The 56701-nt window shown below is 66.1% G+C and carries 52 protein-coding genes and 1 pseudogene (1 of these 53 cut by a window edge); 35 read left to right on the top strand and 18 right to left on the bottom strand.

The window, feature by feature from the left end; translation table 11 throughout:
* Together cysC and cysD are read right to left on the bottom strand one after the other, a co-directional pair.
* Positions 1-46 carry the start of an adenylyl-sulfate kinase gene (cysC, locus tag QX121_RS28920; RefSeq protein WP_315775458.1) on the bottom strand. Its footprint begins 1871 nt before the window's first position, so 46 of the gene's 1917 nt are visible here — the first part of the coding sequence; its start codon is at positions 44-46; the stop codon falls past the left edge of the window.
* A gap of 14 nt (positions 47-60) precedes the next feature.
* Positions 61-855 carry a sulfate adenylyltransferase subunit CysD gene (gene cysD, locus QX121_RS28915; protein WP_315735681.1) on the bottom strand — a complete coding sequence of 265 codons (795 nt, stop codon included), beginning with the start codon at positions 853-855 and terminating at the stop codon, positions 61-63.
* A gap of 234 nt (positions 856-1089) precedes the next feature.
* Here cysD and cysG point away from each other — a divergent pair, with 234 nt between their 5' ends.
* From cysG to QX121_RS28845, 14 genes are all read left to right on the top strand, one after another.
* The gene (gene cysG, locus QX121_RS28910) at positions 1090-2520 is read left to right on the top strand and encodes a siroheme synthase CysG (RefSeq protein WP_315813663.1); all 1431 of its coding nucleotides are present in this window, start codon (positions 1090-1092) and stop codon (positions 2518-2520) included.
* Positions 2521-2835 (top strand): DUF2849 domain-containing protein, encoded by a 315-nt coding sequence (locus QX121_RS28905; RefSeq protein WP_315734528.1) that lies wholly within the window; start codon positions 2521-2523, stop codon positions 2833-2835.
* 10 nt (positions 2836-2845) lie between these two features.
* The gene (locus QX121_RS28900; RefSeq protein WP_315813662.1) at positions 2846-4501 is read left to right on the top strand and encodes a nitrite/sulfite reductase; all 1656 of its coding nucleotides are present in this window, start codon (positions 2846-2848) and stop codon (positions 4499-4501) included.
* Complete coding sequence (locus QX121_RS28895) at positions 4488-5006, top strand: DUF934 domain-containing protein (protein ID WP_315813661.1); 519 nt, start codon at positions 4488-4490, stop codon at positions 5004-5006. The genes QX121_RS28900 and QX121_RS28895 overlap by 14 nt, the downstream gene beginning before the upstream one ends.
* Positions 5003-5728: a phosphoadenylyl-sulfate reductase gene (locus QX121_RS28890; protein WP_315813660.1), complete on the top strand. Its 726-nt coding sequence runs from the start codon at positions 5003-5005 to the stop codon at positions 5726-5728. The genes QX121_RS28895 and QX121_RS28890 overlap by 4 nt, the downstream gene beginning before the upstream one ends.
* 481 nt (positions 5729-6209) lie before the next feature.
* Positions 6210-7199 (top strand): sulfate ABC transporter substrate-binding protein, encoded by a 990-nt coding sequence (locus QX121_RS28885; protein ID WP_315734518.1) that lies wholly within the window; start codon positions 6210-6212, stop codon positions 7197-7199.
* A gap of 208 nt (positions 7200-7407) precedes the next feature.
* Positions 7408-8244 carry a sulfate ABC transporter permease subunit CysT gene (gene cysT / locus QX121_RS28880; RefSeq protein WP_315734516.1) on the top strand — a complete coding sequence of 279 codons (837 nt, stop codon included), beginning with the start codon at positions 7408-7410 and terminating at the stop codon, positions 8242-8244.
* Between the two features lie 8 nt (positions 8245-8252).
* Positions 8253-9161 (top strand): sulfate ABC transporter permease subunit CysW, encoded by a 909-nt coding sequence (gene cysW / locus QX121_RS28875; RefSeq protein WP_315783634.1) that lies wholly within the window; start codon positions 8253-8255, stop codon positions 9159-9161.
* Positions 9151-10188, top strand: a complete 1038-nt coding sequence (locus tag QX121_RS28870) for a sulfate ABC transporter ATP-binding protein (protein WP_315734512.1) — start codon at positions 9151-9153, stop codon at positions 10186-10188. Before cysW ends, QX121_RS28870 begins: the two co-directional genes overlap by 11 nt.
* 448 nt (positions 10189-10636) lie before the next feature.
* Complete coding sequence (locus tag QX121_RS28865) at positions 10637-11152, top strand: CAP domain-containing protein (RefSeq protein ID WP_315734510.1); 516 nt, start codon at positions 10637-10639, stop codon at positions 11150-11152.
* A 141-nt stretch (positions 11153-11293) separates the two neighbouring features.
* Positions 11294-12469: a patatin-like phospholipase family protein gene (locus tag QX121_RS28860; protein WP_315734508.1), complete on the top strand. Its 1176-nt coding sequence runs from the start codon at positions 11294-11296 to the stop codon at positions 12467-12469.
* A gap of 4 nt (positions 12470-12473) precedes the next feature.
* The gene (locus QX121_RS28855) at positions 12474-13265 is read left to right on the top strand and encodes a 3-hydroxybutyrate dehydrogenase (protein WP_315772584.1); all 792 of its coding nucleotides are present in this window, start codon (positions 12474-12476) and stop codon (positions 13263-13265) included.
* Positions 13266-13378: 113 nt separating this feature from the next.
* Complete coding sequence (locus tag QX121_RS28850; protein WP_315713865.1) at positions 13379-13630, top strand: SemiSWEET transporter; 252 nt, start codon at positions 13379-13381, stop codon at positions 13628-13630.
* 10 nt (positions 13631-13640) lie between these two features.
* Positions 13641-14192, top strand: a complete 552-nt coding sequence (locus tag QX121_RS28845; RefSeq protein WP_315772582.1) for an RNA 2'-phosphotransferase — start codon at positions 13641-13643, stop codon at positions 14190-14192.
* A 28-nt stretch (positions 14193-14220) separates the two neighbouring features.
* Here the strand turns inward: QX121_RS28845 and QX121_RS28840 are convergent, their stop codons facing one another.
* The 3 genes from QX121_RS28840 to QX121_RS28830 all read right to left on the bottom strand — a co-directional run bounded on the left by QX121_RS28840 (position 14221) and on the right by QX121_RS28830 (position 17383).
* Entirely contained in the window at positions 14221-14880 is a 660-nt protein-coding gene (locus QX121_RS28840) for a L,D-transpeptidase (RefSeq protein ID WP_315734502.1), read from the bottom strand.
* 175 nt (positions 14881-15055) lie between these two features.
* Positions 15056-16432, bottom strand: coding sequence for a lipopolysaccharide biosynthesis protein (locus tag QX121_RS28835; RefSeq protein WP_315813659.1), 1377 nt, complete (start codon positions 16430-16432; stop codon positions 15056-15058).
* A 111-nt stretch (positions 16433-16543) separates the two neighbouring features.
* A complete protein-coding gene (locus tag QX121_RS28830) occupies positions 16544-17383 on the bottom strand; it encodes a protein-disulfide reductase DsbD domain-containing protein (RefSeq protein ID WP_315813658.1) in 840 nt (279 codons plus the stop codon).
* A 136-nt stretch (positions 17384-17519) separates the two neighbouring features.
* Here QX121_RS28830 and QX121_RS28825 point away from each other — a divergent pair, with 136 nt between their 5' ends.
* Positions 17520-18170, top strand: a complete 651-nt coding sequence (locus tag QX121_RS28825) for a YqgE/AlgH family protein (protein WP_315713870.1) — start codon at positions 17520-17522, stop codon at positions 18168-18170.
* A 204-nt stretch (positions 18171-18374) separates the two neighbouring features.
* On the opposite strand, the gene QX121_RS28820 is transcribed toward QX121_RS28825, so the two are convergent.
* Positions 18375-19262 carry a TauD/TfdA family dioxygenase gene (locus QX121_RS28820; protein ID WP_315813657.1) on the bottom strand — a complete coding sequence of 296 codons (888 nt, stop codon included), beginning with the start codon at positions 19260-19262 and terminating at the stop codon, positions 18375-18377.
* 136 nt (positions 19263-19398) lie between these two features.
* Positions 19399-20178, bottom strand: coding sequence for an SDR family NAD(P)-dependent oxidoreductase (locus QX121_RS28815; protein WP_315813656.1), 780 nt, complete (start codon positions 20176-20178; stop codon positions 19399-19401).
* A gap of 136 nt (positions 20179-20314) precedes the next feature.
* On the opposite strand from QX121_RS28815, the gene QX121_RS28810 reads away from it, so the two are divergent.
* From QX121_RS28810 to QX121_RS28800, 3 genes are all read left to right on the top strand, one after another.
* The gene (locus QX121_RS28810; RefSeq protein ID WP_315813655.1) at positions 20315-21457 is read left to right on the top strand and encodes a PQQ-dependent sugar dehydrogenase; all 1143 of its coding nucleotides are present in this window, start codon (positions 20315-20317) and stop codon (positions 21455-21457) included.
* A gap of 120 nt (positions 21458-21577) precedes the next feature.
* Complete coding sequence (locus QX121_RS28805) at positions 21578-22312, top strand: SDR family oxidoreductase (RefSeq protein WP_315734491.1); 735 nt, start codon at positions 21578-21580, stop codon at positions 22310-22312.
* A gap of 74 nt (positions 22313-22386) precedes the next feature.
* Positions 22387-22758, top strand: a complete 372-nt coding sequence (locus QX121_RS28800) for a CsbD family protein (RefSeq protein ID WP_315734489.1) — start codon at positions 22387-22389, stop codon at positions 22756-22758.
* 139 nt (positions 22759-22897) lie between these two features.
* On the opposite strand, the gene QX121_RS28795 is transcribed toward QX121_RS28800, so the two are convergent.
* Together QX121_RS28795 and QX121_RS28790 are read right to left on the bottom strand one after the other, a co-directional pair.
* Positions 22898-24637 (bottom strand): DUF459 domain-containing protein, encoded by a 1740-nt coding sequence (locus tag QX121_RS28795; RefSeq protein WP_315813654.1) that lies wholly within the window; start codon positions 24635-24637, stop codon positions 22898-22900.
* A 139-nt stretch (positions 24638-24776) separates the two neighbouring features.
* Complete coding sequence (locus QX121_RS28790; protein WP_315734484.1) at positions 24777-26171, bottom strand: lytic murein transglycosylase; 1395 nt, start codon at positions 26169-26171, stop codon at positions 24777-24779.
* A 219-nt stretch (positions 26172-26390) separates the two neighbouring features.
* Between QX121_RS28790 and QX121_RS28785 the strand changes: the two genes are divergently transcribed.
* Positions 26391-27272 (top strand): UTP--glucose-1-phosphate uridylyltransferase, encoded by an 882-nt coding sequence (locus QX121_RS28785; protein ID WP_315753327.1) that lies wholly within the window; start codon positions 26391-26393, stop codon positions 27270-27272.
* 46 nt (positions 27273-27318) lie between these two features.
* Here QX121_RS28785 and QX121_RS28780 read toward each other — a convergent pair whose 3' ends face one another.
* Positions 27319-28827, bottom strand: a complete 1509-nt coding sequence (locus tag QX121_RS28780) for a diguanylate cyclase (protein ID WP_315753325.1) — start codon at positions 28825-28827, stop codon at positions 27319-27321.
* A 142-nt stretch (positions 28828-28969) separates the two neighbouring features.
* Here QX121_RS28780 and QX121_RS28775 point away from each other — a divergent pair, with 142 nt between their 5' ends.
* The 7 genes and pseudogenes from QX121_RS28775 (at position 28970) to QX121_RS28745 (ending at position 35652) form a co-directional block, all read left to right on the top strand.
* Positions 28970-29227: a hypothetical protein gene (locus tag QX121_RS28775; RefSeq protein WP_315734477.1), complete on the top strand. Its 258-nt coding sequence runs from the start codon at positions 28970-28972 to the stop codon at positions 29225-29227.
* 54 nt (positions 29228-29281) lie between these two features.
* A pseudogene (locus tag QX121_RS28770) lies at positions 29282-29683 on the top strand (peptide ABC transporter substrate-binding protein); the annotation flags it as partial.
* A gap of 269 nt (positions 29684-29952) precedes the next feature.
* A complete protein-coding gene (locus QX121_RS28765; protein ID WP_315734475.1) occupies positions 29953-31746 on the top strand; it encodes a peptide ABC transporter substrate-binding protein in 1794 nt (597 codons plus the stop codon).
* Positions 31747-31789: 43 nt separating this feature from the next.
* Complete coding sequence (locus tag QX121_RS28760) at positions 31790-32749, top strand: ABC transporter permease (RefSeq protein ID WP_315713883.1); 960 nt, start codon at positions 31790-31792, stop codon at positions 32747-32749.
* Positions 32715-33656 (top strand): ABC transporter permease, encoded by a 942-nt coding sequence (locus QX121_RS28755; protein ID WP_315813653.1) that lies wholly within the window; start codon positions 32715-32717, stop codon positions 33654-33656. The genes QX121_RS28760 and QX121_RS28755 overlap by 35 nt, the downstream gene beginning before the upstream one ends.
* A complete protein-coding gene (locus QX121_RS28750) occupies positions 33656-34654 on the top strand; it encodes an ABC transporter ATP-binding protein (protein WP_315813652.1) in 999 nt (332 codons plus the stop codon). The genes QX121_RS28755 and QX121_RS28750 overlap by 1 nt, the downstream gene beginning before the upstream one ends.
* Positions 34654-35652: a dipeptide ABC transporter ATP-binding protein gene (locus tag QX121_RS28745; RefSeq protein WP_315813651.1), complete on the top strand. Its 999-nt coding sequence runs from the start codon at positions 34654-34656 to the stop codon at positions 35650-35652. The genes QX121_RS28750 and QX121_RS28745 overlap by 1 nt, the downstream gene beginning before the upstream one ends.
* A 17-nt stretch (positions 35653-35669) precedes the next feature.
* Here the strand turns inward: QX121_RS28745 and QX121_RS28740 are convergent, their stop codons facing one another.
* Both QX121_RS28740 and QX121_RS28735 read right to left on the bottom strand, forming a co-directional pair.
* Positions 35670-35795, bottom strand: a complete 126-nt coding sequence (locus QX121_RS28740; RefSeq protein WP_315813650.1) for a hypothetical protein — start codon at positions 35793-35795, stop codon at positions 35670-35672.
* A 152-nt stretch (positions 35796-35947) separates the two neighbouring features.
* A complete protein-coding gene (locus tag QX121_RS28735; protein WP_315813649.1) occupies positions 35948-37804 on the bottom strand; it encodes a feruloyl-CoA synthase in 1857 nt (618 codons plus the stop codon).
* Positions 37805-38104: 300 nt separating this feature from the next.
* Here QX121_RS28735 and QX121_RS28730 point away from each other — a divergent pair, with 300 nt between their 5' ends.
* Positions 38105-38584, top strand: coding sequence for a MarR family winged helix-turn-helix transcriptional regulator (locus QX121_RS28730; protein ID WP_315775434.1), 480 nt, complete (start codon positions 38105-38107; stop codon positions 38582-38584).
* A gap of 164 nt (positions 38585-38748) precedes the next feature.
* On the opposite strand, the gene QX121_RS28725 is transcribed toward QX121_RS28730, so the two are convergent.
* Together QX121_RS28725 and QX121_RS28720 are read right to left on the bottom strand one after the other, a co-directional pair.
* Complete coding sequence (locus QX121_RS28725) at positions 38749-41628, bottom strand: EAL domain-containing protein (RefSeq protein ID WP_315734456.1); 2880 nt, start codon at positions 41626-41628, stop codon at positions 38749-38751.
* Between the two features lie 169 nt (positions 41629-41797).
* Positions 41798-42796, bottom strand: a complete 999-nt coding sequence (locus QX121_RS28720) for an NAD(P)H-quinone oxidoreductase (RefSeq protein WP_315813648.1) — start codon at positions 42794-42796, stop codon at positions 41798-41800.
* 87 nt (positions 42797-42883) lie between these two features.
* Here QX121_RS28720 and QX121_RS28715 point away from each other — a divergent pair, with 87 nt between their 5' ends.
* A complete protein-coding gene (locus QX121_RS28715; RefSeq protein ID WP_315713892.1) occupies positions 42884-43075 on the top strand; it encodes a DUF1192 domain-containing protein in 192 nt (63 codons plus the stop codon).
* 613 nt (positions 43076-43688) lie between these two features.
* Positions 43689-44201: a DUF1465 family protein gene (locus tag QX121_RS28710; RefSeq protein WP_315713893.1), complete on the top strand. Its 513-nt coding sequence runs from the start codon at positions 43689-43691 to the stop codon at positions 44199-44201.
* 157 nt (positions 44202-44358) lie between these two features.
* On the opposite strand, the gene rpmE is transcribed toward QX121_RS28710, so the two are convergent.
* Positions 44359-44586 (bottom strand): 50S ribosomal protein L31, encoded by a 228-nt coding sequence (rpmE, locus tag QX121_RS28705; RefSeq protein ID WP_015664357.1) that lies wholly within the window; start codon positions 44584-44586, stop codon positions 44359-44361.
* Between the two features lie 223 nt (positions 44587-44809).
* On the opposite strand from rpmE, the gene QX121_RS28700 reads away from it, so the two are divergent.
* Positions 44810-46666: an ABC transporter ATP-binding protein/permease gene (locus QX121_RS28700; RefSeq protein ID WP_315813647.1), complete on the top strand. Its 1857-nt coding sequence runs from the start codon at positions 44810-44812 to the stop codon at positions 46664-46666.
* Between the two features lie 146 nt (positions 46667-46812).
* Complete coding sequence (locus tag QX121_RS28695) at positions 46813-47013, top strand: hypothetical protein (RefSeq protein WP_006614616.1); 201 nt, start codon at positions 46813-46815, stop codon at positions 47011-47013.
* Positions 47014-47215: 202 nt separating this feature from the next.
* Here QX121_RS28695 and QX121_RS28690 read toward each other — a convergent pair whose 3' ends face one another.
* Genes QX121_RS28690 through QX121_RS28680 form a run of 3 tightly spaced genes read right to left on the bottom strand, consistent with a single transcriptional unit; the run spans position 47216 to position 49722 of the window.
* A complete protein-coding gene (locus QX121_RS28690) occupies positions 47216-47665 on the bottom strand; it encodes a GNAT family N-acetyltransferase (protein ID WP_315813646.1) in 450 nt (149 codons plus the stop codon).
* A complete protein-coding gene (locus tag QX121_RS28685; protein ID WP_315753304.1) occupies positions 47662-48690 on the bottom strand; it encodes a peptidoglycan -binding protein in 1029 nt (342 codons plus the stop codon). The genes QX121_RS28690 and QX121_RS28685 overlap by 4 nt, the downstream gene beginning before the upstream one ends.
* 42 nt (positions 48691-48732) lie before the next feature.
* Positions 48733-49722, bottom strand: a complete 990-nt coding sequence (locus QX121_RS28680) for a flagellar motor protein MotA (protein WP_315734443.1) — start codon at positions 49720-49722, stop codon at positions 48733-48735.
* A gap of 182 nt (positions 49723-49904) precedes the next feature.
* On the opposite strand from QX121_RS28680, the gene QX121_RS28675 reads away from it, so the two are divergent.
* The 4 genes from QX121_RS28675 to QX121_RS28660 all read left to right on the top strand — a co-directional run bounded on the left by QX121_RS28675 (position 49905) and on the right by QX121_RS28660 (position 56397).
* Positions 49905-50717 carry a DUF1295 domain-containing protein gene (locus tag QX121_RS28675; protein ID WP_315813645.1) on the top strand — a complete coding sequence of 271 codons (813 nt, stop codon included), beginning with the start codon at positions 49905-49907 and terminating at the stop codon, positions 50715-50717.
* A 12-nt stretch (positions 50718-50729) separates the two neighbouring features.
* The gene (locus QX121_RS28670) at positions 50730-51758 is read left to right on the top strand and encodes a cyclopropane-fatty-acyl-phospholipid synthase family protein (RefSeq protein WP_315813644.1); all 1029 of its coding nucleotides are present in this window, start codon (positions 50730-50732) and stop codon (positions 51756-51758) included.
* 281 nt (positions 51759-52039) lie between these two features.
* Complete coding sequence (locus QX121_RS28665; protein ID WP_315734436.1) at positions 52040-53236, top strand: efflux RND transporter periplasmic adaptor subunit; 1197 nt, start codon at positions 52040-52042, stop codon at positions 53234-53236.
* Between the two features lie 5 nt (positions 53237-53241).
* Positions 53242-56397, top strand: coding sequence for a multidrug efflux RND transporter permease subunit (locus QX121_RS28660; protein WP_315813643.1), 3156 nt, complete (start codon positions 53242-53244; stop codon positions 56395-56397).
* Positions 56398-56701 lie beyond the last annotated feature (304 nt).

Below are 56701 nucleotides of genomic sequence, written 5' to 3'. Positions count from 1 at the left end.
TGCCGTTCGGCGTGGCGGGGGCGGCTGACGGGACTCGCATGTTCATCGCCTCGTCCCCGCTCACAGATAGCCGGCGACGCGAAGCCGCTCGAAGGCGTCCTCGGTCTCGTGGTCGAGCGCGCGGCCGGCGCGCTCCGGCACCTTGGTGCTTTCGAGCTCGGCGAGAATCTCGGGGATGTTGGAGGCGTTGGACGCCACCGGGAAGGTGATGTCCTGATCGCCGAGCGAGCGGTAGCGCTTGCCGTTCCTGGACAGATAGAGCGGAATGATCGGGATGTTCTCGCGCGCGGTGTAGGCCCAGATGTCGGCCTCGGTCCAATGCAGGATCGGATGGATGCGCAAGTGCGCGCCCTGCGGCGGCGACGCGTTGAAATGATCCCAGAACTCCGGCGGCTGGTCGCGCACGTCCCAATGGCCTTCGGCGCCGCGCGGCGAGAACACGCGCTCCTTGGCGCGCGTCGCTTCCTCGTCGCGGCGGATGCCGGCGATCAGGCCGTCGAAGCCGTGCTTGGCGAGCGCCATCTTCAGGCCTTCGGTTTTCCGCGCAGCCGAGCGCGCCGCGGGGGGCAGGGTCGGATCCACCGCGTCGATCGGCGGGCACGGCTCGACCTTGAGATCGAGGCCCCATTCCTTCGCGTAGGTGTCGCGGAAGGCGTACATCTCCGGAAACTTCTTGGCCGTGTCGACATGCATGGCCGGAAACGGCACGCGGCCGAAGAACGCCTTGCGCGCCAGCCAGATCATGACGTTGGAATCTTTTCCGAGCGACCAGAGCAGCGCGAGCTTCTTCAGCCGTGCAAAGGCCTCGCGGAGAATGTAAATGCTCTGCGCCTCAAGCTGATCGAGATGATCCATGGTCGGTGCGGCGCTGAGGACGCGCGGCATGGAAGATGCTTGCTCGATCTCGGAAGAGGGCAACCGATCTCTGGAAACGTCGTTGGTGAGAATGTGCATGCTATCAGCCATCGCCTGCTTGGGAGAAAATTCTATGGCGAAGCCAAGGAATAATTTTCTCTTTACGTGTGCGGCGTGACACTTATATAGAAAATAATTCCAGTCAACCCCGAAGAGTCGAAACCGAAGAGCGCGATGCAATATCTGCCGGTGTTTCTCGATCTGAAGACCGGCCCCGTGCTGCTGATTGGCGCGGGCGAGCTCGTGCGCGCCAAGCTTCGCGTGTTGCTGTCCGCGGGCGCGCGCATCCGCTGGTTCGCCACCGACGGCGACTTCGATCTCGCGGGTCTGCGCGATGAGCACGGCCAGATCGAGCGCGCCGAAGGCGACCCGCTGAGCGCCGATCTCACTGGCGTCATCGCCGTGCTGTGCGCGGGCGCCGGCGACATCGGCGTTGCGATGTCGGCGCGGGCGCGCAGCGTCGGCCTGCCCGTCAACGTGATGGACGACCTCGCGCATTCCAGCTTCATCTTTCCGGCGATCGTCGATCGCGGCGACGTCGTGGTGGCGATCGGCACCGGCGGCTCCTCGCCCGTGGTGGCACGCCGCGTGCGCGAGCGCATCGAGGCGCTGCTGCCGGCGCGGATCGGCGAGCTCGCGAGCTTCATCGGCGACTTCCGCAGGACCATCAATCCGCTGATCACCGAGATGCCGCTGCGCCGCCGCTTCTGGGAGCGCATCGTCGACGGCCCGATCGGCGCGCTGGTACTGGCGGGGCGCAAGCACGAGGCCGCGGCGGCGCTGCATGGCATCGCCGATCCGACCGCGTTCGCGGGCGCGGATCATGCGGGCCGCAGCGAAGGCCATGTGACCCTGGTCGGTGCGGGCCCCGGTGATCCGGACCTGCTGACGATCAAGGCGCTGCGCGCGCTGCAGGATGCCGACGTCGTGTTCTATGACGAGCTGGTCACCCCCGAGATTCTCGACCGCATCCGTCGCGATGCCGCGCGCGTGCCGGTCGGCCGCCGCGTCGGCAAGCCCGGCATCGGCCAGGATGCCGTCAACAGGCTGCTGATCGAGGCGGCGCGCGACGGTAAGCGCGCGGTGCGTCTGAAGGGCGGCGATGCCTACGTGTTCGGCCGCGGCGGCGAGGAGGTCGACGCGCTGCGCAACGCCGGCGTGTCCTACACGATCGTGCCCGGCATCACCGCCGGCCTCGGTGCCGCCGCGCAGTTCGAGGTGCCGCTGACCTTCCGCAGCAAGGCGCTGCGCATCACCTTCCTCACCGCGCACAAGGAGCGCGATGCCGAGGCGGTGGACTGGTCGGCGCTGACGGACACCAAGATGACGGTCGTGGTCTACATGGGCATGACGGCCGCGCCTGCCGTGCGCACCGGGCTCCTCGCCGCCGGCCGCTCGCCGCAGACGCCGGTCGGTGTGTTCGCCAAGGTCACGCGCCCCGACGCGCAGGCCGTGGTCGGCACCTTGGATCAACTGCCTGACCTCGTGGCCAAGATCGATGGCGGTCCGGCCATTCTCATCATCGGTGATGTCGTGGCGCATTCGGCGCCGTGGCGTCAGCAGAACCTCAGTGGCGTGATCGCAAAACTCCTGGAACCCGTCTGAATGACCTCTCCGCTGCAACAGAAGATCAAGATCACCGGTCCCTCGATCATCACCGCGAACCGGACCTGGGACGGCGCGGTGATCTACCGCACCGGCACCAAAAGCTGGTCGGATGAGCTGAGCGATGCTGCGATCGTGCGCACCGCCGACGAGGCACGTACGCTGTTGTCGGAGGCGGTGGCCGACGATCTCGGCGCGATCGGTCCCTATATCGCGCCGGTCGAGGTTGGCACCGACGGTGCGGTCAAGCCCGGCAATATGCGCGAACACATCCGGCTGACGGGCGCCACCATCGCGCTCCCGGCTCAAGCCTGAAGGCTCTCTCATGTACGCTTATGACGAAATCGATCGGACCCTGGTCAACGAGCGCGTCGCCGAATTCCGCGACCAGGTGAAGCGGCGCCTGTCGGGCGAGCTCTCCGAAGACGAGTTCAAGATGCTGCGGCTGCAGAACGGCGTCTATCTGCAGCTCCACGCCTACATGTACCGCATCGCCATTCCCTACGGCACGCTGTCGTCGAACCAGTTGCGCCGGCTGGCCCATGTCGCGCGCCGCTACGACCGCGGCTACGGCCACTTCACGACCCGGCAGAACATCCAGTTCAACTGGATCAAGCTCGCCGAGCTGCCCGATGCGATGGCCGACCTTGCGGAAGTGGGCATCCAGTCGATGCAGACCTCCGGCAACAACATGCGCAACGTCACCTCCGACCAGTGGGCCGGCGTGGCGCCGGGCGAGATCGAGGATCCGCGCATCTGGGCCGAGCTCTTGCGCCAGTTCACGACCCTGCATCCGGAATTCTCGTTCCTGCCGCGCAAGTTCAAGATCGCGATCACGGCGTCCGAGCATGACCGCGCCGCGATCAAGATCCACGACATCGGCCTGCGTCTGCTCAAGAACGCGCAGGGCGAGACCGGCTTCGAGGTGCTGGTCGGCGGCGGTCTCGGCCGCTCGCCGTTCATCGCCAAGACCATCAAGCCTTTCGTCCATGGCCACGACATCCTCAGCTATGTCGAGGCCATCCTGCGCGTCTACAACCAGTACGGCCGCCGCGACAACATCTACAAGGCGCGCATCAAGATCCTGGTGCACGAGCTCGGTATCGAGAAGTTCGCGTCCGAGGTCGAGGAGGAGTGGCAGCAGATCCGCGACGGCGTGCTCAAGCTCGATCAGGGGATCATCGATGACATCCGCTCGCGCTTCTTCTATCCGGCCTACGAGACGCTGCCGCACATGCCGGAGGAGCTGAAGCAGGCCGCGCACGATCAGAAGTTCGAGGCCTGGCGCAAGAACGCGGTCTTCCCGCACAAGGCGCAGGGCTACGCGATCGTGGTCGTGTCGCTGAAGCCGGTCGGCAAGCCGCCCGGCGACGCGACCGCCGACCAGATGGATGCGCTCGCTGACATCGCCGACAAATATTCGTCCAGCGAGATCCGTGTCGGGCATGAGCAGAATCTGGCGCTGCCGCATGTGCGCAAGCGTGATCTGCCCGCGGTGTGGAAGGCGCTCGAGGCGATCGGCCTCGCCATCCCCAACGTCAATCTCGTTTCCGACATCATTGCGTGCCCGGGGCTCGACTACTGCTCGCTGGCGAACGCGCGCTCGATCCCGATCGCGCAGGAGATCACGCGCCGCTTCGCCAATCACGACACGGCGAACCTGATCGGCCGGCTGCACATCAACATCTCCGGCTGCATCAATGCCTGCGGCCATCACCATGTCGGCCACATCGGCATCCTCGGCGTCGAGAAGAACAACGAGGAATTCTACCAGATCACCATCGGCGGCCGCGCCGACGAGGGCGCCGTGCTCGGCACCCTGATCGGACCCGCGGTGCCCTATGCCGAGGTCGCCGACGTCGTCGAGGACATCGTCGAGGCCTATCTTGCGCTGCGCACGAGCCCTGAGGAGCTGTTCGTCGATACGGTGAAGCGGCTCGGGGTCGAACCATTCAGGGAGCGGGTTTATGCCACTCGTTAAGGGCGGACACATCATCGCGGACGCGTTCGTCCGCCTCACCGACGATGCCGAGCTGCCGGCGCAGGGCGCGATCCTCGTCTCGGAGACGCGCTTTCTCGCCGGCCCCGACGCGCTGGTCAGCCGGACCGGTGGCAAGCTCGGCGTGATCTGGCCGAACAATCGCGATGTCGACGATCTCGTGCCGTATCTCGACCGGCTCGCGCTGGTCGCGCTGGTGTTTCCGAGCTTCCGCGACGGCCGCGCCTATACCCAGGCGCGTCTCTTGCGTGAGCGCTACGGCTATCGCGGCGAGTTGCGCGCGACCGGGCAGGTGCTGCGTGACCAGTTCGTGTTCATGCTGCGCGCCGGCTTCGATGCCTTCGAGGTCAAGAAGCAGGCGGATGCCGAGGCCTTCACCGAGACCGTGAAACGCTATTCGGTGTTCTACCAGCCGACCGGCGACGGTCGTATCTCGGCGCTGCATCAGCGCCTGCAACTGCGCCATTCGGAGAGTGCCGGGCTGTGAGCACGCTGGCTGCATCGCCTTCGGTTGCGGAGATCCCGGTCGCGGCGCTCGACGCCGCGCTGCGCACGGCCGCGCCGCGTGAGGTCATTGCCGCTGCTCTCGAGGCGATCGGTCGCGAGCGGCTGGCGGTGGTGTCGTCGTTCGGAACGGAGTCGGCGGCGCTCCTGAAGGTGACGGCCGACGTTGATCCGGCGATCCCGGTGATCTTCCTCGACACCGGGCACATGTTCGCGGAGACGCTGGCCTATCGCGACCAGCTCATCGAGATTCTCGGCCTGCGGGACGTACGCTCGATCAAGCCCGACGCCGCGGCGCTGGCGCGCGAGGATGCCGACAACGAGTTGTGGTTCTCCGATCCCGACGCCTGCTGCCGCATCCGCAAAGTCGAGCCGCTGGCACGCGCGCTGGCGCCGTTCGCGGCCTGGATCAATGGCCGCAAGCGTTTCCAGGGCGGACTACGTGCGGCCATCCCGGTCGTCGAGCAGGACGGCGCGCGCGTGAAGTTCAATCCGTTTGCGAACGTGACGCGAGAGGACATCGCCGAAATCTACCGCTCGGCCAACCTGCCGCAGCATCCGCTGGTCGCCTCCGGCTTCCGCTCGATCGGCTGCATGCCCTGCACCAGCCGCTCGGATTCAGCCGAGGACGAGCGCGCCGGCCGCTGGCGCGGCCGCGGCAAGACAGAGTGCGGCATCCACACGGTGGCGACGTCGTCGGTGTAGGCTGCATGCGGCCATGAACATCGTGTTCGTGGAGAGGGACTGCGCGGATATCGAACGACGTCCTTGGCCTCGCGGACTGCTTCACCCCTCATCCTGAGGAGCCCGCCCCGAGGCGGGTGTCTCGAAGGATGAGGCCCGGACCACCTCCGCCGACGGCACTCCAGCCGTGCGTCTTCAACACCGCCACACGCTCCCACTCAGGGGGTGCATTCCGTGGTGAGAACAAGCGATGAACAAAGTCAAGCGCGATCGGGTGTCATGCGAGTTGGATCACGCCCATTCGCTGTGCTTCGCGCCCTCACGACGACAATGTGTCGCGGCGAAGAACAGCCATCCCATTGCGCCCCGCTTCGTAGCACAATGCCCATGTCCGGCCGGAAACAAGAGAATCCGGTTTCGTTGACTCTGAACCGCACATCCGGCGATCTGCAGTGCGCGCCTGCAGCATTGCGGGCTTTGGTCAAGGGAATGGAGAGCTTGGATGATGCGGCGTGTTCTGGCTGTTGTCGCGGGCCTGGCATGGGCGGGGTCGGCCGTTGCTGCCGACGTAAACCTGCTCAACGTGTCCTACGACCCGACCCGCGAACTCTATGTCGAGTTCAACAAGGCGTTTTCAGCCGCCTACCAGAAGGAGACCGGCAAGAGCGTCGAGGTCAAGCAGTCCCATGGCGGCTCCGGTGCGCAGGCCCGCAGCGTGATCGACGGCCTGCAGGCCGATGTCGTGACGCTGGCGCTCGCCTATGACATCGACGCGATCGCGGGCAAGGGTCTGCTCGACAAGGAGTGGCAGAAGCGGCTGCCGCAGAATGCCTCGCCCTATACGTCGACCATTGTCTTCCTGGTCCGGAAGGGCAATCCCAAGGGCATCAAGGATTGGGACGATCTGCTCAAGAAGGGCGTCGAGGTGATCACGCCCAATCCGAAGACGTCCGGCGGCGCGCGCTGGAACTATCTCGCCGCCTGGGGCTATGCGCTGAAGAAGTTCGGCTCGGTCGACAAGGCCAAGCAGTTCGTCGGCGACCTCTACCAGCACGTCCCTGTGCTCGACACCGGCGCCCGCGGCGCCACCGTGACCTTCGTGGAGCGCGGTGTCGGCGACGTCCTGCTCGCCTGGGAGAACGAGGCCTATCTGGCGCTGCGCGAGTTTGGCAAGGACAAGTTCGAGATCGTCGCCCCGCAGCTGTCGATCCTGGCCGAACCACCAGTTGCGGTGGTCGATTCGGTGGCCGATAGGAAGGGCACGCGGAGTGTGGCTGAATCCTACCTGAAATACTGGTATACAAAGGAAGGTCAGGAAATTGCCGCACGCAACTCCTACCGTCCGCGGGATCCTGAGGTCGCCAAGAAGTACGAGGCGGCCTTCGCCAAGGTCGAGCTGTTCACCATCGACGAGGTGTTCGGCGGCTGGACCAAGGCCCAGAAGGAGCATTTTGCGGAAGGCGGTATCTTCGATCAAATCTACAAGAATTGATCGAATCGGAAGGAACGAGTTGGTGGCAGCCGGTCTGATACGGCTTCGAGACAGTAAGGCAACAAGCTGGCGTTGCGGCGATCTGCGACATTGCGCATGAGACGCTGTCCCCGGTCTCGATTTGCCGAGACGAGGCTGGGGGCGGCGGGCGGACACCACAATCGATTCAAGCCCATCGACACCGATCATCAACGGACCAGGCCTTTTTTTGAACGTACTTGCACCACGTCGCAGCACCTTGCCGGGCTTTGGTCTCACCATGGGACTGACGCTGACCTGGCTGTCTCTGATCGTCCTGATTCCGCTTGCGGGGCTGTTCGTCCGCTCGACCGATCTCAGCCTCGACCAGTTCTGGGACATCGTCACCAGCCGGCGCACGTTGAGCGCACTCAAGATCTCGTTCGGCCTCGCCTTCGCCGCAGCCTGCGTGAATCTCGTGATGGGCACCATCGTCGTGTGGGCGCTGGTGCGCTACCGCTTTCCGGGACGCCGACTGTTCGACGCGATCGTCGACGTTCCGTTCGCGCTGCCGACGGCAGTGGCCGGCGTGGCACTGACTGCGCTGTTCACCCAGAAGGGCTGGCTCGGCGCGCCGCTCGCCGCGATGGGGATCAAGGTGGCGTTCACGCCGCTCGGCATCTTCGTCGCGATGATCTTCATCGGCATCCCCTTCGTCGTCCGCACGGTGCAGCCGGTGCTGATCGATCTCGATCCGGAGATCGAGGAGGCGGCGGCGAGCCTCGGCGCCGGGCGCTGGCAGATCGTGACCCGCGTGATCCTGCCGAGCCTGACGCCGGCGCTGCTCACAGGCTTCGCACTCGCCTTTGCGCGCGCGGTCGGCGAGTACGGATCGGTGATCTTCATTGCCGGCAATCTGCCGAACGTCTCCGAGATCGCGCCGCTGCTGATCGTGATCCGGCTGTCCGAATTCCGCTACGCGGATGCCACCGCGATCGCGGTGGTCATGCTGGTCGTGGCGTTCCTGATCATCTTTGCCGTGAACCGGTTGCAGCGCTGGGCGCAGAGCCGGGCGCCCTTGAACTAGGACCCGACATGAGCGTGGAGATGACCCTGCAGGCGCCGTCCGTGGCATCGTCCGCGACCAGCCCGCGCCTGGCGCAGGCCGGCCGCCCCGATCCGCGCACCGAGCCGCGTCTGGTCCGCATCGTCATCACGACGCTGGCATTGGCGTTCCTGTCGGTGTTCGTGGTGCTGCCGCTGATCGTCGTGTTCGTGGAAGCGTTCGGCAAGGGCATCGCTGCCTATTTTACCGCGCTTGCCGACGCCGAGGCGTGGGACGCGATCCGCCTGACGCTGCTGGTGGCGCTGGTCTCGGTCGGCACCAATCTCGTGTTCGGCCTGTGCGCCGCCTGGTCGATCGCCAAGTTCGACTTTCCGGGCAAGACGTTCCTGATCACCCTGATCGATCTGCCGTTTTCGGTGAGCCCGGTGATATCGGGCCTCGTGTTCGTGCTGCTGTTCGGCGCGCAGGGGTTCTTCGGTCCGTGGATGCAGAGCCATGGCCTGCAGATCCTGTTCGCCTTTCCCGGCATCGCGCTGGCCACCGTGTTCGTGACCTTCCCGTTCGTTGCGCGGGCGCTGATCCCGCTGATGCAGGAGCAGGGCACGCAAGAGGAGGAGGCGGCGATTTCGCTCGGCGCGTCCGGCCTGCAGACGTTCTTCCGCGTCACCTTGCCGAACATCAAATGGGGCGTGCTGTATGGCGTGCTGCTCTGCAACGCGCGCGCGATGGGCGAGTTCGGCGCCGTCTCGGTGGTGTCCGGCCATATCCGCGGCGAGACCAATACGATGCCGCTGCTGGTCGAGATCCTCTACAACGAATACCAGATGGTCGCCTCGTTCGCGATCGCCTCGCTATTGGCGATGCTCGCGCTGATCACGCTGGTCGTCAAAACCGTCCTCGAACGGCAACTCGATGAGGGAGGTCAGCATGACCATTGAAGTCAGGGGTGTCGTCAAGACATTCGGCACGTTCAAGGCGCTCGACGGCGTCGATCTCAAGGTCGCCGACGGCGAATTGCTGGCGCTGCTGGGCCCGTCCGGGTCGGGCAAGACGACCTTGCTGCGGATCATCGCCGGGCTGGATTGGCCTGATGCCGGCGAGATCCTGTTCGACGGCGAGAGCGCGCTCGATCGCGGCGCGCGCGAGCGCCATGTCGGCTTCGTGTTTCAGCACTACGCGCTGTTCCGGCACATGAACGTGTTCGAGAACGTCGCCTTCGGCCTGCGCGTGCAGCCGCGCCGCGTCCGCAAGAGCGAGGCGGAGATCCGCGCGCGCGTGAAGGAGCTGCTGGATCTCGTCCAGCTCGACTGGCTCGCCGATCGCTATCCGAGCCAGCTCTCCGGCGGCCAGCGCCAGCGCATCGCGCTGGCGCGTGCGCTCGCCATCGAGCCGCGCATCCTCTTGCTCGACGAGCCGTTCGGCGCGCTCGACGCCAAGGTGCGCAAGGAGCTGCGGCAATGGCTGCGCACCTTGCATCACTCCATCAACGTCACCTCGATCTTCGTCACCCACGACCAGGAGGAGGCGCTCGAGGTGGCGCATCGCGTGGTGGTGATGGACAAGGGCCGGATCGAGCAGGTCGGCTCGCCGAGCGACGTCTACGACGCGCCGGCGACGGCGTTCGTCCACGGCTTCATCGGCGAGTCGATCATGCTGCCGGTCGAGATCACCGGCGGCGCGGTGCATCTCAAGGGACGCCCGCTCGATCTCGCGGCCGAGGGCGCGGCGGCCGGGGCCTCCACCTTGTTCGTGCGCCGCCACGACATGGTGATCGGTCCGGCCGGCAGCGGAACGCTGGACGGCGACATCACTCATGTCCGCAGCTTCGGCCCGGTGCAGCGCGCCGAAATCGCGCTGGCGGAGGGCGTCGCGACGATCGAGATCGACGCCCCGCGTGACCGCGAGCTCAGGATCGGCGAGCGGGTCGGACTGAAGCCGCGGCATTATCGGATCTTTGCGGGGTGAGGGCGCGTGGCCGCGTGGGCCGCGGCCAGCTCGATCCGGCGATGTATGCCGCGAGCTCCGAGCACTTGCAGCTCTGAGCCGTAGACCGCAACCAAAAAACCAGTGTCGTCCCGGACAAGCCCGACAACGCGTAGCGTTGGCGGGCGCCGATCCGGGACCCATACGCCGTGACGTCCGTTGTTGAGCCCGCTCGACCGGCATCGCGTCTCGCCACGACCGCCGCGGCGTCTAGGTCCCGGTGCGACACTAAAGTTGTGGCGCCGTCCTTGGCTTGATCACTCGGACGGTCCGCGCCCCACGGCGCTTGACCGGGCGGACGTTATGGTTGACGAACCGTTGCCGGCAGGAATGGCCGCAATTGTCGCGATGGAACTTACCTCCGATTCACCTTTCAGCCACGGTTGATGTGCAACAACCCGCCTCTCTCGTCGGCATAGGGACTGGTTCATTGAAGCATCTGGCACTCGCTCTCTCCGTTGCATTCCTGCTCGCCGGCTGCGCGGCCGAGACGCCGGTGGTGCAGGCGCCGACCATGTATGCCGACATGGCGGTCGCGGGCGCGAAGCTCGATGCTGTCGCTGCCGCGACGATGATCTCGCAATACCGCCAGAACAACGGGCTCGGCATGGTCGAGGTCGATCCCGAGCTGATGCGGCTCGCGGAATCGCAGTCGCAGGCCATGGCCGACAAGAACAAGCTGGATCATGACGTGCGCGCCCCGCTGGCGAAGCGCCTGACCGGTGCCGGCTATGACGCTGTCGTCGCGGTCGAGAACGTGTCGGCCGGCTATCACACGCTGGCGGAAGCGTTTTCCGGCTGGCGCGACTCGCCGCCGCATCGCGCCAACATGCTGAAGAATGGTGTCACAAAAATAGGCATCGCAGCGAGCTATGCTCCGAACACCAAGTACAAAGTGTTCTGGACCATGATCCTGGCCGCGCCGGACGGCAAGAAGCCCTCCTGACAGGCAGGGCTGCCGCCGCCCTGCGCAGGCCGCGTGCGCGGCGCTCGCGCGCGAGTCAGGGCCGACCTAGCCCTTGGCGTGGATTGACGTCACCGCGAAGTGACGCCACGGTGGCGCCTTGCTTTGCTAATGACCGCAGTAATGACGCAACATCCATTTCCCCCGCTGCCTGCAACCCCCAGCGAATCGCAACGTGTCCTCGTCCTGCAGGGCGGCGGCGCGCTCGGCTCCTATCAGGCCGGCGCCTATCAGGCGCTGTGTCATTTCGATTTCGAGCCGGAATGGGTCGCCGGTATCTCGATCGGCGCCATCAACGCCGCGATCATCGCCGGCAACGACCGGGACAAACGCATCGGCCGTCTCAAGGAATTCTGGGAGATGGTGTCGTCGCCGGTGCCGTGGAAGCCGCTGCTCAATGGCGATCATCACCGCTCGGCCTTCAATGAGGTCAGCGCCGGGCTGATCGCAGCGTTCGGCGTGCCCGGCTTCTTCACGCCGCGCTTTCCGCCGGCGCCGCTGTGGCCGTCCGGCACGCCGCAATCGGTCAGCTATTACGACACCGCGCCGCTCAAGCGGACCCTGGAGCGACTCGTCGATTTCGACCGCATCAACGATCTGAAGACACGCCTCTCCGTCGGCGCCGTCGGCGTCACCACCGGCAATTTCACCTATTTCGACAATGTCGAATTCAAGAAGCAGGGCAAGCGGATCGGACCCGAGCACATCATGGCGTCTGGCGCGCTGCCGCCCGGCTTCCCGCCGGTCGAGATCGACGGCGAGCATTATTGGGACGGCGGCATCGCCTCCAATACGCCGCTGGACTACGTGCTCGACACCGAGACCGATCGTGATCTCCTGATCTTCCAGGTCGATCTGTTCTCCGCACGCGGCGATCTGCCGAGGACGCTGCTGGAGGCCGCCGAGCGCGAGAAGGACATCCGCTATTCCAGCCGGACGCGGATGAACACGGACAAGAACCGCATGATCCACAACACGCGCAAAGCGCTGCGCGAGCTCTATGCCAGGCTGCCGGACGAGCTGCGCAACGATCCGTCGCTCGAGATCCTGTGCAAGGCAGCACAGGAGAACACCGTCACGGTGGTGCACCTGATCTACCGCAGCAAGAGCTACGAGAGCTCGTCGAAGGACTACGACTTCTCCCATGTTGCGATGGTCGAGCATTGGGAGGCGGGCGTTCGCGACGTCCACCAGTCGATGCATCATAAGGACTGGCTGGAGCGGCCGCAGTCCGGCGAGACCATGGTCACCTACGATCTCACGCAGGACGGCAGTCTCGCTGCCGCCAAGAAGGAGTGAAGCAATGACGACGAACCTCAAGGGCAAGACCGCGGTCGTGACCGGCTCCACCAGCGGCATCGGGCTCGCTTATGCCCGCGCCTTCGCGTCGGCCGGCGCCAACATCGTCCTCAACGGCTTCGGCGCCCCCGCCGACATCGAGAAGGAGCGCGCGGCGATCGAGAGCGACTACAAGGTCAAGGCCGTGCACTCGCCGGCCGACATGAGCAAGCCGGCCGAGATCGCCGGCATGATCGCGCTCGGTGAGACCACGTTCGGCTCGGTCGACATCCTCGTCAACAATGCCGGCATCCAGTTCGTCTCGCCGGTCGAGGACTTTCCGCCGGAGAAGTGGGAGCAGATCATCGCGATCAATCTGTCGTCCGCGTTCTACGGCATCCGTGCCGCCGTGCCCGGCATGAAGAAGCGCGGCTGGGGCCGCATCATCAACACCGCCTCGGCACACTCGCTGGTCGCATCTCCGTTCAAGTCGGCCTATGTCTCGGCCAAGCACGGCATCGCCGGCCTCACCAAGACCGTGGCGCTCGAGCTCGCGACCTTCAAGATCACCTGCAACTGCATCTCGCCGGGCTATGTCTGGACGCCGCTGGTGGAGAAGCAGATTCCGGACACCATGAAGGCGCGCAACCTCACCAAGGAGCAGGTCATCAACGATGTGCTGCTGGCGGCGCAGCCGACCAAGGAGTTCGTGACCTCCGAGCAGGTCGCGGCGCTGGCGCTGTTCCTGTGCGGCGACGATGCGGCGCAGATCACCGGCACCAACCTCTCGATCGACGGCGGTTGGACTGCGGCGTAACGATCGCAGAGAGCGCTGAACGAGGCACCAGTTTCGCGCCGAGGCGGGTTTCGCTTCGGCGCGGTCCATTCTACAAGCGTGCGTTTCCACGACCAGCGCACGGACCCCTGACCTTGCTGACCACGATCATCGGCCTCGGCGCCGCCATCTGCACCACGAGCTCGTTCCTGCCCCAGGTCATCAAGGCCTGGCGGTCGCGCTCGACCCATGACATCTCGATGGGCATGTTCGTGCTGCAGACCACCGGCAACTCGATGTGGCTGCTCTACGGCGCGCTGATCAGCGACCTGCCGCTGGTCGTCGCCAACGCGATCACGCTGGGCTTGGTGGCCGCGATCCTCGGCCTGAAGCTGCGCTACGGCTAGGATGCAGACGATGGCCTTCGATCCGGTCCGCTTGAGCAAGTTCCTCAGTCTCGTGCTGCGCCACCAGCCAGATGCAATCGGCTTGGTGCTGGATGCGCAGGGCTGGGCGATCATCGATGATCTGATCGCGCGCGCGGCGGCGGCGGGGACCGTCCTCAGCCGGGCCGATCTGGAGCAGGTGGTTGCGACCAGCGACAAGAAGCGCTTCACGGTCTCGCAGGACGGGCAGCGCATTCGGGCGGCGCAGGGACATTCGGTGGCGGTGGAGCTTGGCTTGACCCCGCGCGAGCCGCCCGCCGTGCTGTATCACGGAACGGCGACGCGCTTCGTCGAAGCGATCATGGCAGAAGGCTTGAGGCCGCAGTCACGCCAGCAGGTGCATCTGTCTTTGGATGAGGCGACGGCCGTCAATGTCGGGCGCCGGCACGGCGAGCCCATCGTGCTGCGCGTCGATGCCGCAGCGATGCATCGGGATCGCTTGAAGTTCTTCGTTGCGGACAACGGCGTCTGGCTGACCGACCACGTGCCTCCGGAGTACCTGAGCGTCGACCCCGCGCCGTAACCCGCGCGCGTCGCAGAACGTCGCGATATCAGCTGCGGCGCGCGAACACGCTCGCGGTGGTGGATGCGACGCTCTGTCCCGGCGGCAGCACGACCACGGTCGATCCGAGCTGGACGTGATTGTAGAGGTCGGCGACGTCGGTGTTGGTCATGCGGATGCAGCCGGACGAGATCGCCTGGCCGATATATTCGGGCTGGTTGGTGCCGTGGATGCGGTACAGGGTGTCCTTGTTGCCCTCGTAGAGATAGATCGCGCGGGCGCCGAGCGGATTGGCCGGGCCGCCGGCGACGCGCTTCGGATACGGCCCGAGGCGCGCCTGGATGTCGGCGGTCGGAACCCAGTCCGGCCATTCCGCGAGCTTGCCGACCGTGGCGACGCCGGAGAAGGCCATCGCCTCCTCGCCGACGGCGACGCCGTAGCGGACCGCCTTGCGGTCGGGCAGCACGTAGTACAGGAACCGCGCGTCGGTATCGACGACGATCGTGCCCGGCTGTTCCTGCCGGGTGTATTCGACGATGTGGCGCTGGAACTGTTGCGGGATCTGCGCCTCGGCATAGGGGGCGTGCGCAAGCAACTGGCGGTCGCGCGGCGTCAACGCCGCATCGGTCGATGGCGACAGCGTCGCTTCCATGCAGCCGGCCAGCATCAGGGTTCCGGCCAGCGAGAGTGCGACCCCCAGTCTCGACATCTCATTCTCCCCCAGCGCGCGATCAAGTCACCTGCCCGGAGGATCGCGCCAATATCAAGGCGTTGCACCCAACACTTGCGTGATCGCCGCGCGGGACGAGATGGGGCGGCATTGCGCTCGCAGTTCCGCCAAGGCGAGGCCAAGATGACGCAACAGATGCGTCAACATGGTTCCCTCAAGATGCCTTGCCGAAGGCGAGGACGTGCAGCCCGAGCCGCTGCTTGACGATGCGGAACAGCAGCACGGTCTCGAAGGCCAGCGACAGCGAGGTCGCGGCCGCGGCGCCGTAGCCGCCGAACTGCGGAACCAGCAGGATGCACAGCACGAGGTTCATGACGAAGGCCGCCGCATAGGCCATGGCGCAGGCGCGCTGCTGGCCCAGCATGTTCAACAGTCGCTCCACCGGACCGATCGCCGACCGCACGACGAGGCCGATCGCGGCGATGAACATGATGTCGTAGCCGGCGGTGAACTGCGCGCCGAACAGAAACAGCAGCGGCTTGCCGAGCGCGAGCAGCACCAGGGTCGCCGCGAGCGACGGCCAGAATGTCCACTTGATCGCATGCGCGACATAGGCCGACAGCCGCGCCTTGTCGCCGAGTGCGTGGTACTCGGCGAAGCGATGCGCCGTCGTCGCCGACATCGCGTAGTGGATGAACGACACCAGCGCGAGCGTCTTCACCACAGCGAAATAGATCCCGACCTCCTCCGAGGAGCGGAATTGCTGCAGCACCAGCACGTCGGTGTAGGACAGCAGCAGGTAGAAGCTCTCGACCAAGAGGATCGGCAGCGAGATCGCGAGCCAGCCGCGGAGATCATATTGTCTGGAGCCCGGCTCGATGTGGCGGCCGAGCCTATGGTTCAGCACCAGCATCTGGCCGAGCATCGCGAGCCACACTGCCGCCGCGCTCGCGGCCATCGCCGCGGTGGCGCCGAGATCGAGGCCGAGCACGAAGGCGCCCGCCGTGAAGCCGATGATCAGCGTCTGGCGGATGATGAATTGCGGCATCAGGCCGAGCGTCATCCAGTCGTGCGAGCGGGCGATGCCGTCCTGGGTGTTGGCGACGACGAAGGCGGGCAGGGTCAGGCAGCCGAGATAGAGCGGCATGCGCTCGCTGGCGTCGATCCACGGCGACAGCAGCGCGATCAGGCCGGCGAGCAGCAGCGCCGCAGCGGTGGACGTCGCCAGCGTCAGCCAGCGTCCGCCGGAGAGGAAGCCGCGCAGCAGCGCCCGCTGGCCCGCGGTGCGGTAGTCCGGAATGATCTTCTGCGCCGAGGAGGCGATGCCGACATCCAGCATGCTGCCGAGCAGCAGCACCCAGGTCCAGACATAGACGTAGGTGCCGTAGTCCGAGCCGCCCATCCAGCGCGCGAGCAGGATCTGGCTGAGATAGGCGAGGCCCGCGCTGAGCACGCGGATCAGGAAGATGGTGCCGGCCAGGCGCCGTGTCAGCGACGCCTCGCCGCTGCCGCCGAGCGCGGCCAAGCGCGCCTTCAGCCGGCCTGCGAGGCCGGTCGATGCGGGGGCGTTGCGGGCATCCATCACGGCCACGGCGGGGTCCGGCTCCACGGCCGCGCGGATGGCGGCGATGGTCCTCCCTATCAACGCAACGTTAAGATTGAGTTGGACCGGCCCCGCGTCGCTCGCCCGGCGCAGCCGCCGTCAGGGCAGATTGAAGTTGAACTCGTAGGCCCTGTCGGGGCCGACCAGCGTGAATTTCAGGGCCGCGCCGTCCGGCTTCACGCCGGGCGGAACGCCGTCGAGCTCGAAGGCGAAGCGCTTGATGCCCGGTATGCCGCTGTCGCGCACGGTCGGGATCGGCAGCGCCCAGTCCGGCGTCGGCCCCTCGACATAGAGCTGGACACTGCGCGGATCGGCGACGGCCACGTCGACGATGACGTCCTTCTGGCCGTCGCGCTTGACGTCGCGGATCGTCAAGGGATTGGCATCGCCGACGGTGGCCGGCTTCGGCACCGTGTCGAGGGCCGCCGAGAGCGCCGTATCCTCGGTGCTGGCGACGCTGGTGAAGGCGAGCTCGGCCTTCGCTTCGACGGGAATGCAGATCTTCTCGCAGACCGCGTAGCTGATGTCGGCGCGCAGGGTCATCGGCTTGTCGGCGTTCCTGGCGACGATGCGCAGCGGCAGCACGACCTGGTCATGATAGCCGAGCGAGTGTCCGCCGGCGCCGTCGTCGAACTTTGTTGGCGCGGGCCACAGAACCGTCACCGCTTCGACGTTCTCCGACTTGGAAAAGTCGAACCGCGGCGGCACGCCTGAATCGCCGGGCGTTCGCCAATAGGTCTTCCATCCCGGCTGCAGCGCAAGGGCGATGCCGCCCAGCATGACCGGACCGCTGCGCGAGCCCGCGAGCAGGCGCACTGCGGAGTGGCTGTCGCGCTGCCAGGGCGAGGAATCCTGCGCCTGCGCACCGAACGCAAGGCAGGATGATACGACGGTCGCGACGAGCAGTGTGGCAGAGTGGTGAGGAACCAAGGCGGACATGAGACGTCTTTAGAGTGCGGTTCGGGCGCAAACCATTGAAATGCTTGTGAGCAGATTTCCTCGCGAGGACCTGAACCTTGATTGACAGATGCGCATCCCAATATCAGGATATCAATGATCATGAGAGTCCTTGCGGATGAATCCTGAGGCAAAAAGGCTGGGCGACATTCGCCGCAAAGTGACAGGGATCGGGGATCACACCTCTCACGGTGGTTACCTCGACGGCCAGCTGCTGGTTGCCATGCCCGTGATGGGCGATTCCCGTTTCGAGCGCTCGGTGATCTATCTCTGCGCGCACTCGGCCGAGGGCGCCATGGGTATCATGGTGAACCGGCCGGCGGGCAGCATCGACTTCCCTCAGCTGTTGATGCAACTGAATATCATCGAGAAGAGCGATCAGATCAGCCTGCCCGACAGCGCCGAGACCATGAAGGTGCTGAGCGGCGGCCCGGTCGATACCGGACGCGGCTTCGTGCTGCATTCGAGCGACTACTTCATCGCCAACGCGACCTTGAAGATCAACGACGGCGTCTGCCTGACGACGACGATCGACATTCTCAAGGCGATCGCCAAGGGCGACGGTCCGAAGCACGCCATCCTCGCCCTCGGCTATGCCGGCTGGCGCGCGGGCCAGCTGGAGGAAGAGATCCAGGACAATGGCTGGCTGCATTGCGACGCCGATCCGGAGCTGATCTTCGGCGACAATGTCGACGCCAAATACGATCTCGCGCTGCGCAAGATCGGCATCGATCCGGGCATGCTGTCCAACGCCGCCGGGCACGCATAGGCCTTATCGTCCGGTTGGAGCCCCCGCGCTCGCTGGGATCAGAGAAGGCTTAATGGGGCGCTCTGCCTCTCCGTCGTCATTGCGAGCGCAGCGAAGCAATCCAGAATGTCCACCGCGGATGCAGTCTGGATTGCCTCTGCGCTTCGCTCCTCGCAATGACGACATGGAGAGGGAAGAAGCCGCGCATCTCTGCTGAAGGCAGAACTACTCCGCCGCCTGCTGCGCCACCGTCGGCTCGGTGCCGGCCACGGTGGCGCGGCGCATGTCGCGCGGTTGCGACTGATCGTAGCGGCGCACGCGGTGCATGGTCTGCCTGTTGTCCCACATGATCAGATCGTGCAGCGTCCATTTGTGGACGTAGACGAACTCGGGCTGCGTCGCATGCTCTGTGAGGTCGCGCAACAGCAGCCGCCCTTCCGGCATGCTCATGCCGAGCACGGCGCCGGCATGCGACGACAGATACAGCGACTTGCGGCCATGCGCCGGATGGGTGCGGACCAGCCGCTGCCTGACCGGCTTGAACATCTCCTTCTCCTCATCGGTGTAGTCGAGGAAGCCGAGCGAGCCGCGCGAATACATCAGCGAATGTTCGCAGACGAGATCCTCGATCTCGTCCTTGGTGTCCTGGTCGAGCGCGTCATAGGCGGCGCGCATGTCGGCGAATTCGGTGTTGCCGCCCTTCGGGTTCACGATTCGCGCCGACAGGATCGAGTACTTCGCCGGGATCGGCCGGAACGAGCTGTCGGAGTGCCACAGGCAGTTGCCGAGATTGAACAGATGCGTGCGATGGTCTGATGGCAGCGGCTTGCCATCCTTGCCGAGATTGGAGACGTCGTTGAGGCCGGTGGTGAGGCGGTAATCCTCCTTCTTGGTGACCGTGCCGCCGCGCGCCTGCTCGCGGTCGCCGAAGCTGAGCGCGAGGGCGAGCTGCTGCTCGTCGGTGACGTCCTGATCGTGAAATACGAGAACGGCGTAGTGATCGATCGCGGCCTGCAACTGCGCGACCTCGTCCCGAGCGAGACTCTTGCGCAGATCGACACCGGACACTTCGCCGACGAAATGCGGATGCAACTGCCGGATGGCGATCGCCATGGTGTCCTCCTCACGTCCTCATGACGGCGGACTCCTGTCCGCTTCTTCTGAAGCAAGAGGCTACGCCGGCGATGTGCGAAGTCAACGCAAGGCGCGGAGCGCCGCGCGCACGGCTGTCATGCCGGCGCGTCAGACGTCATGCGTTGCGGGCCATCAGCCCGCCGTCCACCGGGATCACCGCTCCGGTGACGAACGAGGCGGCCGGCAGGCACAGGCTCAAGGTCATGTGCGCGACTTCTTCGGGATCGCCATAGCGGCCAAGCGCGGTGCGGCGCCGCGCGTAGACCGCCTTCTGCTCGTCAGGAATGCGCGCGGTCATCGCGGTCGTGATCGGGCCCGGGCAGATGCAGTTGACGGTGATGCCGTCGCGGCCGAGCTCGACGGCGAGCGAGCGCGTCAATCCAGTCACGCCTGCTTTCGCCGCGGAATAGGCGCTGTGCAGCGCCGTTGCGCCGAGCGCCTCGGTCGAGGCGATGTTGACGATGCGCGGGCTGGATGAGCGGCGCAGATGCGGAAGCGCGGCGCGGATGACGCGCTGCTGCGCCGTCAGCATGATCGCAAGCCCTCTCGCCCAGGCCTCGTCGTAAGCCTCGTCGTCGATCGCGACACGGACCGAGATGCCGGCATTGTTGACGAGGATGTCGAGCCCGCCGAAATGCGCCGCGGCCTCGCCGACGACGGCGCTGATGGCGTCGCGGTCGGCGAGGTCGAGCCGCCACGCGCGCGCTGTTCCGCCGCAGACCAGGATATCCGCCGCCACGGCGCCGGCCCCGTCCTCATCGATATCGGTGACTGCGACGCTGGCGCCTTCATCGGCGAACACGCGCGCGGCCGCGCGCCCCATCCCCGACGCCGCGCCGGTGATCAGGACGGTCAATCCCTTGACCGAGCGGCTGAGTTGCCTGTGCTGGTGCATATTTGCGGCTCACGGAAAAATGCGCATCGCATGCGCGCCGTCGGGATTAACACTGATCGGACGCATTCGGTAGGCACTCATCCGGCGTGGCCGAATTTGCGTTGCCTACGACAGGGATCAACAAACCGGAGTGATCATGGCGCTCTCCAAGATCTTCATGCGCTTGGCGTTGGTGGTGGGACTGATCGCAACCACGGCAGCGCATGCCGACGGCATCAATGCCGGCGGCCGCAAGGCCAGCGCGTTGCGGCCGTTCGACGCGCGGAGCGTTGCCGAGTTCGATACGCCCTGGGCCATCGCCTTCCTGCCCGATGGGCGGATGCTGGTCACGGAGAAGCCGGGCCGGATCTTTCTGGTCACGCAAGGTGGGAAGAAGATCCAGATCGGCAACGTGCCCGCGGTCGCTGCGCGCGGACAGAACGGTCTCCTGGACATCGCGGTGTCGCCGAGCTTCGCGACGACGGCGCAGATCTATCTCACCTACACCGAGCCGAGCGGCGAGGGCAGCCGGCTCGTACTGACCCGTGCCGTGTTGTCGGTTTCGAATGACAACGCCACGCTGACCGACCCCACTGTGATCTGGCGCCAGACGCCGGCCGGCGGCGGTGGGCAGCCCGGCGGCATCGTCGCGTTCGATCCCTCGGGAGCGCATCTGTTCCTGACCGTCGGCGACCGCATGCAGCCGAACAGCGCCCAGGATCCGCGGCAGGCGCGCGGCAAGGTGCTCAGGCTCAATCTCGACGGCGCGACGCCGTCGGACAATCCCATGGCCGAGGACAAGGGCGTGCCGGCGCAGACATGGACCACCGGCCACCGCAATCCCTACGGGCTCGCCTTCGCGCCCGATGGCAGGCTCTGGCTGCACGAGATGGGACCGCGCGGCGGCGACGAGCTGAACCTGATCGAGCCCGGCAAGAACTACGGCTGGCCGCTGGTGTCGAACGGCGACAATTACGACGGCACGCCGATCCCGCGTCATGCGACGCGGCCGGACCTCACGTCGCCGCCGCTCTATTGGGATCCCGTGATCGCGCCGGCCGGCCTGGTCTTCTATGACGGTCCGTTGTTTCCGCAATGGAGGGGATCGGCGCTGATCGGGGGCTTGCGGGTTCACTCGCTGGTCCGCGTCGCCTTCCGGCCCGATGGTCAACCGGACGAGGCCGAGCGCTGGGACATGGGCGAGCGCATCCGCGATGTCGCCGTGGCGCCGGACGGCGCCGTCTGGGTGATCGAGGACGACTCGCCCGGCCGCCTGCTGCGGCTGACACCGATGAAGTAGCTGCGCAGCAGCATTGATGCGAAGGCGCCGATGCCGGTGTCGCCACAGCCGCGATGCCGTTGACAGGGCCTGCGCCGATCCCCACACCATCCGACAAATAACAATAGAAGGAGTGGGGAGATGAATGCGCTCGATTTCACGGGACGCTCGGTGCTGGTGATCGGCGGCTCGAGCGGCATCGGCAACGGCATTGCGCAGGCGTTTCGCGCGCAGGGCGCGCGCGTCGATATCAGCGGCACGCGGCCGAGTGCTGCCGATTATGCCGCAGACGAGGGCTCCGATCTCGTGGGGTTGAACTACCATCAGCTCGATGTGAGCGATCCCGGCGCGATCGAGAGCTTCGCACCGCAACTCGATCGTCTCGACGTGCTCGTGCTGGCGCAAGGCGCGGTGCTCTACCGGCGCGGCGAGTTCGCCATGGACGGCTTCCGCAAGGTGGTCGAGGTCAACCTCATCAGCCTGATGGCCTGTGCGACGAAATTTCACGGCCGGCTGCGCGATGCCAAGGGCGCGCTCATCATCGTCTCGTCGACCGCGGCCTATCATTCCACCATGGGCAACCCGGCCTACAACGCCTCGAAGACCGGTGCGATGGGATTGACGCGAACCCTGGCGGAGGCGTGGGCGGAGGACGGCATCCGCGTCAACGGGATCGCGCCCGGTCTCGTCGACACCAAGATGACCAAGGTGACGACCGCCAATCCGAAGCGTCTCGAGAGCGCGCTGCAGCGCATCCCGCTGCGGCGGTTGGGCACGCCGCAGGACATGGCCGGTGCGGCGCTGTTCCTGGCCTCGCCGCTGTCGTCCTACATCATCGGCCAGACCCTCGTCGTCGACGGCGGCCTGATTTTGTAGTGGTCCGGAACCTGCGCCGTGCTGGCCGGTTAGCAGGCCAGCAATCCCGCGCAATGCAGAGAAGGAGAGCGGCAATGGATCAGGATCGGCTGACCGGTACGGCCAAGGATGTCGCAGGCAAGATCGAAGGCGGCGTCGGCGAGATGTTGGGCGACAAGAGCACGCAGGCGTCGGGCCGTGCACGCGAGGCTTCGGGCGTCGTGCAGAACATGTATGGCCAGGCCAAGGACGCGGCGCGCGAGGCCGGCGATGCGGCGATGGATTTCGCCAAGGATACGTTCGGCAACGGCTCCGAAACGCTCCGTGACGGCACGCAGGCCCTGACCAAGCGGGTTCAGAACAATCCGATAGGTGCACTCCTGGTCGCCGGCGGCATCGGCTTCCTGCTGGCGATGCTGATGCGCTCGCCGAGCCGGCCGCAGCCGCCGCAGCGCTGGCGCTACTGAGGCTGCAACAGCCCCGCTAACGGACGATCAGATGAAAATCGGCCCGCATTCGTTCTCGAATGCGGGCCGATTTGTCATGGGGCATCTTGTTCCTGAATGATCCGCGTCGACCGCCCTCAGCGCCGAAATGCGGTCACGATCAGCGGCCCTGGGTCTCCAGCGCTGCTGCCGAGCGGCCGACCAATCCTGGCGGCCGCGGCGGCGCGTTCGGATTGCGCGCGGCGGGCGGCCGCGCCGGCTGCTGAGGCGCGCCGAAGCCAAAGAAGTCGCGGACGCCCTGATTCGGCTGCTGCGTTTGGGCTGGCGGCTGCTGGGCGGGCGCCGCCGGCGTCGTCAGCCGCTTCTGCCTCGGCTGCGGCGGCACCGGTCCCTGCGCGGCCGGAGTTGCTTCCGCCGGCGAGGTCGCGGCCATCGGCGCCTCGGGCCGGGTGAACTCCTTCGGCGGCTCCTTGGCCTGCTCGCGCCCAACCTCGCGGCGGGGCCAGGCGAAATCGTCGGCGCGGCCGGCGGGCGGGCTCAACGCCTCGCCCTTGACCAGGGTCCGGGCCGCCAGCGCATCGACCGCCGCAGGTCGGGAGCCGGGGCCGCCCAGCAGCTGGTCGGTGCCGACGGATGACGCCACCAGCGGCAGGATCGGGCCGGCGACCGGCCGCGGCGCCGGCTGGCCGGGCACGGCATTGGCGTCCGGCGTCGCCGGCTCGTTCGGCAATTCGAGCGGCGCTGAACGGGCCGCGAGCAGCCGGTTGATCTCACGCTCGGCATAGTGGGCGAGCTTGCGTGCGCCCGGCTTGGTGAAATACACGCCGTCATAGGAGCGCAGCTGCCGGATCTGGCCTTCGAAGTCCGGCCCCTTCTGCAGGAAGCGGCCGGACTCGTCGACAAAGCCATCCCAGACGTCGACATAGGTGATGCCGGCCTTGCCGGCCGCATCGCGATACAGCGAGTCGAGGAACAGCGTGTCCGCCGTGCCCTTGGGACCGCGAACCGCGGGCAGGCCGACCCAGAGCACGGGCACGCCCTTGCTCTTGGCGATCGCGATCATCTCCTCGATCTTCTTCGTATACAGCTCGACCCAGCGCTCGTCCCGGAACTCGTAGAGGCCGCCCGGCGAGCGGGCGGCCTTCTCCGGTGCCGCAACCGCGGGCGTGTCGTTGTCGGCCTCGTCCTGCGGCAGATCGGTATCGGCAGCCTTGTCGTCGGGCTTGGCCGCCGTGTCGGCCTTGCCATCCGGCTTGGCTTCGCCCGGCTTGGCCTCACCGGGCTTTGTCTCACCAGGCTTGGCCTTGGCATCCTTCTTGGCCTTGTCGCCCTTCTTGTCGTCGGGCTTCTCGGTCTTCTCCATCGCGGGCTCGCGCAGCGAGATGCGGTCGTTGAGGCCGAGCATGATGACGATGGCGTCGGCGCGCTCGGTCGCCAGGATGCCCTTGGCGGCGGCGGCCCAGTCGGCCGGCTCGCCCTTGGGCTGGTACTTGATGAGGCCCGAAGTGGTCCTGATCTTGCGGGTCACGCCCATGTCGGGCTGCTCGGAATAGGCCTCTTCCAGGCCATAGGCGAGCCAGTCGGCCATGGCGTCGCCGAGCACCAGCACATAGCGGTCCGGCGTACCATCACGCTTCTCCGGCGGCGGCGCCTTGGAATAGTCCTGGATCACCCTCTTCGGCTGTTGCTGCGGGAACGGAGTAAAGAAGTCGCCGCCGAACCAACCTCCGCCACCTCCACCGCCGCGCGGCGCCGGGCGGGGCGAGGCGAACGGGTTGAAGTTGAAGAACTGGGCCGAGGCGGGGCCGGCGATGCCGACGAGCATGGCGATGACGACCGCCAGCACGACCAGCGGGCCGGGCTCGTTCAACAGCTTGAGGATGGACTTCAGCTTTGACATGCGCACCCGTCGCGCGGCGAGATCGTGACGATCCATATAATAGGACGCGAATCAGGCCGCAAACGGGCATTCACCGGATGGTGTTGATGGCATCGGTAATCGCCCCACACGGTTACCGGCAGGGCAGATTGGGCTGTGATCAGCGCGCCCGCAGCCGTTCGAGCACATCCGAGGTGGCAAATCCGTCCGCCGGCGCCCCGATCGAGGCCTGGAAGTTCCGCAGCGCCTCGCGCGTCTGGCCACCGAACTGGCCGTCCGGCGTTCCGCGGTAAAATCCGCGCTCGGCGAGCAATTGCTGCAGCTCCAGCCGCTCGCCGCGCGACAGCGTTCGTTCCTCGCGCGGCCAGGACTGAACGAACGGCGGTCCGCCCCGCAGACGGTCGGCGAAGTGGCCAATCGCCAGCGCATAGGCTTCCGCCGGGTTGTATTTCATGATGACGCGGAAGTTCTGCAGCATCAGGAAGCCGGGGCCCTGGGCGCCGGCCGGTGCCAGCAGATAGGCCTTTTCGGCGCTGGCCGGGAACGGCTGACCGTTGGCTCGCCGCAGGCCGAGCTGTTCCCACTGGCCGAAGCTCATGCTCTTGGCGCGGTCAGCGAGCATGTAGTTGAAGCCCTGGGGCACCACGACCTCGTAGCCCCAGCTCTGGCCGCTCTGCCAGCCGTCCTTCTTCAGATTGTTGGCGGTCGAGGCGATCAGGTCGGCCGGATTGTCGACGACGTCGCGGCGGCCATCGCCGTCGGCATCGACGGCGAAGCGCTTGAACGCGGTCGGCATGAACTGGGTCGGGCCGAAGGCGCCTGCCCACGAGCCGCGCATCTGCTCGGGGCGCAAATCGCCGCGATTGAGGATCTCCAGGGCGGAGAGGAACTCGTCCTTGAAATAGGCCTGGCGGCGGCCGATGCAGGCGAGCGTCGCGGTCGACTGAAGCACGCTGCGGTCGCCGATCTGGGTCGAGTAGTTGGACTCGATGCCCCAGATCGAAGCGATAATGTAACGGTCGACGCCATAGGCGCGCTCGGCCGCATCGAACTGCGGCTTGTACGTCGCCAGCACCTCGCGGCCCTTCGCCAGCCGGTTGTCGTTCACCAGGATGTCGAGATAGTCCCAGATCGACTTGGTGAATTCGGGCTGCGCGTCGAGCAGGTCCATGATGCGCAGGTCCGGCGACAGGCCGGCGGTGAAGCGCTGGAAATTGTCCTGCGTGATGTTGCGCCGTGCGGCATCTGGCCACATGCCGGCGACGCAATTGTCGAAATTGCCGGCGGCTTCGCGGATTGCGGCCGCCGTCATCAGCGGATGGCCGGAGGCGCCGTCCTCGCCGCTCCACGGCTGCGGCCCGCCGGCGGCGGGGGGCTGGTTGGGGGCGGGGTTGCCCTTGGTCGGGGTGCCCGTGAACAGGCCGTCGAGAAAGTTCAGCGGCCCGCCGCCGGATTGCGCGACAGCGGAACCAGACACCACCGTCAACGCCGTGACCAGAACCGCCGCGCCAGCACCGGCCTTCAGAGCTGTCAGCATCACGTTCCGTCGCATCATGTCTCGATCCAGATCGCATGGAAGATCGGGCTCCACGAGGCCCGGTCCTGCTTAACGGGAGATTAACAAGGTTAACGATTTCCGCAGCGAAATTTAGCCGTTCGGTCCGTGTCGAGCGGAACACTGGACCCAACATCCGCCTTTGTTCTCGGCTGCAAACGAGCTACCTAAAATGCGATCGATTTCGCATTCATATCGCCACAAGGTCTAGTCATCCCCATGAAGATCCGCAAAGCCGTTTTTCCGGTCGCCGGTCTCGGCACCCGCGTCCTTCCCGCCACCAAGGCGATGCCGAAGGAAATGCTGACGATCGTCGACAGGCCGCTCATTCAATACGTCTTCGACGAAGCCAAGGAGGCGGGCATCGAGCATTTCGTATTCGTGACCGGGCGCAACAAGACCGCGATCGAGGATCATTTCGACCGCATGTACGAGCTCGACGCGACGCTCGCGGCGCGCGGCAAGAAGACCGAGATCGAGATCCTGGCGCGCGACCAGCCGGAGGCCGGCGCTGTCAGCTTCACCCGTCAGCAGGCGCCGCTCGGCCTCGGCCATGCCGTGTGGTGCGCGCGCGACATCGTCGGTGACGAGCCGTTCGCGGTGGTGCTGCCGGACGAACTGGTGCTGAACTCGCCGGGGTGCCTGGCGCAGATGATCGCGGCGGCGAGGAAGCTTCCGGAGAAGAGCAACGTGCTGGCGGTGCAGGAAGTGCCCGCCGACCAGACCCATCAATACGGCATCTGCGGCGTCGGCAAGCGCGACGGCAAGATCTTCGAGGTCGACGGCATGGTCGAGAAGCCGGCCAAGGGCACCGCGCCGTCGAACTTCTCGATCACCGGGCGCTACATCCTGCAGCCTGAGATCTTCCAGATCCTGGCGACGCAGGAGCGCGGCGCCGGCGGCGAGATCCAGCTCACCGACGCGATGATCGGACTGTCGAAGACACAGAAATTCTATGGCGTGGATTTCGACGGCGAGCGGCATGATTGCGGCTCGAAGTCCGGCTTCCTGCGCGCCAACATCGCCTTCGGCATGGCGCGGGCCGACCTGCGCGATGGCCTGCGCGAGGACATGAAGCGCTATCTCGAAGGCAAGGGCTGAGGCCAAGCCGGCGAGAAATGCCGCGCCTTCGAGGCGGTTGGCGGCATCACGCCGCCAGCGAGGCCGCGGGTGACGGGTGACGCACCACCGCGCTGGCGCAGCGGTTACGGCCCGCGGCCTTGGCCATGTAGAGGGCGCGGTCGGCGGCGTTCAGCAGGCCGGTCCAATCGGTGTCGCGCGACGGCGTGACGCTGGCGGCGCCGATGCTGATCGAGGTGGTGCACGCTTCTCCCGCCCACAGCTTGACCTTGCTGCGGATCGTCTCCGCGACGCGCAGCGCATCCGCTTCCGAGGTCCCCGGCAGCAGCACCGCGAACTCCTCGCCGCCATAGCGCGCGGCGCAGTCGCCGGCGCGCCGCACCGAATCGGAGATGCACACGGCAATGCCGACCAGCACCTGATCGCCGGCTTGGTGCCCATGGGTGTCGTTGTAGCTCTTGAAGTGATCGGCATCGATCATCAGCAGCCCCAGCGGCGCGCCGGTGCGCTGCGCCCGCCACCATTCGAGCTCGATCGTCTCGTCGAACTTGCGCCGATTCTTCAGGCCCGTCAGCGGATCCGTGGTCGCGAGCTGCTCCAGCCTGGATTCGATCTTCGCCCGGAGCTGGATCTCGCGCGCGGCGACCTGCGTCGCGGCCAGGACGAACACGATCAGCGCCAGCATCATCGCCCCGATCTCTGCAGCCTCATTGCGCCAGTATGCGTAGACGCTGTCCCACGACTTGCTGGCGATCACGACCAGCGGCTCATTGCCGTTGCGCCAGACCAGGAGCCGCGGCAGATCGTCCAGTGCGCCATAGCTGCTCGACCAGCCGGACGGCTCGGTGAGCGCGCGGGTCACGGCCGGCGCCCGCGCCAGATTGCGGCCGATCGCGGCGGAATCGAACGGCGCGCCGACGACGACGGTGCCGTCGCGCCGGAGCACCGTGATGTTGCCGCCCGACCCGAGCGTGAGCCGTGCGAACAGGTCGCGGAAATAGCCGAGGCGGATCGAGCCGGCGACGACGCCGGCGAAGCGTCCGTCCGGCGTCGAGATGCGGCGGCTGAGAACGATGGAGTATTGGCCATGATGCTGGGCGGGCCGCCCGACATAGAGTCCGGTGTCGGGCCGGTCGCGATGCACCTGGAAGAAATCGGCGTCGCTGCGGTCCTCCGGCAGCGGGTCGAGCGTCGACGACTCGAGCGACAGCCGTCCGCGGGCATCGAACACCTGGATGGTGCCGAAATTCTTCGCGGTGGACGAACGGTCGAACAGGATCAGTTGGCGGACCGGCTTGCTGACCTCGTTGATTTCGGGCAGCAACATGTTGCTGGCCACCGCCCGCAGCGAGAGATCGTAGAGCTCGACGTTGCGGCTGATGTCGGCGCCGATGCTGGCGGCCATGTTCTCCAGCGCCTGGCGGGCGCGGACCTCCTCGCTCCGGCGCAGGTCGATCATGACGCTGGCGCAGATGGCGGAGAAACCGATGATGGTCGAGATGGAGCAGGTGATCAGCGTGCGCGCCGAGACCCGCCAAGGCTGCGTCGCCCGGCCCGTTCGGCGTTTCCAGCGCATCGGATCGTCCCGTCCCCGTGGAGTCCCGTCCGTAGACTGACGGATAAAGCCGAAGTAACGCATGTTAGATTAACGAGTCGTTGCGTTCGCCGCGCCTGTCGTCAAGGCGGCCGCACACGCGCTGGTACGATGGAGTCGAGACTTGCCGGACTATGATGCGCTTCGAGACTATCTCAAGCGGCAGACCCGCCCCGAGCTGGTGCTCAGCCTCGACGAGATCGAGGAGTTGATCGGCGACAGCCTGCCGCGCGCGGCGCAGCGCGCCTCGTGGTGGGACAGCCTGCGGAGCCCGCAGGAGAAAATGCCGCAGCGCGAGGCCTGCCTAGCGGCAGGCTATGTCGCGACCCGACTGCCGGATGGCAAGGGTGTCCGCTTCCGCAAGCTGAAGCCGGAGCGCTGAGCTGCATCCGTGCCCGTGGCAATTGGCCTGCATCCTGCTCTCCAGGCGGTGACGCGCTTCGAGTTCAACGTCGACGAGGCGATCGAGATTTTGGAGAACGCCGGCTGGAAGGAGGGCGCGAGCGGCATTCGCGAGAAGGGCGGCAAGCCGCTCGAGCTCGTAGTCCAGACCTCCACCAACGTCCCGCGGCCGAAGAACCAGGCGGTCGTCAGGCAGGCCCGTCAGAAGGCGGGCATCGAGCTCGAGCCGAAGTCGGCGACGGGCTCGGTGTTCTTCTCCAGCGACGTCGCCAATTCCGACACCTACACGTACGTCTACTGCGACATGGAGATGCTGATGATCACGATGGCGTCGCCGGGTACGCGCGTCAGCGGCATCCGCAAAGGTTTGTAGAGCCGTTCCTCGGAATGGGACAACGACCTCTGGCAGTTGCCGAACTGGTGTCGCGAGAGCTGAGCGCACATCGAGAGCGTTCATGCCGAAGCAGAACATTCCGGTGTGTGGCGACCGTCGCCAGCGACGTAGTTCCATTTTCCGGGATGTGACTCGCAGTCAATCTTTCCGCATCTGCGAAGTGCGACAATCGATCCGTTCTTTATTGCAGAATTGGCCCGGATTCTGCTTTGACAGTCGCTTCGAAGGCTGATCCAATTTTATGCAGTTCCCGATCGATGCAAGACGGGGACGCGTTTTTTGGCATTCAGCACCACCTTTGGAGTCGATTGATGAACGAGCGTGACCTCCGTAGCCAGATCGCTGATGTCAAAGCAGGACGCCTGTCACGGCGCGAATTTGTGCAGCGGATGATTGCCGTGGGGCTGACCGCGCCGATGGCCGGCGCGATGCTCGCCCATTCCGGCGTCGCCGTGGCCGCCCAAGCCATCGCCTACAAGCCGACCAAGGCCGGTGGCGGCGGTCCGCTCAAGCTGCTGCTCTGGCAGGCGCCGACGCTGCTCAATCCGCATTTCGCCATCGGCACCAAGGACCAGGAGGCCAGCCGCCTGTTCTACGAACCGCTGGCCGGATGGGACAAGGGCGGCAATCTGGTGCCGATTCTCGCCGCGGAGATTCCGAGCAAGGAGAATGGCGGTCTTGCGGCCGACGGTTTGTCGGTGACCTGGAAGCTGAAGAAGGGCGTCAAATGGCACGACGGCAAGCCGTTCACCGCCGACGACGTCATCTTCAATTGGGAATACGCCAACAACCCCGAGACCTCGGCGGTCTCGATCGGCAGCTACAAGAACGTCAAGTCGATCGAGAAGATCGACGATCTGACCGTGAAGCTGATCTTTCCGCAGCCGACGCCGTTCTGGGCCGATGCCTTCGTCGCCTCGTTCGGCTGCATCATCCCCAAGCATCACTTTGCGGATTATATCGGCGCGAAGTCGCGCGAGGCGCCGGCGAACCTGAAGCCGGTCGGTACCGGTCCCTACATGTTCGTGGACTTCAAGCCGGGCGACACCGTCGCCGGCAAGCGCTTCCCGGACTATCACGTGCCGACGCAGCCCTATTTCGACACGGTCGAGATCAAGGGCGGCGGCGATGCCGTCTCCGCTGCGCGCGCGGTGCTGCAGACCGGTGAATACGATTACGCCTACAATCTGCAGGTCGAGGACGAGATCCTGACCAAGCTCGAGGCGGGCGGCCAGGGCAAGACCGAGCTGACGCTGACCGGCCACATCGAATATATCGGCCTCAACGTCACCGATCCCAATGTCGAGGTCGACGGCGAGCGCGCCAGCCTGAAGACCAAGCACCCGCTGTTCTCCGATCCCGAGGTGCGCAAGGCGATCAATCTGCTGATCGACCGTGCGTCGGTGCAGAAGTTCATCTATGGACGCGCCGGCGTCGCGACGCCGAACTTCCTCAACAATCCCGAACGCTTCCGTTCGAAGAACAACAGCTTCGAGTTCTCGATCGAAAAGGCCAGCCAGATCCTCGATGCGGCCGGCTGGAAGAAGGGCGCCTCCGGCATCCGCGAGAAGGACGGCAAGCCGCTCAAATTCGTATTCCAGACCTCGATCAACGGCCCGCGCCAGAAGAACCAGGCGATCATCAAGCAGGCGTTCCAGAAGGCCGGCATCGAGGTCGAGCTGAAGTCGGTGGTCGCGTCGGTGTTCTTCTCCTCGGACGTCGCGAACCCCGACACCTACTCGCATTTCTACTGCGACATGCAGATGTATCAGACCACGATGCCGCAGGCGGATCCGCAGTTCTTCATGAACCAGTTCGTGTCCACCGAGGCCGCGACCAAGGAGAACAAGTGGCAGGGCCGCAACATCTGCCGCTGGCAGAACAAGGAGTATGACGAGACCTACAAGCTGGCCCAGAGCGAGCTCGATCCGGTCAAGCGCGCCGCGCTATTCATCAAGCTCAACGATCTCGTCGTGCGCGACAACTACGTCCTGCCGGAGATCAACCGGCTCAACGCGATCGGCGTGAAGAACGGCATGGTGCTTTACAAGAGCGGCTGGGACAACGATCTGGCGTTCATCGCCACCTGGTATCGGGCGAGCTGACGCGCGGCCAGCATGACCAGCCAGACATCGTAGGGGTGGAGCGATGGGAAACTATCTTCTCAGGCGCCTCATCGTCGCTGTGCCGAGCCTGCTCGGCATCAGTCTCATTCTGTTCGTGCTGCTCGCGCTGGCACCGGGCGATCCATTCGGCGAGCTCGCGAGCAACCCGAACGTGCCGCCCGAGGTGCGCGAGGCGCTGCGCATCAAGTTCGGGATGAACGATCCCGTGCTGTTGCGCTATGTCCACTGGCTGGTCGCCATGTTCCAGGGCGACTGGGGCTTCTCCTTCGCCAGCCGCGTCAACGTCGACACGCTGATCCTGCAGCGGATACCGACCACGCTCTACGTGGTCGGCACCGCGCAGATCCTGGCGCTGGCGGTGGCGCTGCCGGTGGGCGTGCTCGCGGCGCGGCGGCCCTATTCGATCTTCGACCAGATCGCCAACACCTTCGCCTTCATCGGCTTCTCGCTGCCCACCTTCTTCACCGGCCTGTTGCTGATCCTGATCTTCAGCGTCAATCTCGGCTGGCTGCCGTTCGTCTATCGCGCCGACCTGCAGGCCACCGGCTGGCAATGGTGGTGGGAGAGCATCAAGCAGGCGATCATGCCGGTCATGGTGCTCGGCCTCTATCAGGCGGCGTCCTACACCCGCTATGTTCGTTCGGCCGTGCTCGACGTCATCAAGCTCGACTACGTCACGACCGCGCGTTCCAAGGGCCTCGACGAGCGCAAGGTGATCGTCAAGCACGTCGTGCGCAACGCGCTGATCCCGGTGGTTACGCTGGTGGCGCTGCAGATGCCGACCGTGTTCGGCGGCGCCATCGTCACCGAGCAGATCTTCCGCATTCCCGGCATCGGCTCGCTCCTGATCAGCGCGATCCTCGCCAACGATACGCCGGTCATCATGGCGGTGACTTTCGTGTTCGCCTGCCTCGTCGTCCTCTTCAACCTCATCGCAGACATTCTGTATGGCTGGCTTGACCCACGCATCTCCTTCCGTTGAGACGGCGCCGGTCGCCGCATCGCCCAAACGGCGTTTCTCGCCGGGCCGCGACGCGCTCCGCCGCTTCCTCCGTCACCGCCTCGCGGCCGCCAGCATCGTCGTGCTGCTGCTGCTCGCGCTCTCGATCCTGCTCGGCCCGTGGCTGTGGCGGATTCCGATCAACGAGATCGACTTCACGGCACGCCTCGCGCCGCCGTCCTGGGAGCATCCGTTCGGCACGGACGATCTCGGCCAGGATCTGCTGGCGCGCATGATCTATGGCGGCCGCATCTCGCTTGCGGTCGGCTTTGCCGCGATGGGCGTGGCGCTGTTCGTCGGCATTCTCGTCGGTGCGATCGCCGGCTCGGCCAAGGGACCGGTGGATGCCGCGCTGATGTGGCTGACCGATCTGTTCCTGTCGCTGCCGCAGCTGCCGCTGCTGCTCCTGATCATCTATTTGTTCCGCGATTTCCTGAAGGGCTGGCTCGGCCCGGAAGGCGGCGTGTTCGTGCTCATCGTGCTCGTGATCGGCGGCTTTCGCTGGATGCATGTGGCGCGTCTGGTCCGCGCGCAGTTCCTGTCGCTGCGCGAGAAGGAATTCGTCGAGGCCGCGCGCGCGCTCGGCGCCTCCAACTCCCGTCTCGTCGTCCGCCACATCCTGCCGAACGCGCTGGGGCCGGTGATCGTCGCCGGCACCATCGACGTCGCGGCCGCGATCATCGCGGAATCGACGCTGTCGTTCCTCGGTCTCGGCTTCCCGCCGGACATTCCGACCTGGGGCCGGCTGCTGTTCGACGCCAAGGACTATCTCGACATCGCGCCGCATTGGGCGCTGTTCGCCGGCGGCGCGATCTTCCTTACCGTGATCGCGATCAACTTCATCGGCGATGGCCTGCGTGACGCGCTCGATCCGCGGAAGGTGATGTGATGGATGCCCGCGTAGCTCCGCTCCTCGAAATCAAGGGGCTGAAGACCTATTTCAACAGCGACGAGGGCGAGGTCCAGGCCGTCGACGGCGTCGACATCTCGATCGGCAGCGGCGAGACCCTGTGCGTGGTCGGCGAGTCCGGCTCCGGCAAGACCGTGACGGCCATGTCGGTGCTGAAGCTGATCGCGATGCCGCCCGGTCGCATCGCCGGCGGCCAGATCCTGTGGCGGGGCCGTGACCTGGTACCGCTCGGCTCGTCCGAGATGAACAAGATCCGCGCCAGCGAGATCGCGATCGTGTTCCAGGAGCCGATGACCTCGCTCAACCCGGTCTACACCGTCGGCGACCAGATCGCCGAGGTGATCCGGCTGCATCAGGGCCTGTCGAAAAAGGCGGCGATGGATCGGGCGGCCGAGATGCTGGCGCTGGTGCAGATCCCCAATCCGAAAGCCCGCGTGAACGACTATCCGCATCATTTCTCCGGCGGCATGCGCCAGCGGGTGATGATCGCGATGGCGCTGTCGTGCAATCCCAAGCTCCTGATCGCCGACGAGCCGACCACCGCGCTCGACGTCACGATCCAGGCGCAGATCCTCGATCTGCTGCTCGATATGAAGGAGCGGCTCGGCATGTCGATCATGCTGATCACCCACGCGATGGGCGTGGTGGCCGAGGTCGCGCAGCGGGTCGTGGTGATGTATGCCGGCCGGGTAGCGGAGGAGGCGCCGGTCGAGCGGTTGTTTGCCAATCCGCGCCATCCCTATACGCAGGGCCTGATCCGCTCGATCCCGCGTATCGATCTCGCGGCGGTCAGGAAGAGCCGGCTGGAGAGCATCCCCGGCAGCGTGCCGAAGCTGGTCAATCCGCCGGAGGGCTGCCGCTTCGCTTCCCGCTGCCGCTTCGCCATTCCCGATTGCAAGCTCGCGCAGCCGGAGCTGCGCGAGATCGAGCCCGGCCACAAGGTGGCGTGCATCCGCGCCGAAGAGACATTGCTGTGATGACCGAAGCTGCGATTGCCACGCCCGCCGCACCCGCGCCGCTGCTCAGCGTGCGCAACCTGACCAAGGCGTTTCCGATCCGCGGTGGACTATTGAAGCGCCAGATCGGCAGTGTGCGCGCGGTCGACGGCGTCAACTTCCACATCGAGCCGAGCGAGACCTTCGGCCTCGTCGGCGAGTCCGGCTGCGGCAAGTCGACCACCGGGCGCTGCGTGCTCAGGCTGATCGAGCCGAGCTCGGGCGAGCTGAGCTTCGAGGGCAAGGACGTCATCGCGCTGTCCGGCGACAGGCTGCGCGCGTTGCGCCGCGACATCCAGATCATCTTCCAGGATCCCTATGCTTCGCTCAACCCGCGCATGACCATCGGCGCCATCATCGGCGAGGCGCTGACGATCCATGGGCTGGCGACCTCACGCCAGCAATATGAGGCGCGCATCGTTCATCTCTTGGAGACCGTCGGCCTGCAGGCCGACCACATGACCCGCTATCCGCATGAATTCTCCGGCGGCCAGCGCCAGCGCATCGGCATTGCGCGTGCCATCGCGGTCGAGCCCAAGCTGATCATCTGCGACGAGCCGGTATCGGCGCTCGACGTGTCGATCCAGGCCCAGGTCATCAACCTGCTCGAGGATCTGCAGCAGAAGTTCGGCATCGCCTATCTGTTCGTCGCCCACGACCTCTCGGTCGTCGAGCACATCAGCCGCCGCGTCGCGGTGATGTATCTTGGCCGCATCGTCGAGACCGCGCCGTCACGCCAGCTCTATTCGACGCCGAAGCATCCCTACACCGAGGCGCTGCTGTCGGCTGTGCCGATCCCGGATGCGAGCGTCAAGCGCAAGCGCGTGCGGCTCAAGGGCGAGGTGCCGAGCCCGATCAATCCACCATCGGGTTGCCACTTCCACACCCGCTGCCCGATCGCCAAGGACGTCTGCAGCAAGGAAGTGCCGCCGTTGAAGGCAAGCGCCGAGGGGCATCTCGTCGCCTGCCATTTCCGTTGAGGGCGGAGGTCGGCGCGTCACGCCGCCTGACGGTCCGAGACCAGCGCCGTCAGTCGCACCGATTGCTCCGGGTTCAGTGCGAACTGGACCAACGCGGTGCGATCGCCGACGTGGGTCACGGTCCCCGGCAGATCGGACACCATGCCGGGAGGAATCTAGATGCGAGCCATTTTAAGGATTCGCAGTTGATGCCCGGTCAAGTGCGGATGGAAACTAGTTGCCGCACGCGCGGGGGGCGCTTCCGTAGTTGTACGGACGCCATTTTGTGAGTGTTGAGTAGTTGCGTAGTTCTGGGTCAGGACATGTCAGGCCTGATCAGCTCGGTCGCGGTTTCATCCTTCAGTCGTGCGACCAGATCGGCGCGGCGGGTGAGCACCGCGCGTTGGTTGACATAGCCCTTGTCAGTGATCTCGCCGGCATCGAGCAAGGGCGGCTCGGCCATCAATAGCGCACGGGTCGCATAGCGCGACGAGCCGACCGCCTCAGTGCGAAGCTTGGCCAATCCTCGCGCGATGGCAGTGCGCACCGATGGATGCGCCAGAACGTCGCTGGCCGCGGCCGTCTCGGTCAGCCCAGCGGCGCCGCGGCACGCTGCGATGTTGGGCACGATGAGAAAGTGCACCTCGTCGGTGCCGTGGCCTGCGATCACGATATCCTGCGCCAACGGCGCCAGCGCCGCGATGCCGGCAATGCGCAGCGCGCCGACGTTCACCCATGTCCCGGAGCTGAGCTTGAAATCCTCGGTGATGCGGCCGTCGAAGAACAGGCCGCGCTCCGGATGCTCGGGATCTGCGAGCTTCACGGCGTCGCCGATCTTGTAGAAGCCCTCCTCGTCGAAAGCCGCGGCCGTGAGCTCGGGCGCCTTCCAATAGCCCGGCATCACGTTCGGCCCGCGCACGCGGACCTCGAGCTTCTCGCCGGTCGGCACCAGCTTGAGCTCGGTGCCGGGGATCGGCACGCCGATGTTGCCGGCGCGCTCGGCGAAGAAGTGGCAGTCGGTCGCGAGCGGCGATGTCTCGGTGGCGCCCCACGCCGACACCAGCGGTGCAGGACGGCCGATCGTGGCCCGGCTCATCTCGTTGAGCGCATCCCACAGATTTTGCGGCAGGGCCGCGGCCGCATAGAGGATGCACCTGACGCCGGAGAAAAATCTGCGGCGCAGATCGTCATCGGCCCTGAGTGCCGCGACCAGCATGTCGAAGCCGCGCGGCACGTTGAAATAGATCGTCGGCACCAGGCTGCGCAAATTGGCGAGCGAGGTCTCGAACAGGCCGGGCGCCGGCTTGCCGCCGTCGATGTAGATCGACCCGCCGTGGCTCAGCACCAGGTTGAAATTGTGGTTGGCGCCGAAGGTGTGACTCCATGGCAGCCAGTCGACGATGACGGGGCCGCCCTCGACCTCGCGCAGGAAGGTCCAGAGCTGCGCCTTGGCCTGCTGGCTCATGGTCAGCATCCGGTGCGTGTTGATCACCGCTTTCGGCTGCCCGGTCGAGCCGGAGGTGAACAGCAGCTTGGCCACCGTGTCCGGCGTGACCGCGGCGAAGGCGCGGTCGACCTCGGCGCCGGGCTTCGTCGCGAGCAGGGTCTGCAGCGGCACCGCGCTCGTTCCATCGCCGTCGCCGGCAATGATCGTTGCCCGATGCAGGCCGTCGACGGCCGCGAGCGCGCGCGCGAACGGCTCGCGCTGCGCGACGAAGATGGCGCCTGGATCGAGCAGACGGATCATCGCGCGCAGCTTCTCGTGATCCGTCGACATCAGCGAATAGGCCGGCGAGATCGCGCAGACGGGGATGCCGACATGCTGCGCTGCGAGCGCCAGCACGGCATGGGCGATGCTGTTGTCGGACAGGATCGCGAGCGGACGCTCCGGACCAAGGCCCTGCGCGAGCATCCAGGCCGCGGCGGCGCGGACCTGCATCAATGTTTCGCCGTAGGTCAGCCAGGTCCAGTTGTCGCCACGGCGTTCGGCCAGGAACGTGCGATCCGGGAAATGGTGGCCCCAATGCTCCAGCCATTCGCCGGTGCATCGCGCGGCCGGCTGCAACGGCATGCGCGAGCGCAGGATGATCGCGCCGTCGTCACGCCTGACGGCCTCGATCGACGGCTCGGCGAACATCGCAGGCCCGGATGGGCGGCGTTCTGCATCAACCATGGCGCGTCTCCGCGCTGCGGGAGGTGATCGCGGACGATGCAATGCGGGAGGGAGTGGGGAAGGAGAATGCTGCGCAACAGGCGCTGCGATCGGGTGCAATGTGCCGCCGCATTGCGGTCGCAATGCAGGCAGCCGTCGCCATGAATGACGGCATGCGTCTCCCTCCCATGTTGTAGTCGTTGATCGCGAGACTAACAGAATGGTTGTATTTTGCAATTATTGTGGATGTGACCAATTGCGGCGGCTTGCCCTTGCGACGGCATCGGTCTAGGCAGGGATGCTTCATGTCAGCGAGCCAGCATGCCCAAGAGTGCGAGCGCCGGAGCGCAGCGAGACGCAGCCAGCCGGGTTTCCGGGATCGGTCTCGGTGAGCTCGAGAGCCATCTCGGCTATTTCGTCCGCCGCCTGCAGCACTGGATCTTCCGCGACGTCAACGCCGCGCTCGCGGCCGTCGACCTCGACGTCATCCTCTATTCGATCCTGGAGACGATCGCGGCCAATCCCGGCGCCGCGCAGATCGCGATCGCGGGCGCGCTGGGCATCGAGCGCGCGCGCATGGTCGCTCTGCTCGACGACCTGCAGCAGGCCGGGCTGATCGTGCGCGAACGCTCCGAGCACGACCGCAGGGCCCATGCGCTCGGCCTGACGCCGCGTGGTCGCCTGATTCTCAAGAAGGCCAATGCACTGGTCGCCGCGCACGAGAAGCGGGTGGCACGCCGGCTCGGGGGCGACAATTATCGCCGCGCGCTCACGGCGCTGTCGCAGTTCGAGACGGACTAGGCTCGTCGCGAACGGGCCATGTCGCGAGCCTTCTGCCCCGCAAGCACGCATTGGTCATCACTCACACGGCACCCTCTACGCGGTACCGCGGTAACTCTACCTCAAACGAAGCAAAATGAAAGATGCATCCTGAGGCTGTTGCCATCCTGGATGCATTGCAGTCCTCAGCTCGCCGCTTCCAGCCGCTCTTCCGTGAGAAGCCGCATCGCGGCGTCGGCGTCCATCGGCTCGCCGAAGGCGTAGCCCTGGGCGTATTCGCAGCCGAGCTGATAGAGCTCGACGGCATCGGAGTCGGTCTCCGCGCCTTCCGCCACCACGTCCATGCCGAGGTCGTGCGCCAGCGCGATGATCGATTTGAGGATCACCGGCCGCGTGCCGCGCGCGGTGGTGCGCACGAACGACTGGTCGATCTTCAAGGTGTCGAACGGGAAGCGCTGAAGATAGGCGAGCGAGGAATGGCCGGTGCCGAAATCGTCGATCGACAGGCCGACGCCGAGCTCGCGGATGCGCGTCAGCATCTGCGCGGCGTGCTCCGGGTTCTCCATCACCAGCGATTCCGTCAGCTCGATCTTGAGCGAGCCGCGCGCGACCGAGGAGCGGGCCAGCACCGAGCGGATGTCGTGGATCAGGTCGTGGCGCAGGAGCTGGCGCGAGGAGACGTTGACGCTGGCGAAGATCGGCTCGCGCAGCCGCGTCGCGCGCTGCCACACCGAGAGCTGGCGCGCGGTCTGGTCGAGTACGAAGGTGCCGAGATCGACGATCAGGCCGATCTCCTCGGCGATGGTGATGAACTCGATCGGTGACATCCGCCCGAGCTTCGGATGATCCCAGCGCGCCAAGGCCTCGAAGCCGGCGATCGAGCGATCCTCCAGCCGCACGATCGGCTGGTACAGGATCGTGATCTCCTGGCGCTCGATCGAGCGGCGCAGCTCGCTCTCCAAGGTCAGGCGGTCGTTCTTGCGCGCCCGCATCGCCGGCTTGTAGACGTCGATGCGGTCGCCGCCGATGCGCTTGGAGTGATACATCGCAAGCTCCGCATCCTTGATGATGTCCTCCGACAGCTGCGTCTGCGGGTCGGACAGAGCAAGGCCGATCGAGGCGGTCAGGAAGATCTCGCGCTCGTTGAAGGCGATCGGCGCGCGGATGGTCTTGCGGATGGTCTCGGCAAACGCGGTGATGCGGGCGGGGTCCTGCTCGGACAGCAGGATCAGGCCGAACTGATCGCCTGCGAGCCGGGCCAACGTATCCTGGGGCTTGAGGATGCGCGACAGCCGCCGCGCCAAGGTCAGCAGGATGGAATCGCCGACCGCGATGCCGACAGAGTCGTTGACCTGCTTGAAGCGGTCGAGATCGATCACCATCAGGGTCGGCCGCATCGCCGGCATCGACTTGGCGAAATTGGCGACGGCGGCGAGACGGTCGATGAACAGCTTGCGGTTGGGCAGGCCGGTCAGATTGTCGTGCACGGAATCGTGGAGCAGGCGCTCCTCGGCATTCTTGAACTCGGTCACGTCGGTGAGCGTGCCGACCACGCGCGAGACCTCGCCGTCCGAGCCGACCACGGGGCGCGCCTTGAGCGCGAACCACATGAAATGGCCGTCGGGCGTGCGCAGCCGGAAGTCCTGCACCAGCCGGCCGCGGCGTTGGTCGAGGACACTGTCGAGCGCGGCGCGGAAGCGGTCCTGATCGAGCGGATGCAGCACCTCGAGCCATTTCGCGGCCGGCCCTTCCAGCGTGCCGCGCTTGAGGCCGAGCAGGCTCTCGGTCTCCGGGCTCGTGAACACCTTGTCGGCGGAGACGTCCCAGTCCCAGATCAGGTCGCCGGAGCCGGCGAGCGCCAGCGCGCGGCGCTCGACGTCGGAGACGATGCCGGTGGTGGCGCCGCCGCCGGCGAAGGCGTGCTGCATCACCGTGAAGCCGATCAGCATCACAATCAGCACGAGGCCGCCGAGCAGCGCCGGGCCGACGATGTCGTTGGTGACCTGGCCCGCGACCGTCATGCCGGCGGCGGCGACCCACACCGTGAGCAGGAACCAGGTCGGGATCAGCAGCACCGCGCGGTCGAAGCCGTGGCTCGAGAGATAGACGATCAGCGCGAAGCCGAGCACGGCGATCAAGAGCAGCGACATCCGCGCGATGCCCGAGGCCACCGCCGGGTCGAACAGCGCCACGGCGACCAGCGAGCCCAGGAAAAACAGCCAGCCCAGCGTGATGTGCGAATAGCGAACGTGCCAGCGCGACAGATTGAGATAGGCGAACAGGAACACCAGCAGGGTCGCCGCCAGGATCGCCTCGCCCGCGGCGCGCCAGACGCGCTCGGCATTGTTCGACATGTCCAGGACCTTGCCCCAGAAGCCGAAGTCGACGCCGATATAGACCAGCACCGCCCAGGCCAGCGCCGCGGCCGCCGGGAACATGATGCTGCCCTTGACCACGAACAGGATCGTGAGCACGAGCGCGAGAAGCCCGGAGATACCGATCACGATGCCCTGGTACAGCGTGAACGAGTTGACCTTGTCCTTGTAGGCCTCGGGCTCCCACAGATAGAGCTGCGGCAGCTTGTCGGTGCGCAGCTCGGCCACGAAGGTGACGACCGAGCCGGGATCGAGGGTGACGCGGAAGACGTCGGCGGTCGGACTCTCCTGCCGCTCCGGCAGGTCGCCGACCGAGGGCGTGATGGTGGCGATGCGCGACAGGCCGAGATCGGGCCACAACACGCCGGAGCCGACCACGCGGTAGTGCGGTGCCACGATCAGGCGGTCGAGCTGGTCGTCGGTGTTGTTGGCCAGTGCGAACACGATCCAGTTCTGGCCGCCCTCGCGCGCCCGCACCTCAATGCGGCGGACGATGCCGTCGGTGCCGGGCGCGGTCGAGACCTGGATGCGGTCGTTCTCGCTGCGCTGATGATCGAGGATGCCCGTGAGGTCGATCGCAGGCGCGTCGCTGCGAACGCTGACGGCGTCAACGGCCTGAGCGGGGGCAGCGGCACCACACATCACGAGGCCCAGCGCCGCCAACGACGCGAGGCACCTGATCAGACGCAATGTCAAATCTCCGCGTTCGACACCAATCCAAAGCGAAACAAGCCAAATCGAAAGAGGTCGTCGCCGGGCTAATTGGAGCCGTTCCAGGCACGGTTCAGATGTGCGCGATCATTGGCACGAAAGCGAGGAAAATCAAAGAGTTTCCAAACACGCTCTGTTTAGACTGCACCTAGATTTCCAACACAATTTTGCCAATATGTTGGCTCGTCTCCATGCGTGCATGCGCTTTCGCTGCGTCGACGAGGGGAAAGGTCGAGTCCATCAGCGGCTTGATGCGGCCCTCGCGCAGGAACGGCATCACCTTGGCCTCGATCGCCGCCACCATCGCCGCCTTGTCGGCGTTGCTGCGCGGGCGCAGCGTGGATCCGGTATGGGTCAGGCGCTTGACCATCAGCTTGACGAAATTGACGGTCGCCTTCGGGCTACCCAGGAAGGCGATCTGGACGATGCGGCCATCGGTCGCCGCGGCGTCGTAGTTGCGCTCGATGTAGTCGCCGCCGACCATGTCGAGGATGACGTTGGCGCCCTTGCCGCCGGTCGCCTCCTTGACCACGGCGACGAAATCCTCGGTCTTGTAGTTGATGGCGCGGTCGGCGCCGAGCTTGACGCAGGCGTCGACCTTGTCCTGCGAGCCGACGGTGACCAGCACCTTGGCGCCGAACGCCTTGCCGAGCTGAATCGCCATGGTGCCGATGCCGGAAGAGCCGCCATGGACCAGCAGGGTCTCGCCCTGCTTGAGGCCGCCGCGCTCGAACACGTTGTGCCAGACCGTCATCAGGGTCTCGGGCAGAGCGCCGGCTTCCAGAATTGAGAGCGCGGAGGGGACCGCCATCGCCTGCGCATCTTGTGCGATGCAATATTGCGCATAGCCGCCGCCGGCGACCAGGGACATCACGGTGTCGCCGAGCTTGTGCCGGACGGCGCCCTCGCCGAGCGCCACGACCTCCCCGGCCACTTCCAGCCCCGGCAGGTCGCTGGCGCCGGGCGGCGGCGGATAGCTGCCGGAGCGCTGGGCGACGTCGGGACGGTTAACGCCGGCGGCCTTCACCTTGATCAGGATCTCGCCGGGGCCGGGCTTGGGGACGGGCCGGGTTTCCGGCTTGAGCACCTCGGGTCCGCCCGGCTGGCTGATGGCGACCACGGTCATTTGCGCGGGCAGCTGTTCCATGAGAAATCCTTCGGCGAGGGCTGAAAGCGGGTGCTGCCGCGTGCTTAAGCCAGCCGGGGCATGGCTGGCAACCGGGAGGAGGGTGAGATGGCGAACGAGGACGACGACCGGCCGCGCAAGGCCGTTTCGCACGAGATCGGGCAGGATCTGTCGATGCTGTCGGTCGAGGAGCTGACCAGCCGGGTGGCGCTGCTCCGCGCCGAGATCGAGCGCATCGAGCAGGCGGTGGCGAAAAAGCGCGCCTCGCGTGATGCCGCCGCCAGCATCTTCAAGTCGTGAACCTCGCGGCCGTAGAAACACGGTCGGCCAGTGGCCGACATGGCTAACGAAGATTGAAAAATTTTCGCCATTTACGGTTGATTAAGCTTTCGCGTTTACAACCGGAACCGTCCTCGTTTGGACACCGAGTGGCTCCTGTCCACTCTGTTTGACGCCTCCCTGTTATCAACTTCAAAGCCGCCGGAAACGGCGGCTCTTTTTTTGCGCCCGCGCCGAGCCGGGCGAACCGGGCGGTCGTCCTTGGCGCGCTCCCCCGTGCGCAGGCGGCGATCGTGGAACGAACGTCGTGCCTGCTCATTGCGCCCGTGCCGGTCTTCGGTTGCCAGCAGGTCGCGCGCGAAAATCCTGTGCGCCGCGGCAGGCGTGACGATCCTCGTCCGACGACTGCAAACTATTGCCGTGATCATGGTTGCTAGTTGAGCTGATCGTGCGACTCGGCCGCGATCGGCCGTGTTGCAGTCGCAAATGGTACGAGGGCACGGCATGGCCCACGCCGTGGAAACCATAAAAGGCGTTGCTGCTGGACTCTCGAAACCGGCCGCGCAATGATTTGTTCATCATACCGGCGTCGTTGCCGGGTTGCGTAAACAGTCGCGTTTAAGAGGCGTTAACCATGTCGGACCGTTTGCTGGGCGATGGCGCTCTGGTTCAGTTCAACGAGCGGCTCACCAATTCTGCTGCATTCGGCGCGCTGTTCCGGGAAGGCATGGATCTGGTCGAGGAGACCGCCGCCTATCTCGATGGCGACGGCCGCAACGAGGCCAAGGCGCTCGACCGCGCCGTCAGCCTGACCTACGCGACCGAGAGCATGCGTCTCACCACCCGCCTGATGCAACTGGCGTCCTGGCTGCTCCTGCACCGCGCGGTGAAGGAGGGCGAGATGACCCTGAGCCAGGCCAACCGCGAGAAGACCAAGGTCAAGCTGACCGCTGCAGATCCCGGGCCGGATGATCTGCTGGAGAAGCTGCCGCAGCAGCTGCAGAGCCTGATCTCCCGCTCGATGAGCCTGCAGGTGCGGGTCCGCCGGCTCGACTCGACCATTCATTCCCCGCCGCCGGACCAGAGCGCGATCGGCAATCCGCTGGTGCCGCATCTCAACCGGCTGAAGGCCGCGTTCGAGCAGTAGGCCCCGGCATCGGGCGGCCCCGCCGGGCCGCTCCCCCCAGCCGAAGGTCTCGTTGCGACCAGCCCAGAAACAAAAACGCCCCCGTCTCCGGGGGCGTTTTGCTGTGAGCTGTCCATCAGGCGCAGGCCAGGAAGGCCGGTACCGGGGCAAGAAGGCATCAATCCTTCTTGAGGAAGCCCTGGAACTTCTTCTGGAAGCGGGACACGCGGCCGCCGCGATCCATCAGCTGCTGGGTGCCGCCGGTCCAGGCCGGGTGCGACTTGGGGTCGATGTCGAGGTTGAGCTTGTCGCCCTCTTTGCCCCAGGTCGAGCGGGTCTGGTACTCGGTGCCATCGGTCATCACGACCGTAATCGTATGATAATTCGGGTGAATGTCGGCTTTCATGGCTGATCCTACGGCACGATGCGAAGACATGATGCGGCGCGGCCGCGCCTGATCCTGTCGTCACTGAAGGGGGACAATTGCCGGGCTCTATAGCCCAAGGTTCTGCCCAAAACAAGCCAAGGTCGCGGATGAACACCTTGGTACGTTTCCGGATTTGCCAAGCCCGGCCCGGCAGGCCTATCAGGACGGCAGATCGGTATTTGGAACAATTCTCAGGTGGCCCATGAGCGTAGTGGAACGGCTTGACGAGCGGCAGGGCGCTGCCCCAGGGCAGGATCCGGTCGGAGATGCCGTTGCGGCCGTCGAGGCATTGGCCGAGCCGGCAAGCCCTGTGCGGCGCTCGAAGCTGCGCCCGCTGCTGGCGCTGTCTCCCTATGTCCTGCGCTATCGCGGCCGTGCCCTCCTGGCGCTGATCGCGCTCACGGTCGCGGCGCTGACCACGCTGCTGGTCCCGATCGCGGTCCGCCGCATGATCGATTTCGGCTTCACGCCGAAAGGCATCGAACTGATCAACAGCTATTTCAGCGTCATGATCGCCGTGGTGGCGGTGCTCGCGCTGGCAAGCGCGGCCCGCTACTACCTCGTCATGACGATCGGCGAGCGCATCGTCGCCGATCTCCGGCGCGACGTGTTCGCGCATCTGATGTCGCTGTCGCCGTCGTTCTTCGATTCCGCGCGCTCCGGCGAGCTGGTGTCGCGGCTCACCGCCGACACCACCCAGATCAAATCGGCGGCGGGCGCCTCCGTGTCCATCGCGCTGCGCAATCTGCTGCTGTTCATCGGCGCCACCGCAATGATGGTGATCACGAGCCCGAAGCTGTCCGGCTTCGTGCTGCTGGCGATCCCGCTGATCGTGCTGCCGCTGGTGGCGTTCGGGCGCTGGGTCCGGCGGCTGTCGCGCAACGCCCAGGACACGCTCGCCGACGCCTCGGCCTATGCGTCCGAGCTGATCGGTTCGATCAGGACGGTGCAGGCCTATACCAGCGAGAGGCTCGCGGCGGCGCGCTTCGGCGGCGAGGTCGAGCAGGCCTATGAGGCGGCGCGGGTCTCGACCCAGGCGCGCGGCGTGCTCACCGCGATCATCATCTTCATCGTGTTCTCCAGCGTCGTCGCGATCCTCTGGGTCGGCTCGCACGACGTGCTGACCGGTGCGATCAGCGCCGGACGGCTCGGTCAGTTCGTGCTCTACGCGGCCTTCGCGGCCGCCGGGCTCGGCCAGCTCTCGGAGGTCTGGGGCGAAGTGTCGGCGGCGTCCGGCGCGGCCGAGCGGCTGTTCGAGCTGTTGCACGTGCAGCCGGAAATCACGGCGCCCGCGCAACCGCGCCCGATGCCGGAGCCGGCGCGTGGCGACCTCGGCTTCGAGCGGGTCAGCTTCGCCTATCCGGGTCGCCCAGACGTCTGCGTTCTCGACGATGTCTCGTTTGTGATCCGCGCCGGTGAGAAGGTCGCAATCGTCGGCCCCTCCGGCGCCGGCAAGAGCACGCTGTTCCATCTGCTTCTGCGCTTCTACGATCCCGCGTCCGGCTCGATCTCATTCGACGGTGTGCCGGTGCGCGCGGCTGACCCGCGCAAGATGCGCGAGCGCATCGCGCTGGTGCCGCAGGAATCCGTGGTGTTCGCCGCCAGTGCGCGTGAGAACATCCGCTTCGGCCGGCCCGAGGCGACCGACGCCGAGGTCGAGCGCGCCGCCGATCTCGCTCATGCCAGCGAATTCATCCGCCGCTTGCCGAACGGCTTCGACACCTCGCTCGGCGAGCGCGGCGTCACGCTCTCGGGCGGCCAGCGCCAGCGCATCGCCATCGCGCGCGCCATCCTGCGCGATGCGCCGCTGCTGCTGCTCGACGAGGCGACCTCGGCGCTCGACGCCGAGAGCGAGACGCTGGTACAGACTGCGCTCGAGGGGCTGATGAAGGACCGCACCACCCTGGTGATCGCGCATCGCCTCGCCACGGTGCTGTCCTGCGACCGCATCCTGGTCATGGACCGCGGCCGCATCGTCGAGCAGGGCACCCACACGTCGCTGGTTGCGGCCAACGGTCTCTATGCGCGGCTGGCCCGGCTGCAGTTCGAGGGCGTGTAGTTCCTGCAACACCGTGGACGGCCGGCAACATCCTCGAATTCTCGTTCCCGACCCTGCAACCTTTCTCCCGCCTTGTACGTTCCCTGCCGGAACAGATGGCGCGCCGCTCGTAGCAGGCGTGCCTGGTCCTAACAGGAGCAACGGACATGCCTTATCGTCGTGGCAGTTTTGCCCTCACGCCGCCCTCCTTTGTGATCTTCGCAATCGCGCTGGTGCTCGCCCTCGTCGCGATGCTCGCGCACTACATGCACGCTTCGGTGCCGCTGCTGTCGGCCGCGCACGCCTTCGATGCGCTGGCGATTGCGTTCGTGGTGTTGACGATCGGCGTGCTGTTTCGCGGCGTGTAGTTGCTGATCGCTGCACCCTCGGTGTCGCCCCGGCGAACGCAGGGGCCCATAACCACAGACCGATGTTTGGCGCCCGAATGCCAGGGACACCCACTCGTCGCAAAACCTCTGCCGCGGAGTATGGATCCCGGATCTGCCCTCGCTGCGCTCGGTTGTCCGGGACGACAGCGGTGGATATGGCCGCGATCCGGGGTGGCAGTGCCTAGGGCGTCCACGCCATCCGCAGCACCGGACGCCCTGAGGTCGGATTGACGTCCTCGCCGGCCTCCAGGAAGCCGTTGCGCTTGTAGAAGCTGATCGCGCGGGCGTTGTCCTTGTTCACCAGCAGCGTGATGCCGCCCGGAGAGCGCCGCTTGGCGGCGTCGACCAACTGCGTGGCGAGCGGCGAGCCCCAGTGCCGGGGCGAGACCACGAGCTGATCGAGATAGCCCGACGCATCGATCGTGACAAAGCCGGCAAGCGCTCCCTCCGTCTCGGCGACGATCACGTCCGCCTTCGGCACCAGCTCATTTCGCCAGCGCTCACGCCACCATGGAACGCGTGCGGCAAAATCGATCGCGGGATAGGCGAGCTGCCACGTCTCCTGCCACAACGCGATCGCCGCGTCCTCGTCCTCGGCGCGATAGGGGCGCAGGGTGGAGGTCGACGTCACCGCTCCGTCAGCTTCAGCTCGATGCGCCGGTTGCGGCGGAAGGCCTCCTCGGTATTCGCGGGATCGAGCGGCTGGAATTCGGCGAAGCCGGCCGCGACCAGGCGCTGGGCAGGCACGCCGAGCGAGATCAGATACTGCACCACCGAGATGGCGCGCGCCGAGGACAATTCCCAGTTCGACTTGAACACCGGGCTGTTGATCGGACGAACGTCGGTGTGGCCATCGACCCGCAGCACCCAGGAGATCTCGGCGGGGATCTGCTTGTCGAGATCGACCAGCGCCGTTGCCACCGAGTTCAGCTCCTGCTGGCCCTCGGGCAGCAGGGTGGCTTGGCCCGTGTCGAAGAACACCTCGGACTGGAACACGAAGCGGTCGCCGACGACGCGAATGTCGGGACGGTTGCCGAGGATGGCGCGCAGCCGGCCGAAGAACTCCGAGCGGTAGCGGGTGAGCTCCTGCACCCGCTGTGCCAGCGCGACGTTGAGGCGCGAGCCGAGATCGGCGATGCGGCTCTGCGATTCCTTATCGCGCTTCTCCGAGGCATCGAGCGCATCCTCGAGCGCAGCGAGCTGGCGGCGCAGTGCGCTGATCTGCTGGTTGAGCACCTCGATCTGGGCCAGCGCCCGCGCCGTGACCTGCTTCTCGGAGTCGAGCGCCCGGTTGAGCTCGTTGGCGCGGCCGGCGGCATTGCTGCCGGCATTGGCGAGCCCGTCATAGAGACCCTTGACGCGGTCGCGCTCGGCTTCGGCGCTTGCGAGCCCGGCGCGCAGTTGCGCGACCTGGTCGTCCAGCGAGAGCTTGCCGAGCTTCTCCAGGGACAGCATCTCGTTGAGCTGTGCGATCTTGGCGTTGAGCTGCTCCAGCGCCTTGTCCTTGCCGGTGACCTCCTGCGACAGGAAGAACTGCACCACCAGGAACACGGTCAGCAGGAACACGATCGACAGCACCAGCGTCGACAGCGCGTCGACGAAGCCCGGCCAGTAGTTGAGGCCGGAATCTCCACGGCGGGTACGGGCAAGCGCCATTCAGCGTCTCCTAGTTCGTCTTCGGCCGGCCGGTGGAGCGGCTCAACTTTTCTCCGTCTGCCGCGCGAGCCGCTCCAGCAGCCGCTTGATCTCGCGGTTCTGCTCGCCCTGGCCGTCGGCCCATTCGCGGATCATCTGCTGCTCGGTGCGCATGTGCCCGACCAGCCCCTGGATCGCCTCGGCGAGATTGGCCATGGCCGCGGTGGCGCCGCGGTTTGAGCCGTCCTCCATGGCGGTGCGCAGCCGCTCGATGGCGACCGAGAGATCGGCCCCGGTATCGCCCGTCCCGCCATATTCGCGCACGGTGCCCGCGAGCCAGTCTTCCAGGTCGGTATAGAAGCGGTTCTGCGCCTGGCTCGACTGCAGGTCGAGGAAGCCGAGGATCAGCGAGCCGGCAAGGCCGAACAGCGAGGACGAGAACGAGATGCCCATGCCGCCCAGCGGCGCGGCAAGGCCGCCCTTCAGCGTATCGAACAGCGCGCCGGCGTCGCCACCGACCTTGAGGCCCTCGATCACCTTGCCGACCGAGCCGACCGTCTCGATCAGGCCCCAGAACGTGCCGAGCAGGCCGAGGAACACCAGCAGGCCGGTCATGTAGCGCGAGATGTCGCGGGCCTCGTCAAGCCGGGTGGCGATCGAGTCGAGCAGATGGCGCATGGTCTGCTGTGAGATCGACATCCGCCCCGAGCGCTCGCGGCCGAGGATGGCGGCCATCGGCGCCAGCAGGACCGGGTGACGAGGCACCGCCAGGCCGGGATCGGCGATGCGGAAATTGTTGACCCAGGACACTTCCGGATAGAGCCGGACCACCTGTCGGAACGACAGGATGACGCCGATCAGCAGCACCGCCCCGATCAGGGCGTTGAGGCCGGGATTGGCGAAGAACGCCATGATGATCTGCTTGTAGAGCACGACGCCGACCAGCGCGCACAGCACCAGGAAGACCAGCATCCGCACCAGGAAGATCCGGGGCGAGGACAATTTGGTCATTTCGACGTCCATCGCGGAGCGGGAAGGAGAGCCTTGAGGCATTGTCGATGACATCCGTTGCGGGGACCGGTCCCTAAAATCCACTATGGCACAGCAGCAGCGGGAAAAAAGCCGCGATCGGCGCAATCCCCGTCCCCTGCGCGGAACTATGGCTGAAACCGGCGGGCATCCGCGGCGTAGTTAGTCCCGTGGCTCATATCTAGCGGGAACGCCCTGGCTTTGTCATGACCGTCGTTGAATATCTGCAAGCGCTCCTGGCGATGGTCGCGGCGATGTCGGTGCTGATGGGGCTCGCCTGGGTCGTGCAGCAGCGCAGCGGCAACTCCGGCTGGGTCGACACGATCTGGACATTTTCCGTCGGGCTGGTCGGCGCCGTCGGCGCGATCTGGCCCGCCGGCGGCACCGCCCCCAACGTGCGGCAGTGGCTGGTCGCGGTGCTGGTGGCGGTCTGGTCGCTGCGGCTCGGCGGCCATGTCGCGGCACGCAGCCGCGGCATGTCAGACGACCCGCGCTATGCGGAGTTTGCCCGGCAATGGGGCGCGGCCGCACCGCGGCGCATGTTCCTGTTCCTGCAGCAGCAGGCCTGGGGCTCGATCCCGCTGGTGTTCGCGATGTTCGTCGCGGCCCATGCGCCGGCCGCCGAGCTGCGCCTGCAGGACTATCTCGGCATCCTCGTGCTGTTCGCGGGCATCGCCGGCGAGGGCGTCGCCGACGCTCAGCTCAAGGCGTTCCGCGCCGATCCCGCCAACAAGGGCAAGGTGTGCGACGTCGGCCTGTGGCGCTGGTCGCGCCATCCCAACTATTTCTTCGAGTGGGTGTGCTGGCTGTCCTATCCGGTCATCGCGCTGTCGTTCGACCATCCGTGGGGCTTCGCCAGCCTGCTCGCGCCGTTGTTCATGTACTGGATCCTGGTCCACGTCACCGGCATCCCGCCGCTGGAACAGCAGATGCTGCGCTCGCGCGGCGATCGCTACCGGGCCTATCAGGCGCGCACCAGCGCGTTCTTTCCCCTGCCACCAAATCCTTTTACGAAGTAACGGAGCCACTGCATGAGCTTCATCTCGACCATCATCGGCGCCGCCGAGCGTGTGCCGCTGCCCGACGCCGTCATCCGCTCAGCGATCTCCGAATTGTGCGCACGCACCGCGGCGCGGCTGGGCGGGGCCGATGCAATGGGTGATGCAGAATTCGCCCGCGTGCTGACGACGCGCCCGATCGCCGAGCATACCGACGCGGCGAACAGCCAGCACTACGAGGTGCCGGCGGCGTTCTTCGCCCGCGTGCTCGGGCCGAACCGCAAATATTCCTGCTGCTTCTACAAGGAGCCGGTCTCGACCCTGCAGGAGGCGGAGGAGGAGGCGCTGCGCCAGACCGTCGCCAACGCCGATCTGCAGGATGGCCAGAGCATTTTGGAGCTCGGCTGCGGCTGGGGCTCGCTGTCGCTGTTCATGGCCCGGCAGTTCCCGCGTGCGAAGATCACGGCGGTGTCGAACTCCCATTCGCAGCGCCGCGCGATCGAGGAGATGGCGGCCGCGCGCGGCCTGCTCAATTTGCGGGTCATCACCGCCGACATGAACGGGTTCGCTCCCGACGCGCGGTTGGATCGCATCGTCTCGGTGGAGATGTTCGAGCACATGATGAACTGGCGCGAGCTGCTGTCGCGGGTCAGATCATGGCTCGCGCCGGACGGCCGCCTGTTCATGCACATCTTCACCCACCGCACCGGATCCTACTTGTTCGACCGCAACGATCGCGAGGACTGGATCGCGCAGCACTTCTTCACCGGCGGCATCATGCCGAGCCACACCTTGATCCGGCAGTACGCGGATCTGTTCGCGGTCGAGAAGGAATGGTGCTGGAGCGGCACGCATTATCAGCGCACGGCACGGGACTGGCTCGCCAATTTCGATGCCGACTACAACCGCATCCTGCAGGTGCTGCAGCCCGTCTATGGCGACGACACGGCGCAGTGGATGCGCCGCTGGCGCTGGTTCTTCCTCGCCACCGCGGGTCTGTTCGGGCACGACGAAGGCCGTGAATGGGGCGTCAGTCACTACCGCCTGCGGCCGGCGAACTAATTTGTTCGCTGCGGCGGGATGCCGCAGCTCCGAAGGAGATTCGCGTTTCGCTGTGCGGATTCTGCGGGGAACCTGCTGCCACAAAGCACTCACAATTAGGTGAGTCCAAAAAAATCTTGATCTATCAGTCACGTAGTTCGTGTGACATCAAGCCGCCCGGGTTCCGCGTTGCGTCGCAGCAGCTCTTTTCTATGTTGCAGGCAAGGCGAGCGCCAGAATGGCGCCATGACTGGGCCATCCAGTCGACCGGTTTTCATCATCATTGAGGGGCTCCTCCACCCATGTCTCGTTTTCGCGCGTCGCTGGTCAGCAGTGCATTGATGCTCGCGGCCGCCGCGCCGCTGCTGGCCGGCTGTAACGACCCCATCCAGGCTCAGGCCTCCGCCAATGAGCAGATCGTCATCCCCGACGTCGGCATCGTGACCGTCGAGCAGAAGGCGCGAGCGATCGTGCGCGAGCTGCCCGGCCGCATCGCGCCGACCCGCGTCTCCGACGTCCGTCCGCGCGTCTCGGGCATCATCGTCGAGCGGCTGTTCCGCCAGGGCAGCGAGGTCAAGGCGGGCGATCCGCTCTATCGCATCGATCCGAAACCGTTCGAGGTGGAGATCCTGTCGAGCCGGGCGGCGCTGGCCAAGGCCGAGGCGGTGCATGAGCGCGCGGTGCAGCAGGCGCGCCGCATCGCCCTGCTGTTCAAGGAGCGCGCTGCGCCCGAGGTCGAGCAGGAGAAGGCGGTCGCGAGCGAGCGCGAAGCCGCGGCCGACATCGAGGCCCGCAAGGCCGATCTCGCGCGCGCCCAGCTCAATCTCGACTATGCGACCGTGCGCGCGCCGATCGACGGCATCGTCGGCGCGGCCCAGGTCAGCGAGGGTGCTATCGCGGTTCAGAACGAGACCTCGCTGGTCACGATCCAGCAGCTCGATCCGATCTATGCCGACTTCACCCAGTCGGTGAGCGAGCTCAACCGCCTGCGCCGGGCGTTCGAGTCGGGCGACCTCGACCAGATCTCGCCCGACGCGATCAAGGTCCGTCTCGTGCTCGACGACGGCACGCCGTACTCGATCCCGGGCAAGCTCTTGTTCTCCGACGCCAAGGTCGATGCCGCCACCGGTCAGGTCACCCTGCGCGGCGAGTTCGCCAATCCGAAGCGCGAGCTCCTGCCGGGCATGTATGTCCGCGTCCGCATCGAGCAGGGCATCGACAGCGACTCCGTCGGCGTGCCGCAGCAGGCGGTGCAGCGCAACGCGGCCGGCGGGTCCGAGGTCTACGTCATCCGCGACGACAACCGCGCGATCGCCAGGCCGGTCCGCACCGGTCCGACCCAGGATGGCCTGGTGCTGATCACCGACGGTCTGCGCGCCGGCGACAAGGTTGTGGTCGACGGCTTCCAGAAGTTCGCCGCCGGCGACAGGGTCGCGCCGCAGGTCTGGACCGAGGTCAGCGCCGCGACGCAGCTCGAATCGAAGTCGGCGACGCGGTAAGTCGCATGCCGAGCTTCTTCATCGACCGGCCTATCTTCGCCTGGGTCGTCGCGCTGTTCATCTGCCTGATCGGCGCGATCGCGATTCCGCTGCTGGCGGTGGCGCAATATCCGATCATCGCGCCGCCCTCGATCTCGATCTCGACGAGCTATCCCGGCGCATCGCCGGAGAACCTCTACAACAGCGTGACGCGGCTCATCGAGGAGGAGCTCAACGGCGCTTCCGGCATTCTCAATTTCGAATCCACCAGCGATTCGCTAGGCCAGGTCGAGATCACCGCGAACTTCGTGCCGGGCACGTCGACCAATGACGCCTCGGTCGAGGTGCAGAACCGCCTCAAGCGTGTCGAGGCGCGGCTGCCGCGCGCCGTCATCCAGCAGGGCATCCTGGTCGAGGAAGCCTCCGCCGCGGTGCTGCAGATCATCACCCTGCAGTCCACCGACGGCAGCCTCGACGAGGTCGGCCTCGGCGACTTCATGATCCGCAACGTGCTCGGCGAAATCCGGCGCATTCCCGGCGTCGGCCGCGCCACGCTGTATTCGACCGAGCGCTCGCTGCGCGTCTGGCTCGATCCGGCCAAGCTGGTCGGCTACGGCCTCACCGCCGACGACGTCACCAAGGCGATCGGCGCGCAGAACGCGCAGGTCGCCTCGGGCAGCATCGGCGCCGAGCCCGCGACGACCTCGCAGCGCACCTCGGCGTTGGTGCTGGTCAAGGGCCAGCTCGATTCGCCCGACGAGTTCGGATCGATCATCCTGCGCGCCAATGCCGACGGCTCGACGGTCCGGCTGCGCGACGTCGCCCGCATCGAGATCGGGGGCTTGAGCTATCAGTTCAACACCCGCCTCAACGGCAAGCCGACCGCGGGTCTCTCGGTGCTGCTGTCGCCGACCGGCAATGCGCTGGCGACCGCGAGCGCGGTCGAGGCCAAGATGAAGGAGCTGTCGCGCTTCTTCCCGTCCAACATCAGCTATGAAATCCCCTACGACATCACGCCGGTCGTCAAAGCCTCGATCAAGCGGGTGCTGATGACCCTGGTCGAAGCCGTCGTGCTGGTGTTCGTAGTGATGTTCCTGTTCCTGCAGAACATCCGCTACACCATCATCCCGACCATCGTCGTCCCCGTGGCGCTGCTCGGCACCTGCGCGACGCTGATGCTGGTCGGCTACTCCATCAACATGCTGACGATGTTCGGCATGGTGCTCGCGGTCGGCATCCTCGTCGACGACGCCATCGTCGTGGTCGAGAACGTCGAGCGCATCATGACCGAGGAGGGGCTGTCGCCGAAGGAGGCGACGCGCAAGGCGATGGGCCAGATCACCGGCGCCATCATCGGCATCACCCTGGTGCTGATGGCGGTGTTCGTGCCGATGGCATTCTTCCCCGGCTCGGTCGGCATCATCTACCGGCAGTTCTCGGTCACCATGGTGGCGGCGATCGGCTTCTCGGCGCTGCTGGCGCTGTCGCTGACTCCGGCGCTGTGCGCCACCCTGCTGAAGCCGGTCACGGCCGGCCACGGCCACGCGAAGAAGGGCGTATTCGGGTGGTTCAACCGCTTCATGGACAACAGCCGCAACCGCTACACCGGCGTGGTCGGCGGCGCGCTGAAGCGCACCGGACGGCTGATGCTGATCTATGCGATCTTCCTGGTCGGGTTGACCTTCGCCTTCATCCGGCTGCCGGGCGGCTTCCTGCCGGTCGATGACCAGGGCTTCATCACCACCGACGTGCAGACGCCGGCGGACTCCTCCTATGCGCGGACGCAGGCGGCCGTCGAGGCGGTCGAGAAGTATCTCGCCAAGCGCGAAGGGATCGAGAACGTCACCTTCCTGACCGGCTTCAGCTATGCCGGCCAGGGCGTCAACACCGCCCAGGCCTTCATCTCGCTGAAGGACTGGTCGGAGCGCAGCAAGCGTGACGGCGCCGCGGCGCTGGTCGCCGACATCAACCGCGATCTCGCCGGCTTGCGCGACGCCAAGATCACGGCGCTGCAGCCGCCGCCGATCGACAATCTCGGCAACTCCTCGGGCTTCAGCTTCCGCCTGCAGGACCGCGGCCAGAAGGGCTATGCCGCGCTGACCGCCGCCGCCGACCAGCTGATCGCGGAAGCCAATGCGAGCCCGGTGCTGCAGAAGGTCTATGTCGAAGGCCTGCCGCCGGGACCCCAGGTCAATCTGATGATCGACCGCGAGAAGGCCGGCGCCTTCGGCGTCACCTTCGAGGACATCAACAACACGATCTCGACCAATCTCGGCTCGACTTACGTGAACGACTTCCCCAACCGTGGCCGCATGCAGCGCGTCGTGGTGCAGGCCGATCGCATCAGCCGCATGAACGCAGACGATATCCTCAACTACAGCGTCAAGAACGCCAAGGGGCAGCTGGTGCCGTTCTCGTCGTTCGCGACGATCCAATGGGCCAAGGGACCGAGCCAGATCGCCGGCTTCAACTACTATCCGGCGATCCGCATCTCCGGCGAGGCCAAGCCGGGCTACACCTCGGGCGATGCCCTCAAGGAGATGGAGCGGCTCGCCGGCAAGCTGCCGCGCGGCTTCGGCTATGAATGGACCGGACAGTCGCTGCAGGAGAAGCTGTCGGGCTCGCAGGCGCCGCTGCTGCTCGGGCTGTCGGCGCTGGTCGTGTTCCTGTGTCTGGCCGCGCTCTACGAAAGCTGGACCATTCCGCTCGCGGTGCTGCTGACGGTGCCGCTCGGCATCCTCGGCGCCGTCGTCGCAGCCAATATCCGCGGCCTGTCGAACGACGTGTATTTCACGGTCGCGCTGATCACCATCATCGGTCTCGCCGCCAAGGACGCGATCCTGATCATCGAGTTCGCCAAGGACCTGCGCGCCCATGGCAAGCCGCTGGTCGCGGCGACGATCGAGGCCTGCTCGCTGCGCTTCCGGCCGATCATCATGACCGGCCTCGCCTTCGTCTGCGGCGTGCTGCCGATGTCGATCGCGACCGGCGCCGGCGGCGCCAGCCAGCAGGCGCTCGGCACCAACGTGATGGGCGGCATGATCGCGGTGGTGATCCTGGCGCTGCTGATGGTGCCGGTGTTCTTCGTCTCGGTGCAGCGCGTGCTCGCAGGCGATCGGGAGAAGACGGAGCCGGTGGCGGAGCGTGAGGCCTATGGGCCACCGGCGCCGGCGAAGTCGTAGGCGATCATGAACGGTCTGTCCGGAGGATTGTGCCGACATCCTGCCGCGTGGCCGGTCTGCTCCCCTCCCCCTTGCGGGGAGGGGTTGGGGGTTGGGGGCGCCGAACGCCGAACGTTGTGGCATGCTCCGTTCAAGAGTCAGTCAGCGGACATCGGTGCGAAGCGCACGATCTGTAGCGGACCGACTGCGCACACATGAGTTGGGCGGTGGGTCATCACATCGAGCGTGACTCGGTATGAACCGGGCTGAGTCCTGACAATTCAGACCGGGTTGATTCCTGACAGGCAAGCTTCGTCCGATTCGA

It is taken from the genome of Bradyrhizobium sp. SZCCHNR2028, assembly GCF_032380995.1.
Classification (GTDB): Bacteria; Pseudomonadota; Alphaproteobacteria; order Rhizobiales; family Xanthobacteraceae; genus Bradyrhizobium.
The sequence above is the reverse complement of the archived record's forward strand: the minus strand, read 5'-3'. Positions and strand labels throughout refer to the sequence as shown.

Excerpts from the sequence above, each read along its gene's own strand:
- cysD (WP_315735681.1), bottom strand. The coding sequence starts at position 855 with ATGGATCATCTCGATCAGCTTGAGGCGCAGAGCATTTACATTCTCCGC.
- cysG (WP_315813663.1), top strand. The coding sequence starts at position 1,090 with ATGCAATATCTGCCGGTGTTTCTCGATCTGAAGACCGGCCCCGTGCTG.
- QX121_RS28905 (WP_315734528.1), top strand. The coding sequence starts at position 2,521 with ATGACCTCTCCGCTGCAACAGAAGATCAAGATCACCGGTCCCTCGATC.
- QX121_RS28900 (WP_315813662.1), top strand. The coding sequence starts at position 2,846 with ATGTACGCTTATGACGAAATCGATCGGACCCTGGTCAACGAGCGCGTC.
- QX121_RS28895 (WP_315813661.1), top strand. The coding sequence starts at position 4,488 with ATGCCACTCGTTAAGGGCGGACACATCATCGCGGACGCGTTCGTCCGC.
- QX121_RS28885 (WP_315734518.1), top strand. The coding sequence starts at position 6,210 with ATGATGCGGCGTGTTCTGGCTGTTGTCGCGGGCCTGGCATGGGCGGGG.
- cysW (WP_315783634.1), top strand. The coding sequence starts at position 8,253 with ATGAGCGTGGAGATGACCCTGCAGGCGCCGTCCGTGGCATCGTCCGCG.
- QX121_RS28870 (WP_315734512.1), top strand. The coding sequence starts at position 9,151 with ATGACCATTGAAGTCAGGGGTGTCGTCAAGACATTCGGCACGTTCAAG.
- QX121_RS28860 (WP_315734508.1), top strand. The coding sequence starts at position 11,294 with ATGACGCAACATCCATTTCCCCCGCTGCCTGCAACCCCCAGCGAATCG.
- QX121_RS28855 (WP_315772584.1), top strand. The coding sequence starts at position 12,474 with ATGACGACGAACCTCAAGGGCAAGACCGCGGTCGTGACCGGCTCCACC.
- QX121_RS28845 (WP_315772582.1), top strand. The coding sequence starts at position 13,641 with ATGGCCTTCGATCCGGTCCGCTTGAGCAAGTTCCTCAGTCTCGTGCTG.
- QX121_RS28840 (WP_315734502.1), bottom strand. The coding sequence starts at position 14,880 with ATGTCGAGACTGGGGGTCGCACTCTCGCTGGCCGGAACCCTGATGCTG.
- QX121_RS28830 (WP_315813658.1), bottom strand. The coding sequence starts at position 17,383 with ATGTCCGCCTTGGTTCCTCACCACTCTGCCACACTGCTCGTCGCGACC.
- QX121_RS28825 (WP_315713870.1), top strand. The coding sequence starts at position 17,520 with ATGAATCCTGAGGCAAAAAGGCTGGGCGACATTCGCCGCAAAGTGACA.
- QX121_RS28820 (WP_315813657.1), bottom strand. The coding sequence starts at position 19,262 with ATGGCGATCGCCATCCGGCAGTTGCATCCGCATTTCGTCGGCGAAGTG.
- QX121_RS28815 (WP_315813656.1), bottom strand. The coding sequence starts at position 20,178 with ATGCACCAGCACAGGCAACTCAGCCGCTCGGTCAAGGGATTGACCGTC.
- QX121_RS28810 (WP_315813655.1), top strand. The coding sequence starts at position 20,315 with ATGGCGCTCTCCAAGATCTTCATGCGCTTGGCGTTGGTGGTGGGACTG.
- QX121_RS28805 (WP_315734491.1), top strand. The coding sequence starts at position 21,578 with ATGAATGCGCTCGATTTCACGGGACGCTCGGTGCTGGTGATCGGCGGC.
- QX121_RS28800 (WP_315734489.1), top strand. The coding sequence starts at position 22,387 with ATGGATCAGGATCGGCTGACCGGTACGGCCAAGGATGTCGCAGGCAAG.
- QX121_RS28795 (WP_315813654.1), bottom strand. The coding sequence starts at position 24,637 with ATGTCAAAGCTGAAGTCCATCCTCAAGCTGTTGAACGAGCCCGGCCCG.
- QX121_RS28790 (WP_315734484.1), bottom strand. The coding sequence starts at position 26,171 with ATGATGCGACGGAACGTGATGCTGACAGCTCTGAAGGCCGGTGCTGGC.
- QX121_RS28785 (WP_315753327.1), top strand. The coding sequence starts at position 26,391 with ATGAAGATCCGCAAAGCCGTTTTTCCGGTCGCCGGTCTCGGCACCCGC.
- QX121_RS28780 (WP_315753325.1), bottom strand. The coding sequence starts at position 28,827 with ATGCGCTGGAAACGCCGAACGGGCCGGGCGACGCAGCCTTGGCGGGTC.
- QX121_RS28765 (WP_315734475.1), top strand. The coding sequence starts at position 29,953 with ATGAACGAGCGTGACCTCCGTAGCCAGATCGCTGATGTCAAAGCAGGA.
- QX121_RS28760 (WP_315713883.1), top strand. The coding sequence starts at position 31,790 with ATGGGAAACTATCTTCTCAGGCGCCTCATCGTCGCTGTGCCGAGCCTG.
- QX121_RS28755 (WP_315813653.1), top strand. The coding sequence starts at position 32,715 with ATGGCTGGCTTGACCCACGCATCTCCTTCCGTTGAGACGGCGCCGGTC.
- QX121_RS28750 (WP_315813652.1), top strand. The coding sequence starts at position 33,656 with ATGGATGCCCGCGTAGCTCCGCTCCTCGAAATCAAGGGGCTGAAGACC.
- QX121_RS28745 (WP_315813651.1), top strand. The coding sequence starts at position 34,654 with ATGACCGAAGCTGCGATTGCCACGCCCGCCGCACCCGCGCCGCTGCTC.
- QX121_RS28740 (WP_315813650.1), bottom strand. The coding sequence starts at position 35,795 with ATGGTGTCCGATCTGCCGGGGACCGTGACCCACGTCGGCGATCGCACC.
- QX121_RS28735 (WP_315813649.1), bottom strand. The coding sequence starts at position 37,804 with ATGGTTGATGCAGAACGCCGCCCATCCGGGCCTGCGATGTTCGCCGAG.
- QX121_RS28730 (WP_315775434.1), top strand. The coding sequence starts at position 38,105 with ATGCCCAAGAGTGCGAGCGCCGGAGCGCAGCGAGACGCAGCCAGCCGG.
- QX121_RS28720 (WP_315813648.1), bottom strand. The coding sequence starts at position 42,796 with ATGGAACAGCTGCCCGCGCAAATGACCGTGGTCGCCATCAGCCAGCCG.
- QX121_RS28715 (WP_315713892.1), top strand. The coding sequence starts at position 42,884 with ATGGCGAACGAGGACGACGACCGGCCGCGCAAGGCCGTTTCGCACGAG.
- QX121_RS28710 (WP_315713893.1), top strand. The coding sequence starts at position 43,689 with ATGTCGGACCGTTTGCTGGGCGATGGCGCTCTGGTTCAGTTCAACGAG.
- rpmE (WP_015664357.1), bottom strand. The coding sequence starts at position 44,586 with ATGAAAGCCGACATTCACCCGAATTATCATACGATTACGGTCGTGATG.
- QX121_RS28700 (WP_315813647.1), top strand. The coding sequence starts at position 44,810 with ATGAGCGTAGTGGAACGGCTTGACGAGCGGCAGGGCGCTGCCCCAGGG.
- QX121_RS28695 (WP_006614616.1), top strand. The coding sequence starts at position 46,813 with ATGCCTTATCGTCGTGGCAGTTTTGCCCTCACGCCGCCCTCCTTTGTG.
- QX121_RS28685 (WP_315753304.1), bottom strand. The coding sequence starts at position 48,690 with ATGGCGCTTGCCCGTACCCGCCGTGGAGATTCCGGCCTCAACTACTGG.
- QX121_RS28680 (WP_315734443.1), bottom strand. The coding sequence starts at position 49,722 with ATGCCTCAAGGCTCTCCTTCCCGCTCCGCGATGGACGTCGAAATGACC.
- QX121_RS28675 (WP_315813645.1), top strand. The coding sequence starts at position 49,905 with ATGACCGTCGTTGAATATCTGCAAGCGCTCCTGGCGATGGTCGCGGCG.
- QX121_RS28670 (WP_315813644.1), top strand. The coding sequence starts at position 50,730 with ATGAGCTTCATCTCGACCATCATCGGCGCCGCCGAGCGTGTGCCGCTG.
- QX121_RS28665 (WP_315734436.1), top strand. The coding sequence starts at position 52,040 with ATGTCTCGTTTTCGCGCGTCGCTGGTCAGCAGTGCATTGATGCTCGCG.
- QX121_RS28660 (WP_315813643.1), top strand. The coding sequence starts at position 53,242 with ATGCCGAGCTTCTTCATCGACCGGCCTATCTTCGCCTGGGTCGTCGCG.